Source organism: Hamadaea sp. NPDC050747 (assembly GCF_040654195.1).
Classification (GTDB): Bacteria; Actinomycetota; Actinomycetes; order Mycobacteriales; family Micromonosporaceae; genus Hamadaea.
This window is the reverse complement of sequence record NZ_JBFAHM010000003.1, coordinates 57,672-114,361: the sequence shown is the minus strand read 5'-3', so window position 1 is coordinate 114,361 and position 56,690 is coordinate 57,672. Positions and strand designations below refer to the sequence as shown.

Sequence of the window (56,690 nt, the reverse complement as noted above, 5' to 3'; positions counted from 1 at the left end):
CGATCTTGAGATGTACGCGGGCGACCCGATCGACCTGGCGCGCGTCCTCGGCCAGCTCGGCCAGCTGACCCAGGCTGGACACGCTCAGATCGACATCGGCGAGTACGCCCTCCCGCAGCGGCGTCCCCGGCGGCAGCAGCCAGGCCAGGATCGGCGCGGTCACCCCTTCCGCCCGGAGTTCGAGCGCCTCCGGCAGACTGCGTACGCCGAGCCAGGTGGCCCCGCCGGCGAGGGCGGCCCGCGCGCTGCGCACCGCGCCGTGGCCGTAACCGTCGGCCTTCACCACCGCCATCACCTCGGCCGACGTCTTCGCCTTGAGCAGCTCGACGTTGGCCCGCACGGCCGCGAGATCGACGACCGCTTCCGCCTGCCACATAGTCCTACCCTACCGGCTGGTACGCCTCGTCGGCTCGGGGAGATCAACGCCCGGGACGCATCGGTCGCAGGGACGCTGGTCGCGCTGGATCAGGGTTCCCGGCCATATCTTGGGGCAAGATTCGGCCGCGAACCCTGATCCAGCGCGAAGACGGCGCGGGGCGCAGGGCGAAGAGGCGGTCAGCGGGGAACGACCGTACGTAAGGCGAGTGCGACATCCGCGCTGGTGACCGACCCGGTCTCGGCGGCGGCCCGCCCGGCGAGCCCGTGCAGGTACGCGGCCGCGACGGCAGCGCGTACGGGGGTCAGACCGCTAGCGAGCAGTGCTCCGAGCAGGCCGCCGAGCACGTCGCCCGAGCCCGCCGTCGCCAGGGCCGGGGAGCCGGTCGGGTTGACCCAGGCTTCGCCGTCGGGACAGGCGATGATCGTCCGGTCGCCTTTGAGCAGCACGACCGACCGCGTCCAGGCGGCGAGGGTGAGCGCCGCGCCGACCCGGTCCTCCCCCGGCGCGCTCCCGGCGAGCCGCTTGAACTCCCCGTCGTGCGGGGTGAGCACGGTCGGCGCGGACCGGGCGCGCAGTTCGTTCGCGTGGGTGCCGTCGACCAGCATCGTGATCGCGTCGGCGTCGAGAACCGCCGGAACCGGTGCCGCGAGCACCGCTCGCAGTTCTTCGCGGGCGCGCTGGTCGGTGGACAGTCCGCTGCCGCAGACCCAGGCCTGTACGCGTCCCGCGTCGGCGACGCGAGGGGCCACGACCACCGACGGGTGCAGGGTCGCCACGATCGAGTGGGCGGAGCCGGCGTACCGGACCATGCCGATCGGTCCGGCGAGGGCGCCGGCGGTGGACAGCAGCGCCGCTCCCGGAAAGCTCGCCGATCCGGTGGCGAGGCCGACGACCCCGCGGCTGTACTTGTCCGACTCCGCTCCGGCGTGCGGCCACCACTCCTCGATGTCCGCCTGCTCGGCGAGGCGTACGGCGGGCGCGGCGGTCATGGTCAGCCCGATGTCGACCAGCTCCACCTGCCCGGCGAGCGGGGCGGCCGGTCCGACGACGAGCGCGGGCTTGAGGACGCCGAAGGTGACGGTCACGTCCGCGCGGACGGCCGGACCGGGCAGGTCCCCGGTGTCGACCGCGACGCCAGACGGCACGTCGACCGCGATGACCGGCGCGTCGAGGCCGGCCAGCCGGGTCGCCGCGTCGAGCGCCGCTCCGCGCAGCGCGCCGCTGGCGCCGATGCCCAGCATGCCGTCGACGACGAGGTCCACGTCGGACGGCCACTCCGTGACGACCCGCCCGCCCCTCGCAAGGAACGTCTCCAGGCCGCCTACGTGCGCCCGGCGCGCGTCGGTCAGCCAGGCCGAGACCGCTGCGCCCTGACCGGCGAGCGTCGCGCCCGCGTACAGGGCGTCGCCGCCGTTGTCGCCGGTGCCGACCAGGAGCAGGACGCGCGAACCGTAGACCCGGCCCTGCGCGCGCAACGTGATGGCGCACCGCCGGGCGAGTCCCGCGGCGGCCCGCGCCATGAGCGTGCCCGGAGGCAGCGTCGCCATCAGGGTCTTCTCGGCCGCCCGCACATCGGCCGCCCGCCACGCCGCTCTCATGCCTCGCCTCCAAGCCCTTGTTCCGGTCGAGTCCGGTCCTCGCGGGACTCACCCTCGCATCGAGCCGGACCGATCGGTGCGTCCCGTTCGGCGATGACCACCGCCGACGCGATGCCGCCGTCGTGCGACAGCGACAGGTGCCACCGTTGGATGCCCAGGTCCGCTGCGGCCCGCGCGACCGTGCCCGCGATCACCAGCCACGGACGACCGGCCTCGTCCACGGACACTTCACAGTCGTGCCAGTGCAGTCCCTGCGGCGCGCCGAGGGCCTTGGCGACCGCCTCCTTCGCCGCGAACCGGGCGGCGAGCGACTCCGCCGAGCGCTCGTGGCCCGACCGGGTCGTGCGCTCGGCCTCGGTGAACACCCGCTCGGCGAGGTGCGGGGTGCGCTCCAGCGCGGCCCGGAAGCGCTCGACGAGCACCACGTCGTTGCCGACCGACACGATCACAGGGCACACCCTACCGGCCGCACAAGCCCTGTGGACGACCGCTTCGGCCGGACGCGAGCCGTTGTCCACAGGCGCTTGAGCGGACTCGCGGCACCGGACAGCATCGGCGGCAGTTAACTCACCGGAGGTGCCCATGGAGTTCGAAGTCCACATCGGCCGGCTCGGGCGGTGGTCCGACCGGCTCGACGACACCGGTTCCGCGTTGACCCAGGCGCATCTGGTCGCGGCGCCCGCCGGGTGGGCGGCCACCGCCGCGCTGTCCGCCTGGGAGGACACGCTCGTCGGGCTGCTGCGCGCGGTCGGCGAACGGACCGTCCACACCGGCGAGTCGGTACGGGCCTGCGCGGCCGGCTATCGCGCCGCGGACCACTCATGATCATCGGGTACGCACACCTCTGCGCGGCCGACGTCGAGGCGTGGCAAGCCGGGGCGACCACCTGGCGGCGGCTGGCGGAGCAGGTCGAGGACCGGGTCGCGGAGTTCGACGCGACCGCGGCGGGGCTGCGGCTGGACTGGCGGGGCACCGCCGCCGACGCGGCTTCGGTCGCGATCGCCGATCTCCGGGAGCTGACCGCCGCCTGCCGGGGGCCGATCGAGCAGACCGGGCGGCTGCTCGCCGAGCACACCGACCGGGTGGCGGCCGCCCGGCGGGCCCTGCTGGCAGCGCGTACGCCGGCGGAAGCAGCGCTCGCAGTGCACGCGGCCCGGCAGTCGGACGAGCGTACGGCGGTCGCGTTGGCGGAGCTGACGGCGTCGATGAGCGCGCCGTGCCCGCCCGCCGCCGGGCCGGTGGCCGTCCGTGAATGGTGGCGCGGACTCAGCAAGACCCAGCGGGAGGTGCTCCTCCTGCAGTCGCCCGAGCGGATCGGCGGGTTGGACGGCGTACCGGTGGCCGACCGGGACCGGGCCAATCGGGAGGTCCTTCGCCGGGAACGCGATCGGTTGAGCGCCCTGTTCGAGAGCCTGGCCGACGACCGGCACGCCGCCCGGGAACGCGACCGGGTGGAGCGGGCGCTCGCCGGGCTCGCCACGCTCGCCGACCGGCTCGCCCGCCCCGGGGCGTACCTGCTGGGGTTGGACACGGCCGGCGACGGTCGCGCGATCGTGGCGCTCGGCGACCCCGACCACTCGGACAACGTGCTCACCTACGTGCCCGGCATGGGCGTACGCCTCGACGGCCACCTCGGCACGTCGCTGGACCGGACGGCCGCGATGGCAGAGGCCGCGGCGGCGGCCGATCCCGCGAAGTCGACGTCGGCCGTCCTCTGGCTGGGCTACGACGCTCCGGACAACCTGCTGGAGGGCGCTTCCTCCGGAGCCGCACACGACGCCCGGACGGCTCTGCACGACTTCCAGGAGGGGCTGGCCGCGACACACGTGGGCGACCTCGGCGAGCAGAGCGTCGTCGGCCACTCCTACGGCGCGCTGGTCGTCGGCGAGACGGTACGCGATCTCGGTCTGCGCGCCGACGACCTCGTGTTCCTCGGGGCGCCCGGAGTCGGCGTGGAGCACGCGGCCGACCTCCATGTGGACCCGGCGACCGTCTGGGCGGCCAGCGCGAACAACGACATCGTCGGGCTCGCCGCGCCGTCGCTCCGGCAACTCTGGCTGGAGCAGCTCTGGCCGCGCTACATGGGTGATCCCATGCCGGATCTGTGGCACGGGCACAATCCGGCCGACGACGGGTTCGGCGGCCACGTCTTCGAGGCGGCCGACAACGCCAATCCGATCTCGGCGCACCTGGCGTACTGGGATCGCGGCAATCCGGCGCTGACCAACGTCGGCCGGATCGCCGCGGGGCAGGAGTCCGGGGTCAGCTCACCACCGGCCCCGGAGTCCTGACCGGACTACTCGACCGTGACCGACTTCGCCAGGTTCCGCGGCTGGTCGACGTCGTGGCCCCGGGCGGTCGCGATCTCGCAGGCGAGGACCTGCAACGGCACCGTCGTCACGAACGGCGCGAGCAGCGTCGGCGTACGCGGGACGCGGATCACGTGATCGGCGTAGGGCAGGACGGCGTCGTCGCCCTCCTCGGCGATCACGATGGTCCGCGCACCCCGCGCCCGCACCTCCTGGATGTTGGAGACGATCTTGTCGTGGAGGACGCCCCGCCCGGCCGGGCTCGGCACCACGCAGACGACGGGAGTGCCCTCGTCGATCAACGCGATCGGGCCGTGCTTGAGCTCGCCGGCGGCGAACCCCTCGGCGTGCATGTAGGCCAGCTCCTTGAGCTTCAGCGCGCCCTCCAACGCCACCGGGTAGCCGACGTGGCGGCCGATGAACAGGACGGTGTTACGCGTACTGAGATCGCGGGCCAGCGTCCGCATCCCGTCGAGGTCGGCCAGGACGGTCGCGATCGCGTCCGGCATCGCCCGCAGCTGCTCGACGACCGAGCCGACCTCGTCGGCGTACTTGATCCCGCGTACCTGGGCGAGGTGGAGGCCGACCAGATAACAGGCGGCGAGCTGGGTGAGGAACGCCTTCGTGGAGGCGACCGCGATCTCCGGCCCGCCGTGCGTGTAGAGGACGGCGTCGGACTCGCGCGGGATCGTCGAGCCGTTGGTGTTGCAGATCGCCAGGACGCGCGCCTTCTGCTCCTTGGCGTGGCGCAAGGCCATCAGCGTGTCCATCGTCTCGCCGGACTGCGAGATGGCGATGACCAGCGTCGACCGGTCGAGCACCGGGTCGCGGTAGCGGAACTCGCTGGCCAGCTCGACCTCGCACGGGATGCGGGTCCAGTGCTCGATCGCGTACTTGGCGACCAGCCCGGCGTGGTACGCCGTCCCACAGGCGACCACGAAGATCTTGTCCACGTCACGAAGGTCCTGGTCGCTGAGGCGTACCTCGTCGAGCATGATGCTGCCCGACTCGCTGAGCCGGCCGAGCAGGGTGTCGGCGACCGCCTGCGGCTGCTCGAGGATCTCCTTCTGCATGAACCAGTCGTGGCCGCCCTTCTCCGCCGCCCGCGCGTCCCAGTCCACGTGGTACGGACGAGCCTCGGCCGGCTTGCCCTCGAAGTCGGTGACCTCGACGCCCTCGGTCGTGATCAGGACGACCTGGTCCTGCCCGAGTTCCAGCGCCTCCCGGGTATGCGCGATGAACGCGCTCACGTCGGAGGCGAGGAAGTTCTCGCCCTGGCCGACGCCGACCACCAGCGGCGAGTTACGCCGGGCGCCGACGACCGCGTCGGGCGCCTCCCGGTCGACGGCCAGCAGGGTGAAAGCGCCCTCCAGCCGGCGGCAGACCCGCCGCATCGCCTCGGCGAGCCCGGCCGCGCCCTTCTCCGGCACGGCGGCGAGTTCGAAGGCGAGCAGGTGCGCCACGCATTCGGTGTCGGTCTCGGACCGGAACTCGATCCCCTGCGCCTCCAGCTCGGCTCGCAGCAGGGCGAAGTTCTCGATGATGCCGTTGTGGATGACCGCGACCCGGCCGTCGGCCGACAGGTGCGGGTGGGCGTTGCGGTCGGTCGGGCCGCCGTGGGTCGCCCAGCGGGTGTGACCGATGCCGACCGTCCCGGCGGCGATCCGGGCGTCCTCGGCCTCGGCGAGCGCTCGGTCCAGATTGGCCAACTTCCCGGCCCGCTTCGCGACCGCGATCTCGGCCTCACTCAGGACGGCCACCCCGGCCGAGTCGTAGCCGCGGTACTCCAGCCGCCGCAGTCCGTCCAGGACGATCTCCAGGGCCGGGCGGGTGCCGGCGTACCCCACGATTCCACACATGCCTCGCAGCGTAGCCGAGTTTCGCTCAAAGTCCATGCTCGATCGAGATACTTTTGCGCACGCCATCTGCGCAGATTCCGACCACTGCGGGGAAACGAAAGGGCCGGATCAGGGTTCCGGGTCGAATCTTGCTCCAAGATTCGACCGAGAACCCTGATCCGGCCCTAAACGACAAAGCGGGGTCAGGCGGCGGAGCGTACCGCCGACGCGATCTCCTCCGCGGTCTCCGAGGCCAGTTCCGGCGTCGGTGCTTCCACCATGACGCGTACCAGTGGCTCGGTGCCGGACGGACGGAGCAGCACGCGCCCGGTGGCCCCGAGCCGCGCGGCGACCGCGTCCACGGCCGCGACCACCGTCGGGTGGGTGACCACGGACCGGTCGGCCTTCACGTTGATCAGGCGCTGCGGCAGCTTGGTGACGACCGCGGCGAGTTCGGCGAGGCTCTGGCCGGTCTGCGCCATGCGGCTCATCAGCATCAGGCCGGTGAGCAGGCCGTCGCCGGTGGTGGCGTGGCTGGGCAGCACGATGTGGCCGCTCTGCTCACCGCCGAGCGAGTAGCCGTGCTCGCGCAGTTCGGCGAGCAGGTACCGGTCGCCGACCCTGGTCTCGACCAGGCTGATGCCGGCGTCCCGCATGGCGATCTTGAGGCCGAGGTTGCTCATCACGGTGACGACCAGGGTGTCGTCCGCGAGCGCGCCGGACTCCTTCAGGGCCAGCGCCAGAATCGCCATGATCTCGTCGCCGTCGACGACCTCGCCGGTCGCGGTGACGGCGAGGCAGCGGTCGGCGTCCCCGTCGTGGGCCAGCCCGAGGTCGGCCCCGTGCGCCACAACGGCTTCCCGCAACGCGTCGAGATGGGTGGCGCCGCACTCCTCGTTGATGTTGACCCCGTCGGGCTCGGCGAACATCGAGATGACGGTCGCCCCGGCCTCCCGGTACGCCGCCGGAGCGACGTCGCTGGCCGCGCCGTTGGCGCAGTCGACCACCACGGTCAGCCCGTCGAGCTGGTGCGGTACGGCGGAGCGCAGGTGCTTGAGGTAGTGCTCAGCCCCGTCCAGCAGGTCGTGGACCCGGCCGACGGCCGCCCCGGTCGGACGCTGCCAAGCCTCGCCGATCCGGGCCTCGATGGCGTCCTCGATCTCGTCCGAGAGCTTGTGACCGCCCGCTGCGAAGAGCTTGATCCCGTTGTCGGGCATCGGGTTGTGACTCGCCGAGACCATCACGCCGAAGTCGGCCCGCACCTCGCTCGTCAGGTACGCCACCGCCGGCGTCGGCAGCACACCCGCTCGGACGACGGTGGCCCCGGCGCTGGCCAGCCCGGCGACGACCGCGGCCTCCAGCATCTCGCCGCTCGCGCGGGGGTCCCGTCCGACGACCACCACCGGCTGGTGGCTCCGGTCGGCCTCAGCCAGGGTGTGGGCGGCGGCCACGGCGATCGACATCGCCAGTTCGGGGGTGAGGTCGCCGTTGGCCAGGCCACGGACGCCGTCCGTGCCGAAGAGCCGACCCATGTGTCCTCCTCGCAGATCCTCAGGCAGACGAAAATGGCCGGGGGGCTAGGTGCCCCCCGGCCATTCTCAACAAGCTGGCGATAAAGCCGGCATCAACGCTTCGAGTACTGAGGCGCCTTGCGGGCCTTCTTGAGACCGTACTTCTTGCTCTCCTTGACGCGGGCGTCGCGGGTCAGGAAGCCGGCCTTCTTCAGCGCCGGGCGGTCCTCGAGGTCCAGCTCGCACAGGGCGCGAGCGATGGCCAGACGCAGCGCGCCGGCCTGACCGGTGATGCCGCCACCACGGAGGTTGGCGAAGATGTCGAAGGCCTCGGCCTTCTCGGCGATGACGAGCGGCTCGCGCACGGTCTGCTGCGAAACCTTGCTCGGGAAGTAGTTCTCCAGCTCACGCCCGTTGCACGTGATCTTGCCGGAGCCCGGCACGATCCGTACGCGAACGATGGCCTCCTTGCGGCGGCCGACGGTCTGCACGGGGCGGTCCCCACGGGGGGCCTTCACGGCGACCGGGGCGACGGCGTCCACAGCCGTGGCGACCGCGGCCGGGGTCGGCACAGAAGTCTCGGTCATGGTGATTCCTTCGCCCGCGCTCACTGCGCGATCTGCTTGATCTCGAAAGGCTGCGGCTGCTGCGCGGCGTGGGGGTGCTCGGGGCCCGCGTAGACCTTGAGCTTGCCCAGCAGCTGGCGGCCCAGCTTGTTGTGCGGGAGCATGCCCTTGACGGCCAGCTCGATCGCCTTCTCCGGCCGCTTGGTGAGCAGCTCGTCGTAGCCGACCTGCTTCAGACCGCCCGGGTAGCCCGAGTGGCTGTAGGCGACCTTCGTCGCGCGCTTGTTGCCCGTCAGCGCGACCTTGCCCGCGTTCACGATGATCACGAAGTCACCGGTGTCCACGTGCGGCGCGAAAGTGGGCTTGTGCTTGCCGCGCAGGAGCGTGGCGGCGTGGGTGGCGAGCCGGCCCAGCACGACGTCAGAAGCGTCGATCACGTGCCACTGACGCTCGATCTCACCCGGCTTCGGGCTGTACGTACGCACAGGTTTACCTTGTCTGGTCGTCGGACATGTCTTTTGCGATGCTCTTGCGATGTCGCGCCGAAAGGCTCTCGCGGCACGCAAACGACAAGCCTACCTGACGGTCAGCACCGTGAATCTGTCGGGTTGGCTCAGCACGCAACAGCGCACAACGATACCTGCTGGCTCACGGCGGGGTCAAAATGGCCGCCGCCGTATGTCTCGTCTCACAGGCTACCCGGCGCCGTGGTGCGCCTGGTTTCACACCCCGGGTACGCGGAGCGCACAACACGGCAATCACACGTTCGTAACTTCGCTGACCATGACCGCGACTGTCACCACACCGGCACCGGCTGCATCGCAGCAGCGGGTGATCTCGCACTGGGACCCCGAGGACACCGCCTTCTGGGAGTCCACCGGCCGCCGGGTCGCCCGGCGAAACCTGATCTTCTCGATCTTCGCCGAGCATCTGGGCTTCTCGGTCTGGACGCTCTGGAGCGTCGTGGTGGTGGCGCTGCCACCCGCGCTGTTCGCGTACTCGGTGAACCAGAAGTTCTGGCTCGTCGCCCTGCCGAACCTCATCGGGTCGCTCATGCGCATCCCGTACACCTTCGCGGTGACGCGGTTCGGTGGGCGTACCTGGACGATGATCAGCGCACTGCTGCTGCTGATCCCGGTCTCGGGGATGATCTACGCGGTCACCGCGCGGCCGGCGTACTGGGTGGTGCTGACCCTGGCCGCGACGGCCGGGCTCGGCGGCGGCAACTTCGCCTCGTCGATGACCAACATCTCCTTCTTCTTCCCCGAGCGGAAGAAGGGCACCGCGCTCGGGCTGAACGCCGCGGGCGGCAACCTGGGCATCAGCGTGATGCAGCTGGTCGTGCCGATCGCGTTGTCCTTCGGACTGGTCTACGGCGGTGTCATGTGGCTGCCGCTGATCCTGGCCGCCGGGATCTTCGCGTACGCCTTCATGAACAATCTCGCGGTGGCGAAGTCGCCGCTGCGGGCGCAGTTCGCCACGGTCAAACGGGCGCACACCTGGATCATGTCGTTCCTCTACATCGGCACCTTCGGCTCGTTCCTGGGCTACTCGGCTGCGTTCCCACTGGTCCTGAAGCTCCAGTTCCCGAACGCCCCGGTGGCGCACCTGGGGGCGGCGACGATCACCCTGGCCTTCGCCGGTCCGCTGGTGGGCTCGATCGCCCGGCCGTTCGGCGGCTGGCTCTCGGACAAGGTCGGCGGGGCGCGGGTCACCGCCACCTGCTTCGTCCTCATGGGGCTCGGCTCGTACGGCGTGGTGACCGCGGCCGGGTCGAAGAACCTGGCGCTCTTCCTGGCCTCGTTCGGCGTGCTGTTCACCGCGGCCGGGGCGGGCAACGGCTCGACCTACCGGATGATCCCGGCGATCTTCGCGGCGAAGTCCCCGGACGCGTCGACGGCCAAGCGGGAGTCGGCGGCCACGCTGGGCATCGCCGGCGCGGTCGGCGCCTTCGGCGGTTTCTACCTGCCCCGGGCGATCAGCGACTCGATCGCCACGAGCGGCGGAATCGGCACGGCCTTCACCTGGTTCACCGTCTTGTACGCCGTCTGCCTCGCCGTCACCTGGTGGTGCTACCTGCGCCGGCGGGTGCTGGTCTCGGTCGCGCCCAGCCTGGCCCACGCCTCCGTCTAACCCGCCCCCCGCTAGCTCCGTTGATCATGGAGTTGACTGCAGTCTCGACGGCGTGTCGTGACCGGAAACTCCATGATCAACGGACAATTTGAGTGACGTGCTCAACTAGTTCTTGCGCATTGGTTGAAGCTTCATCTAATTTGGGTCTCGGCGATGACGCCAATCGACGTGAACATCTTTGGGAGACCCACATGAGCCTCGTTCTCGACCCGGCGGCGCAGGACCTGTTGTTCCGCGAGGCGCGTACCGCGAACGCCTTCACCGACGAGCCGGTAAGCGACGAGCAGATCCAGGCGATCTACGACCTCGTCAAGTACGCCCCGACCGCGTTGAACTCGCAGCCGCTGCGGGTCGTGCTGGTGCGTACGCCGGAGGCCCGGCAGCGCCTGGTCGGCACCCTGGCCGAGGGCAACAAGGCCAAGACCGCGGCCGCCCCGCTGACCGCCATCCTCGCCGCGGCCCACGACTTCCACGAGAAGCTCGACAAGACCTTCCCCCACGCCCCCGGCCTCAAGGACCGGTTCGCCGAGGAAGAGGCCCGCATCCAGACCGGCCGGTTCAACGGCGCGCTCCAGGTCGGTTACTTCATCCTGGGCGTACGCGCCGCCGGGCTGGCCGCCGGCCCGATGGGCGGGTTCGACGCCGACCTGCTCAACAAGGAGTTCTTCGGCGACGGCCAGGCCAGCGTCCTGGCGGTCGTCAACATCGGCAAGCCGGCCGACAACGCCTGGTTCGACCGCAACCCGCGGCTGGACTTCGACGAGGTCGTGACGACCGTCTGAACAGGTCTTCCGTACTTCCGGACCGCAGCCGGCGTCGCGCCCCGCGACGTCGGCTGTCGGCTTGACGGCAGCGTGATGCGCAACCTACTCGACAGAGACGGGAAGTGAGTACTGTGACTGGCATGTCCGCCGACATCACGACCGAGACCCGCTGGCTCACCGACGACGAGCAGCGGTCCTGGCGGGCATTCCTCGAAGGCAGCCGGCTCCTGATGCACAACCTCGAACGAGGGCACCAGAAGCACGGGCTGTCCGGCACCGACTACGAGATCCTCGTCCAGCTGTCGGAGGCCCCCGAGCGCCGGCTCCGGATGAGCCAGCTCGCCGTGCGTACGCTGCTGGAGAAGAGCCGCCTGTCGCACCAGATCACCCGGATGGAGAAGGCCGGCCTGATCGAGCGGCAGCCGTGTCCCGACGACCGCCGGGGCCAGTTCGCGGTGCTCACCGAGCACGGCTGGGCGACGATCCAGCGTGTCGCCATCGACCACGTCAACCAGGTACGCGACATCTTCGTCGACCGGATGACGCCGGAGCAGTTCGCCGTCCTGGGCGCGGCGTTCGAGCAGGTCGCCGCCGGGCTGCGCAAGCCGCGGCCGGAGGCCTGCGCCGAGGCGCTCGGCTACGAGGCGCCCGAGTCGTGCGGCGCCGGCGACGACGAATCCTGCGACGGCTAGCTAGAGGTCTTGGATGATTTTGAGCGCTCGGCCGACTCGCCGCATGGTGTCGGTGTCCGCGACCTCGACGAGGTCGGTGAACCACTTCTTCATCGGCGACGAGACGCGGTCGGGCATGATCACGAGCTCGCCCATCTGGACGGCCAGCGGCGAATCTCGCAGCTCCTCCTCGTCCACGACCTCGGCGACGACCACTATCGGCACGTCGGTCCCGTTGTAGACGTCGGAGCTGATGACCAGACCGAGTCGCTCGCGAGCGCCCTCGATCCGCCAGATCTCACCTCTACGCAGCACGCTTGCCATGCCCTCCGCCGCTTCAGTGCGGTCGACGACCGCCGCCCTGGGTCATTCCACCACGCAATGCGTCGGTGACCGTCTCATAGTCGGCCTCGTCCGCAAGCGCCTGCTTCTCCAACTTGTCCAGGCCCGCTCTCCGGAGCACGTCGGCGTGCGCGCCGAAGAGCTCGCGTAGGGCCTTCTCCTTGGCGGCCTTGTCCATCCAGGCCGACAAGGACATGCCGTCACGTTCCGCATAGCGGCGCGCGTCGGCGATCGTGTCATCCGAGAACGAGAGAGTCACCTTCGCAGTCATGCAAGTGAGGGTACCTCTGGTATGACTCATAGTCATCCCCCAATCAGAACTCCGCGCGTGAGTGAAACCGCAGCTCACGTGAGGTGTAACTGATCTCACAGACAGTCACTAACGATCACGCTAGAACGTCGTGTCAATGGACAAAACCCCCATGTGTGTCCTGCCGGTCATACCACCGGCCAACACCGTCCCCACCGAACAGATGAGCGCGACTTTGCAGGTCGGAAACATATGAGAAGCCGGGCCGAAACCGCCCGCCTGCACGCTCGTCTACATGCCAGCCGAGGTCGCCACCCACTGCCCGTATTGCGCTCTGCAATGCGGGATGACGCTGCGCATCACCAAGCCTCAGGCTGCCGACGGTCAGGAAAAGGTCGAGGTCGCTCCCCGCGATTTCCCCACCAACCGGGGCGGGCTGTGCCAGAAGGGCTGGACCGCCGCCGAGCTGCTCGACCACCCCGACCGGCTGCGTACGCCGCTGATCCACGGTGAGCCGGCGACCTGGGACGAGGCGTACGCCTTCATCACCGGCAAGATCCAGCAGATCCAGCGGGAGCACGGGCGGGACGCGGTGGCCGTCTTCGGCGGCGGCGGGCTCACCAACGAAAAGGCGTACGCGCTGGGCAAGTTCGCCCGGGTGGCGCTGCGGACGAAGAACATCGACTACAACGGGCGCTTCTGCATGTCGAGCGCGGCCGCCGCCGGGATGCGCGCGTTCGGCGTCGATCGCGGACTGCCCTTCCCGCTCGCCGACATCGGCCGGGCCAAGACGCTGCTGCTGGTCGGCGCGAACGTCGCCGAGACCATGCCCCCGTTCGCCCGCTACCTCACCGAGCAGCGCGACCTGCCGGGCGCGACGCAGATCGTGATCGACCCACGGGCCACCCCCACCGCCCGGAACGCCACCCTGCACCTTCAGCCGACGCCGGGCACCGATCTGGCGCTGGCCAACGGCCTGCTCCACATCGCGATCACCGAAGGGCTGATCGACAAGGAGTATCTGCAGGAGCGGACGACCGGCTTCGACGACATACGCAAACTGGTCGCGGAGTACTGGCCGGCGCGAGTGGAGCGGCTGACCGGCGTACCCATCGCTGATCTGGAGCGAGCCGCGCGGGCCTTGAGCGACGGCCCGGCGATCATCCTGACCGCGCGCGGCGCTGAACAGCACGCCAAGGGCGTGGACACGGTGACCGCCTTCATCAACCTGGCGCTGGCCCTGGGCCTGCCCGGCCGCCCGGGTTCCGGGTACGGCTGCCTGACCGGGCAGGGCAACGGCCAGGGTGGCCGGGAGCACGGGCAGAAGGCCGACCAGTTGCCCGGTTACCGCAAGATCGACGACCCGGCCGCCCGCGAGCACGTGGCCGCGGTGTGGGGCGTGGACCCCGCTGACCTGCCCGGACCCGGCCGGTCGGCCTACGAACTGCTCGACAGTCTCGGCGAGGACGTCCAGGCGCTGCTGGTCTTCGGCTCGAATCCCGTCGTCTCCGCTCCGAATGCTGTTCACGTAGAGAAACGTCTGCGAAACCTGGATTTGTTGGTCGTGTGCGACTTTGTCAGGAGCGAGACGGCACAGCTCGCCGACGTCGTCCTCCCCACCGCCCAGTGGGCCGAGGAGGACGGCACCATGACCAACCTCGAGGGCCGCGTGCTGCGGCGCAAGGCCCTCCGCGAACCACCGCCAGGGATAGGGACGGATCTGGCGGTGCTGGCCGAGCTGGCTGACCGGCTCGGCCCCGGGACGGACGCCGTTCGGGCAAACGGCGGCCTTCCCACGAGTGCGCGGTTCGACTCCGATCCGCGCGCGGTCTTCGAGGAGCTGCGGCGTGCCTCCGCAGGCGGGTTGGCCGACTACGCGGGCGTCACGTGGGAGCGGGTGGACGCCGAGGACGGCGTGTTCTGGCCTTGCCCGGCTGTGGACCGGGCGGGCACGCCGCGGCTCTTCGAGGAGCGGTTCGCCCACCCCGACGGGCGGGCCCGGCTGATCGCCGTCGAACACCGGCCGGCGGTCGAGGAGCCCGACGCGGACTATCCCCTCTACCTGACCACCGGGCGGTTGCTGGCCCAGTACCAGTCCGGCGCGCAGACGCGCCGGATCGAGCCGCTCACGCGGGTCGCCGGGTCCGCGTTCGTCGAGCTGCATCCCGACCTCGCGGCCCGTCTCGACATTTCTCCAGATCAGCTGGTACGCGTGACGAGCCGCCGCGGCGAGATGACCGCCCCCGCGCGGCTGACCGAGAGCATCCGTCCGGACACGGTCTTCGCCCCTTTCCACTTCGCCGGCCGGCAGCGCGTCAACTCGCTGACCTCCGACGCGTTGGACCCGATCTCTCGCATGCCCGAGTTCAAGGTGTGCGCCGTCAAAGTCGAGCCAGTCCCCGCTCGATCCGGCGATCGCCGGGAGGACGGCGGACCGGCTCGTTCCTCAGAGTCAGCAGGGCCCGCATGACCGCACTTCTGACGACCGCCGATGTCGCCGGTCTCCTCATGGACAGGAGAACAACGGTGGATGGAGTAGTCATCGTCGGCTATGGGATGGCGGGCGCGCGCTGCGCCGCCGACCTGGCCCGGCGCGGCGTCAAGGCGACCGTCGTGGGCGCCGAGCCGCATCGGGCGTACAACCGGATCTTGTTGTCGAACCTACTGGCCGGCAAGGTCGACGAGGCGGGCGTGGAGCTGCCCGACTCGGGCGGCTCGATCCGGACGGGGTCGCCGGTCGTCTCGATCGACCGGGACCGGCAGTCGGTGACCTGCGCCGACGGCACGATCGTGGAGTACGAGCACCTCGTCCTGGCGACCGGTGCCACTGCGTGGATTCCGCCGGTGGAGGGGCTCGACCCGGAGGCGTTGCCCGACCGGGTCGCGGTGTTCCGGACCCTGGACGACTGCCGCCGCATTCTCGACTTCAGCGCGGGCGCGCGGACCGCGATCGTGCTGGGCGGTGGCCTGCTCGGGTTGGAGGCGGCCCGCGGGCTGGCCGGACGCGGGCTGGCCGTGCAGGTCGTGCACCCCGTCGGCCACTTGATGGAACGCCAGATCGACCCGGATGCGAGCCTCATCCTGGCCGGCACGCTGGCCGAACTCGGCATCACCGTCCACACGGGAGTGTCCGGCGCCCGGCTGACGACCGGGCCGGACGCCGTCGCGCTCACCCTCTCCGACGGCCGCGAACTCACCGCCGACCTGCTCGTCCTGTCGTGCGGCGTACGCCCGGAGACGGGGCTGGCCCGCGCGGCCGGGCTCACCGTCGACCGGGGCATCGTGGTGGACGACCGGCTGCGGACCAGCGACCGGCGGATCTCCGCCATCGGCGACTGCGCGCAGCATCGCGGTCAGGTCGGCGGCCTCGTCGCCCCGGCGTGGGCGCAGGCCGAGGTGGTCGCGCGGGTGCTGAGCGGCGAGGAGCCGCTGGCGGCGTACCAGCCCGCACCGATCGTGACGCGGCTGAAGGCGAACGGCATCGACCTCGCCTCGATGGGGACGCTGGACGGCGAGCACCACGAGGATCTGCGCTTCGCCGACCCCGCCCGCGGCACGTACGCCCGCCTGCGCATCCATGAAGGCCGGGTGTCCGGCGCGGTGATGCTGGGCGACAACCCGCTCGTCGGGCAGGTCATCCAGCTCTTCGACCGGGGCGCGCCGGTCCCCAGCGACCGCCGCGCGCTCCTCCTCGGGCGCAGCCTGGGCAGCCCCGCCACTGCTCAGGTTGCGCCCACTCCGGCGCTGATGCCCGACGCCGCGACCGTCTGCCAGTGCAACACGGTCAGCAAGGGCTCCATCGTCCGCGCGTGGCGCGACGGCTGCCGCGACGTCGCGGCGATCGCCGAGCGTACGCGTGCCACCACCGGCTGCGGCACCTGCACCGATGCGGTCTGCGGCATCGCCGATTGGCTGTCTGCGCAGGAAGGTGTCAAGGCATGAGGAATCTGATCGTGGTCGGCCACGGGATGGTCGGGCAGCGTTTCGTCGAGGCCCTCTCCGCCCGGGACACCGCCGGACAGTGGCGTGTCACCGTCCTCGGTGAGGAGTCGCGGCCGGCGTACGACCGGGTGCGGTTGTCCGCCTTCTTCGACGGGGTCAGCGCTTCCGACCTGGCCCTGGGCGACCTGCCGGACGGCGTCGACCTGCGGCTGGGTGAGACGGTCGCCGGGATCGACCGTGCGCGCCGGATCGTGCGGACCGACGCCGGCGAGTACGCGTACGACAAGCTCGTCCTCGCGACCGGCAGCCGCCCGTTCGTGCCGCCGATCGCCGGAGCCGACCTGCCGGGCGTCTTCGTCTACCGCACCCTCGACGACCTCGAAGCGCTCCAGGCGTACGCCGAGGGCCGTCGGGTCGGCGCGGTGCTCGGCGGCGGTCTGCTCGGCCTGGAAGCGGCCAACGCGCTGCGCCTGCTCGGGCTGACCACCCACGTCGTGGAGTTCGCACCGCGGCTCATGCCGTTGCAGGTGGACGACGGCGGTGGCGCCGTCCTCAAGGGACACGTCGAAGGACTCGGCTTGAGCGTCCACACCGGACGCGCTTGCGCCGGCGTCCTCGGCGTCGACGAGGTGACCGGCCTGACCTTCAGCGACGGTGGCTCGGTCGACGCCGACGTCGTGGTGATCGCGGCCGGCATCCGCCCCCGGGACGAACTGGCCGAGTCCGCGGGCCTGGCGCTGGGACCGCGGGGCGGGTTCCTCGTGGACGCGGGCTGCGCGACCGAGGACCCCGACGTGTACGCCATCGGCGAATGCGCCGCCCTGAGTCTCGACGGAACCGACGGGCGCACCTACGGACTCGTCGCCCCCGGCTACGCGATGGCCGAAGTGGTGGCGGATCGGATCGTGGGCGGCGACGCCGTCATGACGACGCCGGACACCTCGACGAAGCTGAAACTGCTCGGGGTGGACGTCGCCTCGTTCGGGGCGGCGGACGGCCCGCTCGACGTCGTCTACCACGACGGCGCCAACGGGGTGTACGCCAAACTCCTGCTCTCCGACGACGCCCAGACGCTGCTCGGCGGCGTCCTCGTCGGGGACGCGTCGGCGTACCCGACGTTGCGGGCCAGCCTCGGCGGGCCGCTGCCGGGGCCGCCGATCGCGCTGCTCGCCGGAGACTCCGCCGGGGCGGCCGGAGCCGGAGCACTGCCAGGCACCGCGCAGGTCTGCTCCTGCAACGCCGTCACCAAGGACGCCATCGTCGACGCGATCCGCGACGGCGCGGCCGACGTCCCGGCGATCAAGACGTGCACCCGGGCCGGCACGACCTGCGGTTCGTGCGTACCGATGCTCAAGAGCCTGCTCAGCGAATGCGGTGTGCACCAGTCGAAGGCGCTCTGCGAGCACTTCACGCACAGCCGTCAGGAGCTGTTCGACATCGCCCGCGTCCGCGGCATCCGGACCTTCTCCGAACTGATCACCGCACACGGCCAGGGCCGGGGCTGCGACATCTGCAAACCGGTCGTCGCCTCGATCCTCGCCTCGCTGACCAACGGCTACGTGCTCGACGGCGAGCAGGCGGCGTTGCAGGACACCAACGACCACTTCCTGGCCAACATCCAGAAGGACGGCACCTACTCGGTGGTGCCCCGGATCCCCGGCGGGGAGATCACCCCGGAGAAGCTCATCGTCATCGGCGAGGTGGCCAAGGACTTCGGGCTCTACACGAAGATCACCGGCGGGCAGCGGATCGACTTGTTCGGCGCCCGGGTGGAGCAACTGCCCCAGATCTGGCAGCGGCTGGTGGACGCCGGGTTCGAGTCCGGGCACGCGTACGGCAAGGCATTGCGGACCGTGAAGTCGTGTGTCGGCAGCACGTGGTGCCGGTACGGCGTACAGGACTCGGTCGGCCTCGCGGTGGATCTGGAGCTTCGCTATCGGGGCCTGCGGGCGCCGCACAAGATCAAGTCGGCCGTCTCGGGCTGCGCCCGGGAATGCGCCGAGGCCCGGAGCAAGGACTTCGGGATCATCGCGACCGAGAACGGCTGGAACCTGTACGTCGGCGGCAACGGCGGCTTCCGGCCCCGGCACGCCGACCTGCTCGCCACCGACCTGTCCACCGAGGAACTCATCCGCACGGTCGACCGGTTCCTCATGTACTACATCCGGACCGCCGACCGCCTGCAGCGGACGGCGAGTTGGCTGGAGTCCCTGGACGGCGGCCTCGACCACCTGCGGGACGTCATCGTCCACGACACCCTGGGCCTCGGCGCGGAACTGGACGCGGCGATGGCCCAGCACGTCGGCTCGTACGCCGACGAATGGAAGGCCACTTTGGACGATCCCGAGCGGCTGGCCCGGTTCGTCTCGTTCGTCAACGCGCCGGAGACCCCCGACCCCTCGATCAGCTTCGAGACCGAGCGCGGGCAACGAGTGCCCGCCCGGCCGGTTCCTGTCACGCTCACCGGGAGGAAGTCATGACCACCGCCTTCGCCGACCTCGCCGTCTGGACGCCGATCTGCTCGATCAGCCGCCTGGAGATCGAACGCGGGGTCGCCGCGCTCGTCGAGGGCGTCCCGGTCGCGATCTTCCGGACCTTCACCGGCGACGTGTACGCCCTGGACAACGTCGACCCGTTCACCGGCGCCTCAGTGCTGTCCCGGGGCATCGTCGGCACCCGGGGAGACGTGCCGACGGTCGCGTCGCCGATGCACAAGCAGGCGTTCGATCTGCGTACGGGCGACTGCCTCGACGATCCGACCGTGCGGGTGCGCGCCTGGGCGGTCCGCGTACGCGACGGGGTGGTCGAGATCGGCGAGCCCCTCGCCCTGAGCGTGCCGGCATGACGTCCGTCGCCGCCGGTACGCAGACGGAGGGTGAGCTGGCCGGTTTCACCATCGGCGTGACGGCCGACCGGCGGCGCGACGAGTTGGCGGCGCTGCTCGAACGGCGGGGCGCCCGAGTGGTCATCGCGCCCGCGCTGCGTATCGTGCCGCTCCCCGACGACGTCGAGCTGCGCGAGGCGACCCGGCGATGCCTGGCCAGCCCACCCGACATCGTCGTGGCGAACACCGGCATCGGCATGCGCGGCTGGCTGGAGGCGGCCGAGGGCTGGGGGCTGGGCGACGCGCTGCGCCAGGTGCTGGGCAGCGCGTACTTGGTGGCCCGGGGGCCGAAGGCGCGCGGCGCGGCGCGGGCGGCCGGGCTGTTCGACCAGTGGTCGCCGGAGTCGGAGAGCTGCGACGAAGTGCTCTTCCACCTCCTGGCCCGGGGCGTGCACGGCGAGGTCATCGCCGTCCAGCTGCACGGTGACCAGCAACCCGACTTCTGCGCCGCCCTGCGCTCGGCCGGGGCGGAGGTCATCGAGGTGCCGGTCTACCGATGGGCGCCGCCGCACGACCCGGCCCCGTTGCAGCGCCTGGTCGACCTCGTGCACGGCCGGCTCATCGACGCCGTCACGTTCACCTCCGCTCCCGCCGTCCAGGCGCTGCTGGACGCGGCCGGACCGGCGCGGACCGAGTGTGTCGAGGCGTTGCGGTCGGACGTGCTGGCCGCCTGCGTCGGCACGGTGACGGCGGCTCCGCTCACCGATCTGGGCATTCCGGTCGTCACCCCGGCCCGAGCCCGGCTCGGGGCACTGGTCCGATCACTCACCGACGAGCTGCCCAAACGGGCGGTCACGCTGCACGTCGCCGGGCACGAGCTGACTCTGCGCGGCCACGCCGCCGTGGTGGACGGACAGCTCAAGCCGCTCGCCCCCGCGCCGATGGCGGTCCTGCGCGCCTTGGCGACCCGGGCCGGCCGAGTGCTCTCCCGGGCGGCTCTGCTGCCGTCGCTGCCCCGGGGCGCGGACGAACACGCCGTCGAGATGGCCGTCGCCCGGCTGCGCGCCGGGTTGGGCGGTCCGAGGTTCGTCCAGACCGTCGTCAAACGCGGCTATCGCCTGCCCGTGGACTGATTTGCTCGCCCCACTGGCGTGAACGGCCTGGTGGCTCTAACGTCTGGCGCGTGAAGACCTGGGGTCGTGCGACAGTGTCCGCGTTCGTTTTCGCGGCGCTCATGGGAGCTGGGCAGGTCGGCGTCGCCACCGTGCTGGACGTGTTGCGCCTCGACGGCACTTACGCCGACAACGACGCCTGGGCGGCCCAGGCCGTGTTCCTCGGCTGGTTCGCCGTGATCGCGGTCGTCGTGGGGACCGCCGTCGGCGCCCGCACCTACGGACTCGGCCTTCGAGTCAGCGCCGCTGTCGCCGCCGGTGTCGGGGGCGCGGCGGGCACGGCTCTCGCCCTCCTCCCGGCCCGGCACGCGCAGATCCCCAACGGCGATCCGGCGTTGCAGGCCGGGCTTGCGCTGGTCATCGGAGCGGCCGCCGGCCTCGTCTTCGCGTTCGCCATGCTCAGCGCGCGCTCGCTGGCCTGGAGCACCGCGGCGTACGCCCTGGTCACGTGGGGTCTCATCGCGGGCGGCGTGGCGAAGTCGGCCGACGAGCCGCCGCGCCTCGGCGGACTGGCCGGGCTCGGGCTGTCGCCCGCTGTCGTGGACGACGCCCAGCTGTTCGGGCTGCCCGCGATCGCTGCTCTCCTGGGCGTCGTCGTCGCGCTGACCGCCCGGCTGCGCCACCACCACCGGCTCGCCGTCGCCCTCAGCGGCGCGGCCGGCCCGGCGACCGTCGCCCTGGCGTACGCCATCGTCGGTCCGGGCTCGTCGGACTTCCAGAAACTGCCGTGGATCGCCGCGCTGGGCGCGGTCGTCACCGGCCTCGTCGCGTCGGTCATCGTGGCGCTGCCGCCCCGGCGGGAGCCCGAGGACGCAGCCGCGGACGCTGCCTCGGACGTCGGGACGCTCGCGGCGGCCGCGCTGGACGCCTCGGGCTCCGCCGACTCCGCGGACTTCACCGCCAAGAGCGACCCGCTGTCGCGCCGCGAGCGCAAGCCCTCGCCCACCGCGAAGTCCGCACCGAGCACGACGTCCGCGCCCACTCCGAAGCCGAGTGCGAAGCACACTACGAAGCCCCGCCCGACGAACGACGCCGTCGAGAACTGGGTCTCCGCACTGGGCGAGCCGCGCGAGCCGGCCCCCTCGGCGACGACGTCGGGTTCGGCCAAGGACCGCGGCGGCTACGTCCCCCGCCCCCTCGGCTGACCAAACCTTCCCGCTGGATCAGGGTTCTCGGCCGAATCTTGGGCCAAGATTCGACGCAGAACCCTGATCCAGCGCCAAACGCGGGCAGCGCGAGGCGGCGGGCGCGACCGCGAAAACGGGTGGCGGGCGGACGGTAGCGTCTCCGGCGTGACCGCACCCCTTGTGAACCGCACGAAGGCCCCTCGGCACGGCGAGGAGCGTACGCAGCTCGACGCCTGGCTCGACTTCCACCGCGACACCCTGATCATGAAATGCGCCGGCCTCACCGACGACCAGCTCCGCCGGCAGTCGGTGCCGCCCTCGACGTTGAGCCTGCTCGGCCTGGTACGCCACATGGCCGAGGTGGAACGCTGGTGGTTCCGGCGGCAGTTCGACGGGGCCGACGTCGGCGACCTGTTCTGCACCGAGGAGGACCCCGACTACGACTTCAACGGGTCGGCGTCGTCGGATCCCGCGGCCGACTTCGCGGCGTTCCGGGAGGAGGTCGAGGCGGCCCGGGTGACGGTCACCGGCCGGTCGCTCGACGAGACCTTCGTCGACGGCCGGGGCACCACCTTCGACCTGCGCTGGGTCTATCTGCACATGATCGAGGAGTACGCCCGCCACAACGGCCACGCCGACCTCCTCCGCGAATGCGTCGACGGCGAGACGGGGGCCTGACCCGGTTCTACGGGACGACGGGCAGGTAGACGCGCCCGCCGCCGGCTGCGAACTCCGCCGACTTCGCCCGCATGCCCTGTTGGGCGTACTCGCGTAGGTCGGCCTGCAGGTCGGCGCTGATCCGCATCGAGCAGAACTTCGGCCCGCACATGGAGCAGAAGTGCGCGGTCTTCGCGGCGGGCGCGGGAAGTTCCTCGTCGTGGTACGCCCGTGCGGTGTCCGGGTCGAGGGACAGCTCGAACTGGTCCTCCCACCGGAATTCGAAGCGGGCCTTGGACAGCGCGTCGTCCCGGGCCTGCGCCCCGGGGTGGCCCTTGGCGAGGTCGGCGGCGTGCGCCGCGATCTTGTACGCGATCACCCCGGCCTTGACGTCGTCCCGGTCGGGCAGCCCGAGGTGTTCCTTCGGGGTGACGTAGCAGAGCATCGCGGTGCCGTACATGGCGATCATGGCGGCGCCGATGGCGCTCGTGATGTGGTCGTATGCCGGCGCGATGTCCGTCGTGAGTGGACCGAGGGTGTAGAACGGCGCGGAGTGGCACCACTCCTGTTGCAGGTCGACGTTCTCCTTGATCTTGTGCATCGGGACGTGTCCGGGACCTTCGACCATCACCTGTACGCCGTGCGCCCAGGCGATCGTGGTCAGCTCGCCCAGGGTCTTCAGCTCCGCGAGTTGAGCAGGATCGTTCGCGTCGGCGATGCTGCCCGGCCGGAGCCCGTCGCCGAGCGAGAAGGTGATGTCGTACTCCGCGAAGATCTCGCACAGCTCGGCGAAGTGCGTGTAGAGGAAGTTCTCCTCGTGATGGGCCAGGCACCAGGCGGCCATGAGTGACCCGCCGCGGGACACGATGCCGGTCACCCGGTCGGCGGCCAACGGCACGTGCGGCAGCAGCACTCCGGCGTGCACCGTCATGTAGTCCACGCCCTGCTCGGCCTGCTCGATGACGGTCTCGCGGAAGAGTTCCCAGCTCAGCCGGGTGGGATCACCCTTGACCCGTTCCAGCGCCTGATAGATCGGGACCGTGCCGATCGGCACCGGCGACTCGCGCAGGATCGCCTCCCGCGTCTCGTGGATGCGCGGTCCGGTCGACAGGTCCATGACCGTGTCCGCGCCCCATTTCGTCGCCCAGCGCATCTTCTCGACCTCCTCGTCGAGATCGAACGTGACCGCCGAGGTGCCGATGTTGGCGTTGACCTTCACGAGGAACGCGGAGCCGATGATCATCGGCTCCAGCTCGGGGTGGTTGACGTTGGCGGGGATCACCGCCCGCCCCGCCGCCACCTCCGCCAGCACGAGCGAGACCGGCACGCCCTCGCGGATCGCGACGAACTCCATCTCCGGAGTCACGATCCCGGCTCGCGCGCAGGCCAGCTGGGTGGTCGGCTGTCCGGCCCGCCGTCGTTCCGCTATCCATCGGGTACGCACAGCGCGGCTGGGCCCCGAGGTGTCGTAGAGCTGGACGGTGGACCCGTCGGTGAGGGTCAGCCGGGTGCTGGGCACCTGCAGCGGGCCTTCATACACTTTCTCTCGCAATACTGCGAGATTTCGGGTTTCTGCGGCCACAAGCAGCCTCCATTCTTCTGTGGACGCCGACGGTGACCGCGTATGCGGTCAGCGCCGCCATTCGAAGTGATCCAGCGGCCCGGCCCCGGCGCCGAGCCGCCAGTCGACCGCGCCGGTGAGCGCACGGGCGACGTACTCCTTGGCCAGCCGGATCGCGTTGTCCACCTCGGCCCCGTGCGCCAGCAAGGCGGTGATCGCGGCGGAGAAGGTGCATCCGGTGCCGTGGTTGTTGGAGGTCGGGACCCGCCGTGCCCGCAGCGACTTCGCGCCGTGCTGCGTCCACACCACGTCGACGGACTCCTCGCCCGGCAGGTCGCCGCCGGTGATCACGATGGTGACGTCGCCGCGCCCCGACGCGAGCTGCGAGGCCGCCCCCGCCATGTCGGCCGGAGTGGTGACCTCCCAACCGACCAGGGCTGAGGCCTCCTCCCGGTTGGGCGTCACGACCGTCGCGTACGGGAGGAGCCGTTCGATCGCCGCGCGTACGCCCAGGCTCCGGCCGGTCGAGGCGCGCAGCACGGGATCGATGACGAGGTGTGGGAAGGCGCCGTTGCGAGCCCGCGCCGCCACTTCGGCCGCGGCCTGGGCCGAGGCGAGCATGCCGACCTTGGCCGCCGCCACCGGCATGTCGTCGAGCACGGCGGCGAGCTGCGTACCCACGACGGGACTCGGGATGAGGTAGAGGTCGTGCACACCGAGCGTGTTCTGCGCCGTCAACGCGGTGATGACGCTCGTCCCGTAACAACCGTGGGCGGCGAAGACCTTCAGATCGGCCTGGATTCCCGCGCCCCCGCCCGGATCGGAACCGGCGACGGTCAGCGCGACTGGTGGGGTCTGCATGCCCTTTACGGTCGCCCGAGCGGATGATCCGTTGTCGGACAAGGAGTGAGTCACCATTCGGCTATCCCGAGATTCGCCGTGGACGGACGCGCTTCCCGGCGGCGCGGGATACGCCCGGCGTGGGCGGCGAGCCGTCCGCCGAGCACGGCGTGCCGCATGGCCGCCGCCATCGCGGCCGGGTCGGCGGCGCGGGTGATCGCGCTGGCCACCAGCACGGCGTCGCATCCGAGTTCCAGGGCCAGGGCCGCATCGCTGGCGGTGCCGATTCCGGCGTCGAGAATCACCGGGACCTCGACGAACTCGCGGATCAACTCGATGTGGTACGGATTGCCGATGCCGAGCCCCGAGCCGATCGGCGAGCCGGCGGGCATGACCGCAGTCGCTCCAGCCTCGGCCAGCCGCCGGGCGAGGATCGGATCGTCCCCCGTGTACGCGAAGACGGCGAACCCCTCCGCAGCCAAGGTTCCCGTGGCGGCGAGCAGTTCGACCGCGTCCGGCAGGAGCGTGCGCTCGTCCCCGACGACTTCGAGCTTCACCCAGTTCGTGCCGAACGCCTCCCGCGCCATCCGTGCCGTACGCACCGCGTCGGCCGCGGTGTAGCAGCCGGCCGTGTTCGGCAGGATGCGCAACCCGAGCCGGTCGAGCAACGCGACCAGACCCCGGGTATGCGTACCGACGCGGCGGAGGGCGACGGTCACGATCTCGGCTCCGCTGGCCGTGATTGCCCGTTCGAGCGCGTCGAGGCTGGTCGCGCCGCCGGTGCCGAGGATGAGGCGGCTGGCGTACTCGCCGCCGTCGAGGATGAGTGGATCGACATCGGTGCCGATCTTGAGCGCAGTGTCCATGGTCAGCCTCCCTGCGCCGCGCTGAGGATCTCCACCGAGTCGCCGTCGGCGAGAAGGCAGGTGTCCCATTCACCGCGCGGCACGACCTCGCCGTTGACCGCGACGGCCACTCCCCGTCGCTCCGGCGTGACGACCGCGACCAGCTCGCCGACGCTGCCGAGCAGATCTCGTTCCGTTCCGTTGACCGTGATCACCGGGCCGCCTCCACCAAGGTCACGACGCGCTCGGCCGTCCACGGCGTCAGCGCGATCCCGTTGCGGTAGTGCCCGGCGGCGACCACCAGGCCGGGCCGCACGACGTCGACGATCGGCAGGTTGTCCGGGGTCGCCGGGCGGAAACCCACCGAGACCTCGGCGAACACCGCCTCGCGTACGCCCGGCACCAGGGCGATCGCGTCGCTCAGCAGCTCGTGCACGCCACCGGCGCTCGGCCGGGGATCGGTCTCCTCCGTCGAGGTCGCACCGACGACGATCTCGCCGTCGCTTCGGGGGACCAGATAGACGTGCCGGCCGTGGACGTATCCGCGAATCAAGTGAGTCAGCGTCGGGCCACCGCGCAGTCGCAGGGTCTCTCCGCGTACGGGGTGGATCGGCAGGCCGGTGAGGGCGGCGGTGCCGCAGCCGGCCGCCACGACCGTGACGTCGGCGTCCACCTCCGACAGGTCGGACACCTTGCCGGCCCAGGCCGCCCCGGCCGCCCGTACGGCCGACGTCAGGCGCTCAACCAGCCGGCGCGGGTCCACCTGAGCATCGATCTCCGTGTGCGCCCCTGTGCGTACCCCTGGGTGGAGAGCGGGCTCTCGCTGCCGCAGCTCGCCCGCGGACAGCGCCTCGACGGGCAGCCCGAGGCTGTCCTGATAGGAGCGATAGCGCGCGATCTCGGCCTGGTCGGCGGCGGTGACACCGACCAGCAGCGAGCCGGATCGGGCGTAGCCGACGTCGCCCAGCTCCGCCGCGAAGGCCGGCCAGGCCTGGACCGAGGCGACCAGCAGCTCGGTGAGGCGATGCTCGCCGAACGCGGCCTCGGCGACCGGGGCCAGCATGCCCGCGGCCGCGTGCCAGGCGCCCGGCGCGCCGTCACTGTGGACGGTGACCGCGTGCCCCCGTCGGGCGAGCCGCCACGCGCAGGCCAGACCGATCGGCCCGGCGCCCACCACCGCGACCCTCACCGCCCCGCCCCCTCCGGCTCGGCACCCTCCGGCTCGGCCCCCTTTGGCGCGGCCCCCTTGCGCGCGGCCCCCTTGCGCGCGGCCCCCTTTGGCGCTGGATCAGGGTTCTCGGTCGAATCTTGCGCCATGATTCGACCGTGATCCCTGATCTGGCGCGGATCTTGGGTCGCGAGCGTGGCCGATGTGACCGCCGCGAGTAGGGCGGAGGTGGCATACGCGGGGTCCGCCGCGTCTCGGACCGCGCCGATCACCGCGACCCCGTACGCGCCCGCCGCGAGCACCGACGGCACGTCGGCCAGGGTGAGCCCGCCGATCGCGATGACCGGTACGCCTTGCGCCGCCCCGACGACGGCGATCAGCCCGCCGAGCCCGATCACGTTGGCGGCGACGTCTTTCGTGAAGCTGGGATTGACCTGGCCGCAGCCGAGGTAGTCCGCGCCCTCCGCGATGACTTGACGCGCGCGCTCAGGCGTTCGCGCGCTCGCTCCGATCAGGCCGCTGCCGCCGAGCACCGTACGCGTCGCGTGCACCGGAAGGTCGTCGGCTCCGACGTGGACGGCCGCGGTCCGCAATGCGACCGCGATGTGCGGCCGGTCGTTCACGACGCAGATCGCGCCGCGCTCCGCGCACAAGGGCGCGATCCGGCTCGCGAGGTCGTAGAGGGCCCGGTCGGTGACCGAGTCCTCCACGCGGACCTGGATCAGTGGCGCGCCACCGGACAGCGCGGCTCGCGCGATGTCGACCGAGTCGGTGACGATGTGAAGACGGGGAACCCGCATCGCACTCCTCCCTGCGCCGGCATGATCCGGATCAGGTTCTACGGTCGGGGCTACTGAGCCCCCTCTCAGCCCGGTGCACCGGACTCCCGTGGGTTGTCTCGCGCAGACTAACCACGCTGCGTCGCGAAGCGCAAGACCAGCGTCACGATCGCGACGTGATACTCATCCATTCGTCTATTGGTTAACAAACCTTTCGAATATACCTTCGGCTCACTTCTTCCGACCTGCTTCCCGATCCGGAGGTGTTCGTGCGCGCTGTTCTCGCCCTCGTCCTAGCCGCTTCCCTCACCGGCGTCGCCAATCCGGCCCAAGCGTCCACAACAGACGCAGCCGTCGCCGGCTCCTACGTCAAGGTGGGCTACTTCACCCAGTGGGGCATCTACCGGCGGAACTTCACCGTCAAGAACGTCCACACCTCAGGCATGGCCGACAAGCTCACCCACATCAACTACGCCTTCGCCAACGTCGGCGCCGACGGCAAGTGCTTCGAGGCGAACGAGGCCGGCGTCGGCGACGCCTGGGCCGACTACCAGAAGCGCTTCAAGGCGTCCGAATCGGTCGACGGGGTGGGCGACGCGTACAACACACCGCTGGCCGGGAACTTCAACCAGTTGCGGAAGCTGAAGGCGCTGCACCCGGGCCTGAAGGTGCAGCTGTCCATCGGCGGCTGGTCGTGGTCGAAGTACCTCTCCGACGCCGCGCTCACCCCGGCGTCCCGGCAGGCCATGGTGGCCAGCTGCATCGACATGTTCCTGAAGGGCAACCTGCCGCTCATCGGCAGCTCCGTCCAAGGTGGACCGGGATCGGCGTACGGGGTCTTCGACGGCTTCGACGTCGACTGGGAATGGCCGGCCTCGGAGGGCAACACCGGCAACGTGATCCGGCCCGAGGACAAGGCGAACTTCGTGGCGCTGCTGGCCGAGTTCCGCGCCCAGCTCGACGCGTACGGGGCTCAGGTCGGGCGGGCCTTCTCGCTGACCGCCTTCCTCCCGGCCGACCCGGCGAAGATCGACGCCGGCATCGACCCCGCCGTCTTCGGCTACCTCGACTTCGCCACGGTGCAGGGTTACGACCTGCACGGGGCGTACGAGCCGATCTCGAACCACCAGGGCCAGCTCTACTCCCCCGCCGCCGACCCGGCGCCGCAGCGGTTCTCCGCCGACCAGGCGCTCCAGCACTACCGGGCGCAGGGGGCGCCGGCCGCCAAGCTCGTCCTCGGGATCCCCTACTACGGCCGCGGCTGGGCCGGGGTGTCCAGCACCAACAACGGTCTCTACCAGACCTCGACCGGGCCGGCCCGGGGCACCTACGAGGACGGCATCGACGACTACAAGAAGATCATCGCCAAGAGCGGCCCCACCTTCTACGACCCGGTCGCCGGGGCGGTGTGGAAGCTCAGCGGCACCAGCTTCTGGTCCTACGACGACGCTCGGTCGATCGCCCAGAAGACGGCGTACGTGAAGGCGAACGGGCTCGGCGGGACGATGGTCTGGTCGCTCGACGGCGACACCGCGACCGGTGACCTGACCACCGCCATCCACACCGGCCTCGCCTGACCCGCGTGATCATTGCGCCAGCCATGCTGTTTCAGCCGACAAAATGTCCGTTGTTACAGCATTGCTGGCGCAATGATCACCCCTAGCGGACGTCCCAGACGGGGCCGGACGTCTCGACCACCTCGTTGTCGCCCTGGAAGACGACGAAGCGGTCGAAGGACTTGGCGAACCACCGGTCGTGCGTCACGGCGATCACCGTCCCCTCGAACTTCGCCAAGCCCTCCTGCAACGCCTCCGCGCTGGCGAGGTCGAGGTTGTCGGTCGGCTCGTCGAGCAGCAGCAGCGTCGCCCCCGACAGCTCCAGCAGGAGCACCAGGAACCGGGCCTGCTGCCCGCCGGACAGCGTGTCGAACTTCTGGTCGCCCTGCTTGGCCAGCTCGTACCGGTCCAGGGCGCGCATGGCCGTGTGCCGGTCCATGCCCTGGCGATGATCGTCGCCCCGCCACAAGATCTCCACGAGGGTACGCCCGAACAACTCCGGCCGATCGTGTGTCTGTGAGAAGTGCCCCGGGAGGACACGCGCGCCGAGCCGGGCGACTCCGCCGTGCGCGACCGGGGCGTGCGTACCGCCGTCGACACTGCTGGTGACGCCTTCGGTCCCGCCCCGGGCCAGCAGCCGCAGGAAGTGGGACTTGCCGGTGCCGTTCGCGCCGAGCACGGCGAGCCGGTCGCCGTACCAGAGTTCGAGGTCGAACGGGAAGGTCAGGTTCTCCAGCTCCAGCTGCTCGCAGATGACCGCACGCTTGCCGGTGCGGCCCCCGGAGAGCCGCATCTTGATCTCCTGGTCCTTCGGCGGCAGCGGCGGGGCGCCGGCCTCCTCGAACTTGCGCAACCGGGTCAGCGCCGACTGATAGCGGGAGGCCATGTCCGAGTTGTACGCCGCCTTCTGCTTGTACATCAGCATCAGCTGGCGGAGCTTCTCGTGCTCCTCGTCCCAGCGACGGCGGTCCTCCTCCATCTTCTCGTGGCGGGCGTACCGGGCGTCGTGCCAGCTCGCGAAGCCACCGGGATGCACCCAGGCGGAGTTGCCCTCCACGGCGACGACCCGGTCGGCGGTCTGGTTCAGCAGCTCCCGGTCGTGCGAGACGTAGAGCACGGACTTGTCCGACTCCCGCAGCCGCCGCTCCAGCCAGCGCTTGGCCGGCACATCGAGGAAGTTGTCCGGCTCGTCGAGCAGCAGAACCTCCTCCGGACCCCGGAGGAGCAGCTCGAGGGCGAAGCGTTTCTGCTGGCCGCCGCTGAGCGTACGCACCGGGCGGTCCCGGGTGCGGTCCCACGGCAGATCCAGCACGAGGGTGCTGACCGTGTCGCTGAGCACCTCGAACTCGTATCCGCCGGACTCGCCCCAGGCGGTCAGCGCCTCGGCGTACCGGAGTTGGGCCTGCTCGGCGGACTTGCTGAACCGGCCACGCGCCTCGGTCGCCGCCAGCTCCCGTTCCGCCTTCACGAGGCGGTCGCCCGCCTGGCGTACCAGGGGCGGGGCCAGTGACAACGCCAACTCGGCCAGGATGGTGTCCTCGCCGAGCGCGCCACCGGCCGCCCGGCCGTGGCCGAGCATGCCGATGAACTGCCGCATGATGCCCAGCCCGCCGAACCGGCTGATCACGCCGGTCTTCACCGGCAGGTCACCGGCGACCATCCGCAGCAGCGTCGTCTTGCCCGCACCGTTCGGCCCCACCAGGGCCACCTTGGCGCCCTCGCCGACTCGGAACGAGACGTCGGAGAAGAGCACCCGGCCGTCCGGCAGGGTGTGTGCGACGCCGGCCACATCCACGTATCCCACGGCGGGCAATCTTGCCTGATCAGGGCCTTCACTCGCACGTGCATTTCCTCATGGGCGGAGCGCGGGGATCTTGTGCGTAACGCGCCGGGAGTCCGATTAGGCTGTTGTCGTGGCCACGACGACCAGGGTTTACGTCGCGCGGCTCGCCGGCCTCGCCGTTTTCGATCCCAACGGCGACCAGGTGGGTCGGGTACGCGACGCGGTGGCCCGGGTCACCTCGCAGCCGCCCCGGGTCGTCGGCATCGTCGCCGAGATGCCCATGCGGCGGCGCATCTTCCTGCCCATCGGGCGGGTGACCTCGATCGACAACGAGAGCGTCATGCTCAACACCGGCACGCTCAACCTCCGTCGCTTCGAGAAGCGGCCGGGCGAGATGCTGGTCCTCGAAGAGCTGCTGGATCGGCGGGTCACCATCGTGGACCGCGACAAGCCGGCGACCGTCGTGGACGTCGCGATGGAGCCCGACCGGAACGGCGAGTGGAAGCTGAGCCGGCTCGCCGTACGCGAGGTGACCGGGCGGCTCACCCGTCGTGGCCAGGTGCATCAGGTCGAGTGGGACGAGGTGCAGGGCCTGCTGACCCCGGTGGCCGAGCAGGGCACGGAGTCGCTGCTGGCGGTGCTCGAGAAGATGCGCCCGGCCGACCTGGCGCACGCCCTCCAGGAAATGCCTGATCCGCGGCGTAACGAGGTCGCCAAGGCGCTGGACGACGAGCGCCTCGCCGACGTCATCGCCGAGCTGCCCGAACAGGACCAGGTCGAGATCATCGCGCTCCTCGACCGGGAACGCGCCGCCGACGTCCTGGAGGAGATGGACCCGGACGACGCCGCCGACCTGCTGGCCGAACTGCCCCAGGTGGAGCAGCAGGTGCTGCTGGATCTGATGGAGCCGGACGAGTCGGCGTCAGTGCGCGCCCTCATGATCTACGCCGAGGGCACCGCCGGTTCGGTGATGACCTCCGAGCCGGTGGTCCTGACCCCGGACGCCACCGTGGCGGAGGCCCTGGCCCGCGTACGCGAGCCGCAGGTCTCCCCGGCCGTCGCCGCCCAGGTCTTCGTGGCCCGCGCGCCGATGGCCACGCCGACCGGGCGTTATCTGGGAATGGTGCACTTCCAGCGGCTGCTGCGGGAACCACCGGCGGCCATGCTGGGCGGCATCGTCGACAACGACATCGACCCGCTGGAGCCGGAGACGACCCTCGCCGACATCACCCGGCGCATGGCGACGTACAACCTGGTCGCGATGCCCGTCGTGGACGCCGGTGACCGGCTGGTCGGCGCGGTGACCGTCGACGACCTGCTCGACCACCTGCTCCCCGAGGATTGGCGGGAGCGTCATGGCTGAGCGACGGCGGCTGGACCAGCCGCGCGAACCCGGCCGGGTTCACATGCCGCGTTTCGACCCAGAGGCCTTCGGGCGCTGGTCGGAGGCGATCGCCCGGTTCATGGGGACGGCGCAGTTCCTGGTCTGGATGACCCTGGTGATCGCGCTGTGGATCGGGTGGAACACGCTCGCTCCGGCGAACCTGCGGTTCGACCCCTACACGTTCACCTTCCTGACGCTGATCCTGTCCCTCCAGGCCTCGTACGCCGCCCCCCTGATCCTGCTCGCGCAGAACCGGCAGGCCGACCGCGACCGGGTGTCGCTGGAGCAGGACCGGCAACGGGCGGCGGCGCAGAAGGCCGACACCGAGTACCTGGCCCGGGAGATCGCGGCGCTGCGGATCGCGCTCGGCGAGGTGGCGACCCGGGACTTCCTCCGGTCGGAGCTGTCGAGGCTGGCCGAGGAGCTGGACGAGGCGGCGCATCGCCGGACGCAGCTGGAGCGCAAGCACCATCAGAAGGAGCTGCGGGCGTCGACTCGCCGCGACGGCTTCGACGACGAGTGGGACACCGACCGGTCGTAGCCGACACCGGTCCTGAGCAGGAAAAAGCCGCGCGCCGCAAGGGGCATGACGCGCGGCCGAAGTGCTGCCTCACATCGATGGTCGCACGTGGAGACCGGGTCCGTCCAGACCGTCAGTCATCCTCTTCCGGGTCGAGGTTGGTGACCTCGCCGCCGACGAAGGGGATCATCGAGAGCTCGTCTCCGACGGGTGACACGTAGGCCGGCAGCTCGGCGGAGCCGAGTTCGGCCACGTAACGCCAGTATTCGCCGACCGCCTCCGCCGGGGAGTCGGCCTCGATCGGCAACGCCACGTTCACCAGCCAGGACTTCTTGCTCACGCCCCACTATAGGCAGGCGGCCGCTTCTCGACGAAGGCGAAGGTTCCCTCGCGATGATCACCGGTGGCCCCGCATTCCGCCTGGGCCTCCGCCTCCACCGCGAGGGCCTGGGCCAGCGATCCGGCCGCGCCCTCGACCAGTTCCCGCTTGATCGCGGCGTACGCCCGAGTCGGCCCCTCGGCCAGCCGGGCGGCCAATTCCTGCGCCGCCGGGAGCACGGCCTCGTCGTCGTCGGCCAGTCGTGTCAGCAACCCGAGTTCGAGGGCGACCCCGGCGCGTACCGGCTCGGCGAGCATCAGCAGCTCGACGGCCTTCGCATGGCCCACCAGGCGCGGCAGGATCCAGGACGCCCCGGTGTCCCCGGCCAGGCCGACCTTGGCGAAGGCCATCAAGAAGCTGGTCGACGGGCCGCCGATCCGGAAGTCCGAGAGCAGCGCCAGCGAGGCGCCCGCGCCGGCGGCCGCACCGCGTACGGCGGCGATCACGGGCACCGGCAGGGTGGCGAGCGTGAGCGCGATCGGGTTGTAGTGCTCGGTGACCGTCCGCAGCGGAGTGTCGTCGCCGCTGTTCAAGAAGCCCACGTGCTCGCGGAGATCCTGGCCGACGCAGAACGCCCGGTTCCCCGAGCCGGTCAGCACGACCGCGCGAACCGACGGGTCTACGGCGAGCGAGCCCAGGGTGTCCCGCAGCGCCTCCTTCAACGGCACGTCCAGCGCGTTCATCGCGTCCGGGCGGTTCATCGTCAGCGTCACGACGCCGGCGGCGCGGTCGACGAGCAGCGGATCCATCAGGCTCTCCCATCACTGAGGCACGAAGTCACGAAGCGGTCGGCCGCCGGGCGCAGCCGGGCCGCGTGGCGGTCGAAGAAGGCGGCCGCCGCCGTCCCCGCCCAGCCGTCGGGCAACAAAGCCAGCGGCAGCTGCGGATCGGAGAAGAGGAAACCACGCCAGGCGTGCACCAGCTGGAACCGGGCGGCGTACGCCTGCTCGTCGGGCGTCCGGGCGCTGACGGCGGTGACGACCGGACGCAGGTCGTCGACGAATTTGTCGTACTCGGCCGCGATCTCGGCGAGGTCCCAGGCGCGCCGCACGAGGGCCATCGCGCCGGGCACCCCGCCGGAATGACTCGCCGAGAACCGCTCATACGCCACCTCGGCGTCCTGCAGCATCGGGTCGATCTCGGGCGAGGGGCGGGCGGCCACCCAGGCCCCGTCGCCGAGGCGGGCGTACCCGAGGAAGGACAACGCGGACAGCAGGCGTTCCCGCGGCCGCCGATCCGCGGGGAGTGTGACCGTGATGAGGTCGAACCGGCCGTCCCAGCCGGCGCGGCTGGTCCGGTAGATACGCGCGGCCGCCGCGTCGAGGCGGCGCTCGGCCCGCGCGGTCAGCTGATAGCCGGGACCGGCGGGGGTGCGTGTCGCGGCGAGCCAGCCTTGGCGCACCATACGAGAGACCGCGGTACGCACCGCGGGCGCGGCGATGCCGACCGGAGCCAGCAACCGGACGAGGGCGGCGACCGGTGCGCGACCACCCCGGGATCGGAGGTGGTCGCCGTAGAGATCGAAGAGCGCCGACCGGGCCTGCATAGCCGCAAATTGTTACACTTTGTGGCCCTTTTGGCTAGCAATTGTCACATCGATGGCGGCCCGGTTTGGGCTTCGTGGCAGCCATCAGGGAAAATCATTGGTCGGGACCACGCACCGGTCCACCCATCCGGTGCGTTCCTGGACTGCTGACGTGCGGCGGGGCGACCCGCTGCCCCTGGTGGGAAGTCTGAGGGGAGACAGAGATGGCGGCGATGAAGCCGCGGACGGGCGACGGTCCGCTGGAGGTCACCAAAGAGGGCCGGGGCATCGTCATGCGGGTGCCGCTGGAGGGCGGCGGACGCCTGGTGGTCGAAATGACCCCGGACGAGGCCACTCGCCTCGGCGAGGCCCTGAAGGAGGCCGTGGGCTGAGGCGCTGCCTTCCCGGCGCGCCTCGGGGCTTGGCCCACCGGCGGATCGACTCGACAAATGAACACAGAACGCGCTGCTGCGACGGTTGGCCGACCGATGCGGCAGCGCGTTCGCGTTCTCGACTAGGGTGGGCTTCATGCTCGACTTCCGGCTCGCCGCGACGCCCGCCCCCGAAGCGACGGTCGTCGCTCTCCCCGTTCCGGCGGCCGATCCGCGCTGGGACATTCCGGAGGCCGAAGCGTTCCTGACCCAGGCCGAGCACACCGGCGAGGCGGGGCGGGGCGAAAAGCTCGTTCGTCCGTTGTCGACACCGTCGACCGTTTTCTTCGCGGGCGTCGGGACGGGCGACGAGGCGGGCTGGCGAGCGGCCGGAGCCGAGATCGTACGGTCGGCGGCCAAAGCGACCTCCATCACAGTGGACCTCGGTTCCGCGGCCGATCAACCCGCCGCGACCAGGGCTTTCGTCGAGGGTGCCGGGCTGGCCGCGTACCACGCCAATCCGGCCAAGCGGCCTCCGCTGGCCGAGGTGACCCTGCTCGTCAACGACCCGGCCGCCGTGGCCGAGGCGCTGCGGCAGGGCCGGTCCGTCGTGGAGCGCACGTCGTTCGCCCGGACGCTCACCAACACGCCGTCGTCGACGAAGGACCCCGCCTGGTTCGTGGAGCAGGTCAGCGCGGCCGCCACCCAGGCCGGCGTGGCCGTCGAGGTCTGGGACGTCGACCGGCTGCGCGACGAGGGCTTCAACGGCATCGTCGCGGTCGGCTGCGGGTCCACGCGCGGTCCGCGCATGCTCCAGCTCGACTACGCGCCGGCCGGCGCGACGCGCCACGTCGTCCTCGTGGGCAAGGGCATCACCTTCGACACCGGCGGCATCGACATCAAACCGGCCGAGGCCATGCTGCTCATGCGCAAGGACATGGGCGGGGCGGCCGCCGTCGCCGGCGCGGTGCTCGCGGCAGCCGACCTCCAGCTGCCGATACGCGTGACGGCGCTGACGCCGTTGGCGGAGAACATGGTCTCCGGCTCCGCCTGGCGGCCCGGCGACGTGATCGAGCACTACGGCGGGCTGACCACCGAGGTGCGCAGCACCGACGCCGAGGGGCGCATCGTCCTCGCCGACGCCATGGCATACGCCGTCGAGCAGTACTCCCCGGACTACCTCATCGACCTGGCCACGCTGACCGGCGCCAACCGGGTCGCCCTCGGCCGCCGGATCGGCGCTCTCATGGCCGACGACGACGACCTGGCCGACGCGCTGCTCGCCGCGGCCGGGCGCGCGGGAGAAGGACTGTGGCGGCTGCCGCTGCACCGCGACTACGTCTCGATGGTGACCAGCGAGATCGCCGACCTCTACAACCACACCGACGGCGGGGCCGGGACCATCACGGCCGGGCTCTTCCTGCGGGAGTTCGCCGGGAAGCAGCGCGACCGCTGGGCACACATCGACATGTCCTCGCCGTCGTGGGCCGACGAGCCGGAGAAGGAGCTCGCCAAGGGCGCCACCGGCTGGGGCGTACGCACCCTGGTCCGGTTCTTCGAGGATGTCTCCGCGCGATCATGAACTCACGGTCGTGATCGACCGGCGTGTCGTGTCCCCTGTGCCCTGATCGATTCCCGGAGCAGGTGATCGATTAGCGGCGTACGGCGGCGAGCAGGCCGTCCGGAGTCGGCAGCAACGCGGGCAACCAGGTGTCGGAGCGATCCCGGATCGCCTCGGCCAGGTCGAACCCGCACCCGACGACCGCCACGACGCCACCCGGACGCAGCAGCCGGGCGGCCCCGATCACCCCGGCGTCGTGCTCGGCGGGATCGCCGTCGATGACCATGAGGTCGTATCCGCCGTCGGTCAACCGGGGCAGGACGTCCAGCGCCCGCCCGGCGATGACGCGGCTCCGCGAGGAGGCGTACCCGGCTTCGAGGAAGACCCGCCGGGCGAAGCGCTGATGCTCGGCGTCGGTGTCGATTGTGGTCAGTACGCCGTCCGGCCGCATGCCGCGCAACAGCCACAGTCCACTCACACCGGTGCCGGTGCCGATCTCAATGACCGCCCGCGCGTTGACCATCGCAGCGAACAGCCGCAGCGCGGCCCCGGTGGAGGCGGCGATGGGAGCCAGACCCAGCTCGTGGGCGAGCGTCCGGGCGGTCTGCAGGACGACGTCCTCGGCGAGGTAGCCGTCTATGCCGCGCCCGCCCGCCGTCGACGGCCCGAGCTGCCTCGTCATCACGTCCTCCCCATTTCCCCTGTGGATAGTAGTGGGAGATCGTCGATCAGGCCCCTCGAGGCAAGCCGGGGAGGCTCTCGGCCGAGCCGCCAGTCAGTGATCCGGACAACCCTGGATCTCGCGAAAAATCATCATGAACCACCCATCCATGACATTCTGAGACTCGTGACCGACGGCTGGAACTGGCGCCAGCCCGACGATGACGACGCCGCCGAGCGCGCCGCTGCCAGCGGTGACCCGGAGTCGCCGACCGAGGGCCGCACCGACGACGGAATGTGGGCGGACCAGGCATGGTCCGACCCCCAGACAAGCGCGACGTGGACCGCACCCCCAGTACGCCCGGCCGAACCGGCCGCCGGCCACTGGTGGAGCGATGCGCGCTCGGATCCCTGGCGAGACCCGTCCGCACCGGTGAGCCTCACCGTTCCCGGGCACACCGACGCACCCGCCACCGACCGAGTCTCCGACGGCGGTTGGTTCACTCGGCGTACCGCCATGGTGGCGGCCTTGGTGATCGCGGCCGCGCTGGTGGCCGGAGTGATGGGCGGAGCGCTCGGCGTGGGTTTCGTGACCGCGGCCCGGCGGCCGACCGCGGCCCTGAGCAGCTCGAACCGGCCGATCGCGGCGTTGGCCCAGCGCCCGCCGCAGTCGTTCGCGGCCATCGCGGCCCGGGTGCTCCCGAGCGTCGTCACCGTACGCGCCCAGATCCCCGGCGGAACCGCGCTGGGCTCAGGGTTCGCCGTGGGTGACGGGACCTACATCATCACCAATGATCACGTCGTCTCCGGCGGATCGAGCCTGTCCGTGGTGCTGAACGACGGCAGCTCGACCGCGGCCCGGCTGCTCGGCTCGGACCCCGAGTCGGACGTGGCCGTCCTCCGCGTACCCAAGAGCAACCTGCAGCCGCTCGAACTCGGCGACTCGACGACCGTGCAGGTCGGCGACCCGGTGCTGGCGGTCGGCTCGCCGCTGGCCCTGCCCGGCACGGTCACCTCCGGCATCGTCAGCGCCGTCGACCGGCTGCTCGCGGCCGGCGATCCGACACTGACGCGCTACTACGCCGCCATACAGACCGACGCCGCCATCAACCACGGCAACTCCGGCGGACCACTGCTCGACGGAGCGGGCGAGGTCGTCGGCATCAACTCCGTGATCAAGTCGATGGCCACCGACGACGACTCGGCCGGCAACATCGGCCTGGCCTTCGCCATCCCGATCAACCAGGCCAAACGCATCGCGGAGGAGATCATCGCCCACGGCCGCGCCCGGCGTACCGTCATCGGGGCCAGGCTGGACGACGCCTTCCGGGGCGTACGCGTGGCGCAGGTCGACCCGGCCGGACCGGCCGCCGACGCGGGCATGAAGGACGGGGACGTGATCATCTCCCTGGACGGGCACGCCGTGAGCGAACCGGTGGAATTGATCGCACTCGTCCGCAAATATCCGCCCGGATCCGCGGTGACCGTACGCTACCAGCGCGGTTCCGACCGGAAAGATGTGACGGTGACGCTGGCCGCCGACGCGAAGTAGGCTCGCCGATAGCGCTTCGGGGTGACTACCCTAGGGCGCGGTGCCCCCCGGCCGTGGCGGGCACGTGCGGCCGCGAGAGAGGCGACGAGGGTGTTCGAGAACCTGGATGCGTGGGAGGTCCTGGTCATCCTCCTGCTCGCGTTGATCGTCTTCGGCGAGAAGCTGCCCAACGTCATCTCCGACGGCGTACGCATGCTGCGGAACCTGCGGAACATGGCCCGCAACGCGACCGGCGACCTCAGCAAGGAACTCGGCACCGACATCAGCCTCGAGGACCTGAACCCGAAGACCTTCCTCCGCAAGCACATCCTCAGCGAGGAAGAGGAGGCCAACCTGCGCAAGCCGCTGGAAGGCCTGCTCAACGACGTGAAGCGGGACGTCCAGGGCATCGGGGACGAGCTGAAGTCCACGGCGTCGAACCTCGACCACCGGACGCCGATCCAGTCGGCCGACTCCGCCGGCTCGGGCTCCACCGGAACCGGCTCAGGCCCCACCGATGGCGGCGGTTCCGCCCCGAACCGCTTCGCCGACGCCACCTGACTTTCCCTACCGGGCTTTCCGCGCGATCATGAACCTATGGCCGTGATCGATCGGTGTGTCGTGTCCGCCAGACCCTGATCGACCCCGCAACTCCCTGATCAACGCCCACTTCATGAGCAACGAAAACGAGCCCCGGCGTTGACCGGGGCTCGTTTGGCGTATGCGTCGGGTCAGCGGCGCGCCGGGCTCAGGCCGAGCGGCTTGCCGAGGAGCGACTCTTTGCGTACGGAGAGGCGGTCGGCCACGCTCTGCAGCGCGGCTGCGGCCGGAGCATCCGGCGCGGCCAACACGACGGGATTGCCTTCGTCGCCGCCCTCCCGCACGCGGGTGTCGAGGGGAATCTGGCCCAGCAGCGGCACCGGCGCCCCGATCAGCTGCGTCAGCGAGTCGGCCACGGTCTGACCGCCGCCCGCTCCGAACAGCTCCATCCGTTCGCCGGTCGGCAGCTCCAGGTATGACATGTTCTCGACCACGCCGACCAAGCGCTGATGGGTCTGGAGCGCGATCGCGCCCGCCCGCTCCGCGACCTCGGCCGCGGCCTGCTGCGGCGTCGTGACGACGAGGATCTCGGCGTTCGGCAGCAGCTGGGCCAGGGAGATCGCCACGTCACCGGTGCCCGGCGGCAGGTCGAGCAGCAGAATGTCCAGGTCGCCCCAGTAGACGTCGGCCAGGAACTGCTGCAGCGCCCGGTGCAGCATCGGCCCGCGCCAGACGACGGCGGCATTGCCGGAGGTGAACATGCCGATCGAGATGACCTTCACCCCGTGCGCCTGCGGCGGCATGATCATGTCCTCGACCTGCGTCGGGCTACCATCGGCCCCCAGCATGCGCGGAACGGAGTGGCCGTAGATGTCGGCGTCGATCACACCGACGCTCAGTCCCTTGGCGGCCAACGCGGCGGCCAGGTTCACGGTCACGCTGGACTTGCCGACGCCACCCTTGCCGGAGGCGACCGCGTACACGCGGGTGCGGGAACCAGGCTGCGCGAACGGAATCACCGGCTCAGCCGCACCCGGCCCGCGAAGCGACTTCTGCAGGTTCTGCCGCTGCTCGGTGCTCATCACCCCGAAGGCGATCTCCACCGCATCGACACCGGGCACCGCCGTCACCGCCGCGGTGATGTCCTCGCGCAGCTTGTCACGCAGCGGACACCCAGCCACGGTCAGGAGGATGCCGATCGACGCGGTCGTGCCGTCGACGGCGACGGACTCCACCATGCCCAGATCGGTGATCGGGCGGCGGATCTCGGGGTCGTTGACGGTGGCCAGAGCGGCAGTGATCGCATCGGCGAGCGTCGTGGCAGGCGCGGACATGCGTCCCATGCTACGTCCGGCGAACCGGTGTACCGAGGGTGCCGCCACGCGGTGTGACAGATCACCCGGGCTATCGCGACGAGGTCCTGCGGATCTCGGCTCGGCGAGTCCGAGGTCAGGGAAGGGAGCCGGCTTCGACGAGGCGGGCGAACTTGCGTAGCGCACGTTTGAAGCCGACCTTCGAGCCGGGCCAGAGCAACGGCCACACGGCTTTGCCGACCACGCCGCCGGGGAGCTGGAACCATTCGTGCCAGACGACTTGCGTACGGTCGCCGGCCATCGGGGTGCATCGCAGCACGCCCGGTCCCCGCAGGATCTTGCCGCAGTGGACGACCCGCAGCTCGTAGGGCGCGTCGACCTTCTCCACGCGCATCTCGTCCTTGATCACCGCCGGTCCGGCTTGCGTGATCGCCTCGATCAGGCTGCCTTCGCCGCCGTCGCCTTCGACGACGCGGACGGTCGTGAACGGGATCCAGTCGCCTTGGCGTTCCCAGGCGAGGAACGCGGCGAAGACGCGTTCGGCCGGGGCGTCGACGATGACCGTCGCGGTGACTTCGCCGGTGCCCGGTTCGGCAGGCGTCGGCGGTTGAGCCTCCGAGGTCACCCTCGGGTCACCACCCGGTCGCCGTCGTCGGCGTCGGAGTCGGCCGGCTTGTCGTCGGTCTTCTCCGCGACCGGCCCGTCGGTCGGATGATCGGTCTCGTCTTCCTTCGCCTCGTCCGAGGCGGTAGCCGAAGCCTCGGCCGATTCCGGCGTCGACGCCTCGGCCTTCTCCTCGGCCGCCGGCCACGGTGCGAACGGACCGTCCGGCACCTCGTCGAAGTCGATCTCGGGCTGCGTCTGCTTGGCCTCCTCGGCCGGCTCGGGCTTGTCGGCGGGCTCGTCGATGGCCGGGCCGCTCTCGGTCACGGTGCCGTCGATCAGCGCGGGCGGCGTCTCGGGCTCCGGCTCGCTCGACGCGGCCAGGCGCGCCGCCTGCAGGGCGTCGGCGTCTTCGACCCGGCCGTCGCGCAGCGCCTCGACCTCCGCCGCCAGGACGTTGATCAGTTCGTCCTTATAACCGATGTCGTACGCCACGCGCTTGAGCGCCCGGTCGACCTGATCCATCCGGTATCCGCGGAGGCCGACATCGAATGTCACCTTCGCGACATCCTGCTCGACGAGCGGGCGGCTGCCGGGCAGCGGACGCCCACGGCCGTCCGGCTCCACTCCGGCCATTCCGGGGTCACCCCCGCTGACCAGCACCATCACGCCGAAGACGACGGCACCGACGGTGAGTGCGACGACGAGCAGAAGCAGGACTTGAGCCATGCCTGCGATCGTGGCACGAACCCGGGTCAGAAAGCGACCCTGCCACCCGAATTCTCAGGTGTCACTCCCACACCAGAACACGCTTGCGCCACGCGTACAACAGACCGAGTGCGAGGACCGCGACGAAGATGGCCATCTCGATCACGGTCGTGAGTCCCTGCCGCAGGTAGACCACGGCCCAGGGGAACAGGAAGACGGCCTCGACCGCGAAAAGCAGATAGAGGTACGCGTAGAGGTAGTAGCGAATGTGCACCTGCGCCCAGCCGCCGCCGACCGGGTCGAGTCCGCATTCGTACGTGTCGAACTTTCCGGCACCGTTCGCCGGATTCGCCGGGCGCAGCAGCCGGTTCGCCCCGAAAGCAATCACGAAGAAGACCACCGCCACCGCGACCAGCAGTCCCAGGGTCGCGTACGAGCCGAGGTAGCCATCCACGTGCGCAGCATAACGCCCTTGCCCACAGGGTGGGCCTGGCGCACCGGCCGATGAAGTGTCAGCGTGGTAAGCGACGTACGCTTTCCCGGTAGTACAGGACGACCCGTCCGTCAGGAGGACGCAGGTGGCCAAGGAGACGCAGCAGCTCGATCGCGTCGTGATCCGGTTCGCCGGTGACTCGGGCGACGGCATGCAGTTGACCGGCGACAGATTCACCTCGGAGACCGCGCAGCTCGGCAACGACATCTCGACGTTGCCCAACTTCCCCGCGGAGATCCGGGCGCCGGCCGGCACCCTGCCCGGCGTCTCCAGCTTCCAGGTGCACTTCGCCGACTTCGACATCCTCACTCCGGGTGACGCGCCGAACGTGCTGGTCGCGATGAACCCGGCGGCGTTGAAGGCCAACCTGGCCGACCTGCCGCGCGGCGCGACGATCATCGTCAACACCGACGAGTTCACCAAGCGCAACCTGCAGAAGGTCGGCTACGCGGCGTCGCCGTTGGAGGACGGGTCGCTGTCGTCGTATCACGTACACCCGGTCGCGCTGACCAGCATGACGGTCGGCGCCCTCGCGGAGCACCCGATCAGCAAGAAGGACGCCGAGCGGGCCAAGAACATGTTCGCCCTCGGCATGCTGAGCTGGCTCTACTCCCGGCCGCACGAGTCCACCCTGCAGTTCCTGCGCAAGAAGTTCGCCGCCCGGCCGGAGCTGGTCAACGCGAACATCGCCGCCTTCGAGGCGGGCTGGTCGTTCGGCGAGACCACCGAGGCGTTCGCGGTCCGCTACGAGGTCAAGCCCGCGAAGATGCACGCCGGGCGTTACCGGAACATCACCGGCAACACCGCACTGGCCCTGGGCATCGTGGCCGCCGGCGTACGCGCGAAACTGCCGATCGTGCTGGGGGCGTACCCGATCACGCCGGCCTCGGACATCCTGCATGAGCTGAGCAAGCACAAGAAGTTCGGCGTGACCACGGTGCAGGCCGAGGACGAGATCGCGGCGGCCGGCATCGCCCTCGGCGCGTCCTACGGCGGTGCGCTGGGCGTCACCACGACGAGTGGTCCTGGTGTCGCGCTCAAGAGCGAGACGATCTCGCTGGGCCTCATGCTGGAGCTGCCGCTGGTGGTCGTCGACGTGCAGCGGGCCGGGCCGTCCACCGGCATGCCGACCAAGACCGAGCAGGCCGACCTGAACATGGCGCTCTACGGGCGGCACGGCGAAGCGCCGGTGGCCGTGATCGCGCCGCGCTCCCCCGCCGACTGCTTCGACGCGGCGATGGAGGCGTGCCGGATCGCGCTCACCTACCGGACGCCGGTGCTGCTGCTGTCCGACGGCTACATCGCCAACGGTTCCGAGCCGTGGCTGCTGCCGGAGGTCGCGAGCCTGCCCGACCTGCGGGTGGAGTTCGCCACGGAGCCGAACGGCGAGGACGGCAAATTCCTGCCTTATCTGCGCGACCCGCAGACGCTGGCCCGCCCGTGGGCCGTCCCCGGTACGCCGGGACTGGAGCACCGCATCGGCGGCCTCGAGAAGCGCGACATCACCGGGGACATCTCCTACGACCCGGAGAACCACGACTTCATGGTGCGTACGCGAGCCGCCCGGATCGAGGCGATCGAGGTGCCGGACCTGACCGTGGAGGACCCCTCCGGTCAGGCGAAGGTGCTCGTGCTCGGCTGGGGTTCGACTTTCGGGCCGATCGGCGCGGCCTGCCGGGACCTGCGTCAACGGGGGCTGGCCGTCGCCCAGGCACATCTGCGGCACCTCAACCCGATGCCGGCCAACCTCGGCGAGGTGCTCAAGGCGTACGACCGGGTCGTGATCCCCGAGATGAACCTGGGTCAGCTGGCGCAGGTGATCCGCGGTCGCCATCTGGTCGACGTGGTCGCGTACAACCAGGTCCGCGGGCTGCCGTTCACGTCCGCCGAGCTGGCCTCGATGCTGGAGGAGGTCGTCAAGAATGTCTAGCGTCCCGGTGCAGTTGACCGCCAAGGACTTCAAGTCCGACCAGGAGGTGCGCTGGTGCCCGGGCTGCGGTGACTACGCCATCCTCGCGGCGATGCAGGGCTTCCTGCCGGAGCTGGGCATCCCGCGTGAGCGGACCGTCTTCGTCTCCGGCATCGGCTGCTCCTCGCGGTTCCCGTACTACCTGAACACCTACGGCATGCACTCGATCCACGGGCGCGCCCCGGCGATCGCGACCGGCCTGTCGGTGTCGCGCCCGGACCTCAGCGTCTGGGTCGTGACCGGCGACGGCGACGCGCTCTCGATCGGCGGCAACCACCTGATCCACGCGCTGCGCCGCAACGTGAACCTGAAGATCCTGCTGTTCAACAACCGGATCTACGGCCTGACGAAGGGGCAGTACTCGCCCACCTCCGAGGTCGGCAAGATCACCAAGTCGACGCCGTTCGGTTCGGCCGACGCGCCGTTCAACCCGATCTCGCTGGCGCTCGGCGCGGAGGCGACCTTCGTCGCGCGGACCATCGACTCCGATCGCAAGCACCTCCAGTCGGTGCTGCGGGCGGCGGCCGAGCACGACGGTTCCGCGTTCGTCGAGATCTACCAGAACTGCAACATCTTCAACGACGGCGCGTTCGACGTGCTCAAGTCGCCGGAGACGCGCGACGACTTCGTGATGCCGCTGGAGCACGGTCAGCCCATCACGTTCGGCAAGGATCGCGAGTGGTGCGTTGTGCATCCGCCCGGCGGCTTCGGCCTCGAAGTCCGACGCACGTCCGACGTCGATCCCACGGAAATCGTCGTCCACGATGCCACGGTGGCCGAGCCGGCGTACGCCTTCGCGCTGTCCCGCCTGCCGGGGCTGGACCTGCGGCACACCCCGATCGGCGTCTTCCGGTCGGTCAGCCGCCCGACCTACGACGAGGTCGTCGTCGGACAGGTCGCGACCGCGCAGGCGAAGGCCGAGGGTACGCCCGAGGACCAGCTCTCCGCGCTGCTCAACGCCGGGGACACCTGGACCATCTAGCCCTGAAAACGCGTCAGGACAGGACGAGGCGTACGGCGAACTGCCCATAACCGAGACGCCGGAAGGTGTTCGCCATCGGCACGTTGCCGAGGTCGGTGTCGGCCGCGATCCGCTCGGCCCCGAGGTCGGCCAGGTCGGCCGTGATCTCGGCGAGCAGGTCCGCGGCGTATCCGTGGCCGCGGTGCTCTGGGACGACGCCGAGGAAGCCGACGACCGGTCCGCCGTTGTTGCGCGACGGGATGGCGAAGCCGACCAGGTCACCGGTGCTGTCGTAGGCGAGCTTCCACCACGACCGCTCACCCGGCATCTGCTGGTACGTGTCCAGGGTCTCTCGGGCGTACCCGGCGAGTCCGGCGCGGGCGATCGAGTCATGGGTCTCGGCGTCCAGGCTGCCCACCGAGACTCGCTGGAAGACGTCCAGGAATGCCTGGTCGTCCGGCTCCGCCCGGAACGTCAGCCGGGTCGAGCGATCCGGCACCGGGGTGTCGGACAGCCACTCGAACCGCAGTCGCTCAAGCTCGTTCGTCATTCCAGCAGCCTTCGCGGCGGCGAGCCGGGGTGCCAACGCGGTCTGGATCGAAGCGTCGTCGCGCCAGCCCGGGGGCAGGAAGATGTGGTACGACGGGGGCTCACCGTCGGCCGACGCGGTCGAGGTCACCTGCTGGATCAGCTGCGTCCACAGGGCGACGGAATCCGTCCGGTCCGGCAGCGCGTACAAGCCGTCGAGCGCGATCGGCCCGGGCGCGCCGGGAAAGCTCCACCAGACGGCCGCCGCGACCAGGCGGTCGCCCTCTTCCGCGACCCAGGTGCATTCGTGGCGGTATTGGCCGTTGGCGAGAAACTCGGTGAACCGCTCAGGGTGAGCCGTGTTGACGGACTTGTCGCTGAGCAGGGTGAGGAGCTGGTCGAGGTCGGCCTCGACCGAGGTACGGATGTGCAAAATTCCTCCACTGTGGGAGGCGCGCCGGAGACCGCGATCAGAGTGCGGTGCCCTTCGGGGCCCGACGCGCCAAGGTAACGGTTCGCATCGCGACCTCCTCTCTGTGCTCGACGTCGCGGCGTGAACGACCACGACGGGCTACGGCAGCAGAGATTAGATGACCTTGGTTGTCACCGTCAAGGGATCTAGACCGGACCCCGGCCCGGGCTTACATTGCTAATCACCAATGCACACCACCCACCTACACCCCCGAGGTGACGTGATGTCCCGTACCCGCCTGGCCCGCTGGGCCACTCCCCTCCTCAGTGCCCTGATCGTCCTCGGCATCGCCGCGCCCGCGGCGGCGGCCACCTTCGAGCAGAAGGTCGCCGTCGTGACCAGCTTCACCCAGGACTCGCTCTCGAGTTACAACTCCTGGTTGTCCGCGCGGAACAACCAGGGCGCCTGGGCGGACTACGACCTCGACTGGTCGACCGACCTCTGCTCCAGCTCGCCGGACAACCCGCTCGGCTTCGACTTCAAACTGTCGTGCGCACGCCACGACTTCGGCTACCGCAACAACAAGCGGCTCGGGATCTTCACCTCGACCGTGAAGGCGCGGGTGGACCTCGCCTTCTACAACGACCTCAAGCGCAAGTGCGCCACCTACAACTGGGCGGTCCGCCCGGCCTGCTACAGCCTGGCCTGGACGTACTACGAGGCCGTGAAGAACTTCGGCTCGCTCGCCGCGGTGTCGCAGGCGGACCTCGACAAGGCGGCCAAGATGAAGGCCGACGCCCTCGCGAAGACCTCGTCGCGCGCGCAGCGGTGACCCCCGCCCGCCGCGTCGATCAGGAGCTTTCCGGCTGCGACACTCCGTCGAGCAGCACCGTCAGCTCATGGTCGACGCGGCGCGGCGCCTCGATGTCGAGCGCCAGCGACGACGCGTCCTCCAAACTCATCGTGGAACCGCGCGCCCAGGCCGCGTCGAAGGCCGCGTCACCCAGGGCCTTGCGGCTGACCGCCTGCTGCGCGGTCCAGTAGGCGCCGAAGATCCCAGGTCCGCGGCACAACCGGGCCTTCGCGGCGGCGGCGGCGCCGAACAGGGTCGCGGCCATTTCATGATCACCACCGAGTACGCAGCGGGCCGCCATCGCGCTCACCGCCACACACGCCCGCGAGTGGAAGCCGTAGGACATCCGGGATCGCAGGGCGATGGACAGGTGATCGTGGGCCGCGACCAGGTCTCGGCGACCCAGCGCCGCCATGCCCAGAAGCAGGTCCACTGTGCGGCGACCGCGCTCGGCCGGGCGCAGCGCCTCGACCGGGCGGGCCGTCGCGAGCAGTTCCGCGGCCTCGGCGTACGCCCCGCGCAGCCACAGGAGTTCGGCGAGGTTGTAGATGGCGAAGAGGGCGTCGGCGGTCACCTCGCGCGGACCGGCCCAGCTCAACAGGTCCCGGCAGAGCTGCTCCGCCTCGGCCGCCTTGCCCAGCGAGACGAGCGGGCCGGGCTGACCGGCCAGCACCCGGGCCACCGTCCCGGCGTCCCCGCTACGCCGCGCGGCGACCTCGGCGCGCTGGGCGAAGCGGATCTCCTCGCTGGTCTCCCCGTCGGCACAGGCGTGCATCGAGTGGGAGTAGTACACGAGGGCCAGCTCGCGGTCGGGAACGTGTTCCCCGGTCTCTGCCAGGCGGGAGTACAGCCGGAAATGCCAGAGCCGGCCCTCGCGGGCCAGCCCTCGTTCGCGCCACCACTGGTCGAGTCCACTCGCGATCCGCAGCCCCAGCCGCGCGCTGCCACCCGTGACGCACCACCGCAGCGCGGCACGCAGCTCTCCGGCCAGCGGGTCGAGGGAGTACATCGACAGCGTCACCGGGCGGCCGTCGGCGCCCTGCTGCGCCCGTTCGAGGCGGTGCAGCGCCCAGCGGAGGTGGCGGTCGCGGACGGCCCGCTCCTCGCCTTCCGCCGTGAGGCACCGAGCCGCAAACGCCCGGATCGGGTCGAGCATCCGGTACTCCGACCGGCCGGTGTCCCGTCCGACCTGCAGCAACGACTTGTCGACCAGGGTGGCCAGCGTGTCCAGCGGATCGCCGTCCACCCACCACTCCACGGTCTGCAAGTCGACCGGGCCGGCGAAGACGGACAGCCCCCGGAGCAGCCCGGCGGCCGCCGGCGGCAGGGTGCGATAGGACCACTCCACAGTGGCCTGCAGCGTCGCATGGCGGCCGCTCGGCTCGCCCAATGCCATTGCGGTGCCGTCGATCGCGCCCAGCGGATCGGGCGCCTTGCCGTCCAGCTCGTTCTCCAGCCGGTCGGCCAGTTCGCCCGCGGACAGCACGCGCAACCGCGCCGCCGCCAGTTCGAGCGCCAGCGGCAGCCCGTCGAGGCGGGTGGCGACCCGGCCCAACGACCGAATCTCCGACTCGGCCGGGACCCGGCCACCGCGCGCCGCGGTCGTGCGCTCGATGAGCAGCGCGACGGCGTCGGCCCGTTCGGCGCCCGGCCCGGGTTCGAGGCCGAGCGGCGGGATCCGCCACACCACCTCACCCGGTACGCTCAGCGGCTCCCGGCTGGTCGCGAGGACGTGAACACCCCGCCCGGCCGTCAAGAGCTGGGCGATCACCGCGCGTACGCCGGCGAGCTGTGCCTCGCACGTGTCGAGCACCAGCAGCATGCGGCGGTTCGCGGCGTACTCGACGAGGGTGTCGAGCACCGGCTTGCCCGGTTCCGGCCGCAGCCCCAGCGTGTTCATGAGGGTGAAGCCGACCAGGCCGGGATCGCTGATGGTGGCCAGATCCAGCAGCCACACCCCATCAGGGAACTGTCCAACCAGGTCACCGGCCACCTCGACGGCGAGCCGCGTCTTGCCGGCGCCGCCCGACCCGACGACCGTCACGAGCCGTTGCCGGGCGACGAGGTCGGACAGGTCGGCCCGCTCGGTCGCCCGCCCGACGAAGGGCGTGATCGCCGACGGCAGGTTGTGCGCCGGCGCCTGCGACGTCCGCAGACGCGGGAAATGCCGGGACAGTCCGGGCGCCACCAGCTGGAACAGCCGCTCGTGACCATCGAAGCCGCGCAGTTTGTGCAGGCCCAGGTCCAGCAGCCAGGTCTCGTCCGGCAGTTGACGCGTACGCGTGGCGGTCGCCTCGGACAACAGGATCTGCCCACCGTGTGCGGCGTTCGCGACGCGGGCCGCCCGATGCACTTCGGCACTCGCGTACTCGCCGGCGTGGGGCTGGGCGAAGCCGGTGTGCAGCCCCATCCGTACCCGGGGCATGGCCTGCTCACTCGGCCACGCGTACGCCGCGAGCGCCCGCTGCCCCTCGGCACAGGCCAGCACAGCGGCCGCGGGGTCGGTGAACACGAAGAAATAGGAGTCGCCCTCGGTGAACAGCTCGACGCCGTCGGCCCGCCGGAGCGCGGACCGCAGCAATCGCCGGTGCTCGGCGAGCACCGGACGATAGCCGTTCCCAAGCATCTGGGCCAGTCGGGTGGAGCCTTCGATGTCTGTGAACAGGAAGGTCACCAAACCGCTGGGCAGATGCCGATCTGCCGACACGAAAACCTCCGCCCCCCTGGAAGTCGGTTCATGCTGTCCGACGCCGAGGTCGTCGCGCCATCGCCGGAACGGACGGCAACTGATCCATCCAAGGTCCTACCCGGTTCGAGTTCCCAGTGCGCCAACACGACGCGGCGGCGAGACGGCGTCGGCGTGCACCTCACAAAACGAGGACCAGGGCGGCCAGATGTGGGCCGAACGGCCAGATCTGGCCGCATAGGCCATACTCGACGGCGTGACCACCCCTGAACCCGCCCGCGAACCCGAGACCCCTCCGGCCGCGCCCTCGTCTGGGGACCATTCCGGGGACACGCCCTCGTCTGGGGTCCACTCCGGGGAACAGTCCGAGCCGCAGTCCGTCCCGAAGCTCCGGCCCGCCGTCGCGGCCGCCGGGCGCAAGGTCGCCGCCGGTGGGCGTACGGCGATGGGGGCGGCACGCCGGCCGCAAGGCCGGTTGGTCACGGGCGGCCTGTTCATCACCGCCATCGTCACCGGCGCAGTGCTCATCGCGGTCTGGCTCGCCCCCTCGGGCGGGGTGCCCGCAGCGCAGGAGAGCTCGGCGTCGGCCGGAGCGACCTCGGCCGCGCCCAGCGGCACGGACCAGGCCAGCTTCAGCCCGTTCCCGACCGTCACCACATCACCCGCGCCGCCGAACTCCGGCCTCACCGAGTGGGCGGACAAGCTGGCCGTCAAGGTGGAGATCCCCCCGGTGGCACTGCGTGCCTACGCGTACGCCGAATACGTGCTGACGAGCCGGAAGCCGGGCTGCAACGTCCGGTGGTCGACGATCGCCGCGATCGGCAAGCTGGAGACCAACCACGGCCGGGTGGGCGCGTCCACGTTGGGTCCGGACGGACGCGTGCTGCCGCCGATCGTCGGCCCGGCCCTGGACGGGAAGGCGGGCCGGAGCAAGGTCGCCGACACCGACGCGGGCGCGCTGGACAACGACCGCGCGTGGGACCACGCCGTAGGACCCCTGCAATTCCTGCCGGCCACGTGGCGCACGTACGCCGTCGATGCGGACGGTGACGGTCTCGTCGATCCGAACGACATCGACGATGCGGCACTGGCCGCCGCCACGAAACTTTGCGAGGCGAACAAGGACCTCTCGCAAGCAGCGAACTGGACCGCCGCGATAAAGACGTTCCCCGATCTCTCGGCGAAGGTGCAGCAGGTTTTCGACGCCGCGAACGTGTACGGCCAGAAGAGCCGGGCATGACCATGAGTAGTCGAGCATGCACTGTGGAGAAAACTTAGGCCTTCCCAAGGCACCTTGCAGCGTGCAAGCTGAACAGGTGAAGGTTCGCGAGTGGGATCCCCGAGTCGCGACGGCCACCGAGATAGCCACCGTGGTAGAGACGCTCAACACTATGATGAGCGTCGACCTCCCGGATGATCCGCCGTGGCGCGATGTACTGATGCGTGAATATCTCTCGGTCACCATGCCGGGCGAGCGCAAGATCACCTGGATCGCCGAGAAAGAGGAAGGCGATCTCGCCCGCGGCGTACCGCTGCTGGGCTTCGCGAGCATCCTGCTGCTCGGCGACATCGGCGTCGTCGAGTGCATCGTGCACCCCGAAATGCGCAAGCGAGGACTCGGCCGGACACTGCTGCACGCGGTGGTCAGCCACGCCCACGCCGAAGGTTTCCAGGCGATCGGGGTCGAGGTGCCCGGCGGCACGCCCGGTGTCGAGTTCTACACCGGGCTCGGCTTCCGGAAGGCCTTCACCGAGCAGCGCAGCGTCCTCGACCTGGACACCGTCGACTGGTACGCGCTGGGCGAGCTGGCGAACGGGATCGCCACCGGCTACACCATCCGGTTCTACCCGGACTCGCCACCGGACGACCTGATCGAGGCGTACGCGTCGGCCAAGGCCGAGGTGCAGGACGTGGACCTGGGCGACCTCGACCTGCGCCCCAGCTCCTACGAGCCCGACCGGCTCCGGGCGAGCCTGTCCTGCCTCCACGCCCGAGGGCTGCGCCCGTACATCGTCGTGGCCGTGCACGAGGCCACCGGCGTGGTCGCCGGGCTGACCGAGGTTGTCGTGCCCGAGCAGCGCCCGATGCGGGCCGACCAGTACGACACCGTCGTAGTGCCGCAGCACCGGGGCTACGGCGTCGGCCGGGCGATCAAGGCCCGGATGCTGTTCGAGCTGCGCTCGGCCGTGCCGTCGCTGCGGCAGGTACAGACCTGGAACGCGGCGGTCAACGAACCGCTCCTCAAGGTCAACGCGGAGCTGGGCTTCAGCGCCGACCGCGACTGGCTCGAGTTCGAGGCCGACGTGCCGGACCTGGCCCGCGCCCTCGGCATCGCCTGACCGCTCCCCGTCCTCGCTCCGCGCCCGCTCGGGCCACCCGTGCCACATGCGGCTCGCCCCACGGGCCGCCGCTCGAGCCGCTCGCGGCTCCAAGATCGGCGGCGGATCAGGGATCCGGGTCGAATCTTGGAGCAAGATTCGACCGCGATCCCTGATCCTGCGCTGATCTTGCGCGGGCGCGCAGCGAGCGCAGCGAGCGCAGCGTAAGCGCCCAGCGAGAGCGCGCGGTGGGCGCAGCGCGGGCGGCGGGTCAGAGCCGGTGCAGGCGCCGGGCGGCGTCCACCGCCCAGTAGGTCAGGATCATGGAGGCGCCCGCGCGCTTGATCGAGTGCAGCGTCTCCAGCATGACCCGGTCCCGGTCCAGCCAGCCGTTCGCCGCGGCCGCCTCGACCATGGCGTACTCGCCGCTGACCTGGTAGGCCGCCACCGGGACGTCGACGTGCTGCCGAACGGCCGACACGACGTCGAGGTAGGGCAGCGCCGGCTTCACCATCACGATGTCGGCGCCCTCGGCGACGTCCAGCGCCACCTCACGCAGCGACTCCCGGAGGTTCGCCGGGTCCTGCTGGTAGGTACGCCGATCGCCGTCCAGCGACGACTCCACGGCGTCCCGGAACGGGCCGAAGAAGGACGACGCGTACTTCACGGCGTACGCGAGGATCGTGACGTCGCGGTATCCGGCTTCGTCCAGCGCGCGGCGGACCACGCCGACCTGGCCGTCCATCATCCCGGACGGCCCCACCATGTGGACTCCGGCCGCCGCCTGCGCGACCGCCATCTTCGCGTACGCGTCGAGGGTCGCGTCGTTGTCGACCGAGCCGTCCGTGGCCAGGACGCCGCAGTGCCCGTGCGAGGTGAACTCGTCCAGGCACAGGTCGCTCATGACCACGGTCGAGTCGCCGACCTCGGAGATCACGTCCCGGATGGCGACGTTGAGGATGCCGCCCGGGTCGATTCCGCCGGAGCCGGCGGCGTCCTTGGTCTCGGGGATGCCGAACAGCATGATCCCGCCGATGCCCGCCTCGACCGCCTCGGCGGCCGCCTTCCGGAGCGACTCCCGCGAGTGCTGCAGGACCCCGGGCATCGAGGCGATCGGCCGGGGCTCGGTCAAGCCTTCCTTGACGAACATCGGCAGGATCAGCTCGGCCGGGTGCAGCCGCGTCTCACTGACCAGCCGCCGCAGCGCGGGGGTGGTCCGCAGTCGGCGTGGCCGGATCTCCGGAAATCCCATGATCGCCTCCTAGGAGAGTCAGCGGAATCGCAGCGCCGTCGGTCCCTGCACCTTGGAACCGCGACGGCTCTTGGGCGGCATGGTCGCGAGCTTCTCGCGCAGTTCGACGGCGTACGAGGCCAGGGCCTCGACGAGGTCCGGCACCGAGGCGTGCTCGGGCTGGACGTCGACCCGGAGACCGAACTCGATCGCCGTGTCGTGCGTCTTCGGCCCGATCACCGCGACGACGGTCCGCTGGTGGGGCTTGCCCGCGATGCCGACCAGGTTCCGGACGGTGGAGGACGAGGTGAACAGCACCGCGTCGAACCCGCCCTGCTTGATCGCGTTGCGGATCTCCTCCGGCGGCGGCGCGGCCCGGACGGTCCGGTACGCCGTGACGTCGTCGACCTCCCAGCCCATCTCGGTCAGTCCGGCGACCAGGGTCTCCGTCGCGATGTCGGCCCGCGGCAGCAGGATGCGCCCGACCGGGTCGAGCATCTCGTCGTGCGGGGCGAACTCGGCGAGCAGGCCCTCGGAGGTCTGCTCGGTGCCGGGGATCAGCTCCGGCTGGATGCCGAAGGACCGGACCGCCTCGGCGGTGGCCTCGCCGATGCAGGCGATCTTCACCCCGCCGAAGTGGCGCGCGTCCAGCCCGTGCTCGGCGAACTTCTCCCAGACCGCCTTGACGGCGTTCACGCTGGTGAAGATCGTCCAGGCGTACCGGCCGTCGACCAGGCCCTTGATGGCGCGTTCCATCTGCGCCGGCGTCCGCGGCGGCTCCACCGCGATGGTCGGCACCTCGCACGGGATCGCCCCGTACGCCCGCAGCCGCTCGCTCATCGCGCCGGCCTGCTCCTTGGTTCGCGGCACGAGGACACGCCAGCCGTAGAGCGGGCGGTTCTCCCACCAGCCGAGCTTGTCTCGCAGCTGGACGCCGGTGCCGACGGAGAGCACCGCCCGGCCGCTGAAGCCGAGCGCGGCGGCGACGAAGCTGTCCACGGTCGACACGGTCGTGTACTGCGTCTCGCCGGTTCCGTCTCCGGTGATCGCGACCGGCGTCGACCCCTCGACGCCACTCGCCAGCAGCCCGTCGCGTACCGCCGCCAGATCGCCGGCGTCGACGCTGAGCGCGATCGAGCCGCGGCGCAGGCCCGCCGCGAGCGCCGGGAAGTCGACCTCGGCGATGTCTTCGATGTCCGCGACCGTGCGCACCCCGGCGAGCGGGACCCCGGCGTAGGTCGCGACACCCGCGGACTGGCTCACGCCCGGGACCACGGCGAAGCGGACAGCGGTCCGCGCCACGGCCTGAACCTCGCGGACCACGGAGTCGTGGCCGAACGGGTCGCCGGTGACGAGGTGGACCGCGTTACGGCCGGACTTGGCCTCGTTGAGGAGCACCTTCGCGACGTCCCCGGGCGCGCCCTCGGCCGGAGACCATTCGGCCTCGGGCGGCACTACCTCCCGCAGCGCGGTGAGGAGCGTGTCGGGTACGCCCCGGTCGTAGACGACGTGGTCGGCGTCGGCCAAGGCGTCGTAGGCCCGGCGGGTGACCAGGCCGGGATCGCCCGGCCCGGCTCCGACGAACGCGATGTGGCCGGCCGGCTTACGGGTGCGGGTCATTGTGCACTCCCAGGTACAGCATCATTCTCATCCGTCTCCCCACCGTTGAAGGCGAAAAGACGATCTGCGCCCGCCGCGAGCAGGTCCGCGGCGAGAAGCCGGCCGATCTGGTCGGCGTCGGCGAAGGTGCCCGTGCGCGACAGCCGGATGGCGTGACGGCCGTCTTCGCTGAAGACCGCGCCGCGCAGGTAGATCTCGTCTTCACTAGCGGCACCGGCCGCTCGATCCGGTGCCCGCAGGGAACCGGGAGGACGGCCGGGGCCAGCCCCAGCTTCACTGATCTCGGCCAGGCCCGCGATCGGCGCGGAGCACCCGGCCTCGAGCTGGGCGAGCAGACCACGCTCGGCGGCGACCGCCGCCCGCGTGGCCGAGTGGTCGAGCGCGCTCAGCGCCGCCACCAGGTCGTTGTCGTCGGCCCGGCACTCCACCGCCAGGGCGCCCTGGGCGGGCGCGGGCAGCATCAGCATCGGGTCGAGCGCCTCGGTCGCCTCGGCGGACCGGCCGAGCCGGTCGAGACCAGCCTTGGCCAGCACGATCGCGTCCAGTTCGCCGGACGCGACACGGCGCAGCCGGGAGTCCACGTTGCCCCGGATCGGCGTCGTCCGCAACCCCAGGCCGAGCGCCTGGAGCTGGGCGATCCGCCGCAACGCCCCGGTGCCGACCAGGGAACTCGGCGGCAGTTCGGCCAGGGTCAGGCCGTCCCGGGCGACGAGCACGTCACGTGGGTCCGCCCGCTCCGGCACGGCCGCGATGATCAGGTCGTCCGTCGACGCCGTCGGCAGGTCCTTGTACGAGTGGACGGCGAAGTCGATCTCCTTGGCCAGCAGCGCGTCCCGCAGGGCGGAGACGAACACGCCCACCCCGAGGCGCTGCACCGGCGCCGCCGAGCGGTCGCCCGGCGTGACGATTTCGACGAGTTCCACGGCCTGACCGGTCGCGGCGGTCACCGCGTCGGCGACCATCTGCGACTGGGCCAGCGCCAGGGCCGAACCCCTCGTCCCCAGACGAAGCTTCACTTCGCACCATCCTCTTGCCGGCTCGCAAGCCCATCCGGGCTCACGGCCGTTATCGGGCTCGCGGCCTCTTCCGGGCTCACGGCCGCTATCGGGCTCGCGGCCTCTTCCGGGCCCGCGGGCGGCACGGCCTCGAAGATCACCGCGACGTTCTCGCCCTTGGGCATGGCGGCACCGCTCGGCGCCACCTCCGCGGGCACCGACAGGCCGAACAGGTCCCGCAACAGCTTCGGGTACGCCTCTCCGCCCGGACCGGCCGCGAGCTGCCGGACGCGTACGGTCGGCTCGTGCAGCAGCCGCTGAACGATGCGGTGCATCGCGTGGGCGACCTCGGCGCGCTGATCGGCGGTCAGGTCGGAGCGCCGCGCCAGGCGGCCCATCTCGGCCTCGACGAGTTCGTCGGCGCGCGCCCGGAGGGCGGCCACCGTCGGGGCCACCTGCGAACCGCGCAGCCAGGTGAGGAACGCCTCGACCTCGGCGGCGACGATCGCCTCGGCTTCGTCGACGATGTGCGCCGCGTGCCCATGCGCCCCACCGGCCTCGGCGAGATGCTCGACGTCGATCACGGTGACGCCCGGCAGCTGCTTCACGGCCGGCTCGACATCACGCGGGACGGCGAGGTCGACGATGACCGGACGGCCGCCCGACTCGGCGACCATGGACGCGGTCAGCACGTGCCCGATCGAGGCGGTCGCGGTCACCACGACGTCGGCCTCGGCCAGCAGCCTCGGCAGCTGATCGAACGGGGCCGCGTGGACGGCGTACAGCTCTGCCAGGCGCTCGGCGCGCTCGTGGCCCCGGTTGACCACGGTGATCTGCTCCACCGCTGCCCGGCTGAGCGCCGAGACGGCGAGCGAGCCCATCGCGCCCGCGCCGATGACCAGCGCCCGGCGCCC

50 protein-coding genes, 4 pseudogenes and 1 riboswitch (2 of these 55 cut by a window edge) are annotated in these 56,690 nt (G+C 70.8%); of the genes and pseudogenes, 24 read left to right on the top strand and 30 right to left on the bottom strand.

Annotated elements, in window-relative coordinates; genetic code table 11:
- The 3 genes and pseudogenes from alr to AB0H43_RS06915 form a co-directional block, all read right to left on the bottom strand.
- A protein-coding gene (gene alr, locus AB0H43_RS06925) for an alanine racemase (protein ID WP_359997708.1) crosses the window boundary here: on the bottom strand, positions 1–376 show its start. 734 nt of this gene lie to the left of the window's left edge; 376 of the gene's 1,110 nt are visible here — the first part of the coding sequence; the start codon lies at positions 374–376; its stop codon lies off the left edge, out of view.
- 179 nt (positions 377–555) lie between these two features.
- Positions 556–1,977, bottom strand: coding sequence for an NAD(P)H-hydrate dehydratase (locus AB0H43_RS06920; RefSeq protein ID WP_359997705.1), 1,422 nt, complete (start codon positions 1,975–1,977; stop codon positions 556–558).
- Positions 1,978–2,060: 83 nt separating this feature from the next.
- A pseudogene (locus AB0H43_RS06915) lies at positions 2,061–2,426 on the bottom strand (holo-ACP synthase); the annotation flags it as partial.
- Between the two features lie 133 nt (positions 2,427–2,559).
- On the opposite strand from AB0H43_RS06915, the gene AB0H43_RS06910 reads away from it, so the two are divergent.
- Positions 2,560–2,802 carry a hypothetical protein gene (locus AB0H43_RS06910; protein ID WP_359997702.1) on the top strand — a complete coding sequence of 81 codons (243 nt, stop codon included), beginning with the start codon at positions 2,560–2,562 and terminating at the stop codon, positions 2,800–2,802.
- Complete coding sequence (locus tag AB0H43_RS06905; RefSeq protein ID WP_359997699.1) at positions 2,799–4,268, top strand: alpha/beta hydrolase; 1,470 nt, start codon at positions 2,799–2,801, stop codon at positions 4,266–4,268. Before AB0H43_RS06910 ends, AB0H43_RS06905 begins: the two co-directional genes overlap by 4 nt.
- 5 nt (positions 4,269–4,273) lie before the next feature.
- Here AB0H43_RS06905 and glmS read toward each other — a convergent pair whose 3' ends face one another.
- The 4 genes from glmS to rplM form a co-directional block, all read right to left on the bottom strand.
- Entirely contained in the window at positions 4,274–6,145 is a 1,872-nt protein-coding gene (gene glmS, locus AB0H43_RS06900; RefSeq protein ID WP_359997697.1) for a glutamine--fructose-6-phosphate transaminase (isomerizing), read from the bottom strand.
- A 182-nt stretch (positions 6,146–6,327) separates the two neighbouring features.
- Positions 6,328–7,656 carry a phosphoglucosamine mutase gene (gene glmM, locus AB0H43_RS06895; RefSeq protein WP_359997694.1) on the bottom strand — a complete coding sequence of 443 codons (1,329 nt, stop codon included), beginning with the start codon at positions 7,654–7,656 and terminating at the stop codon, positions 6,328–6,330.
- Positions 7,657–7,748: 92 nt separating this feature from the next.
- Positions 7,749–8,222 carry a 30S ribosomal protein S9 gene (gene rpsI, locus AB0H43_RS06890; protein WP_359997691.1) on the bottom strand — a complete coding sequence of 158 codons (474 nt, stop codon included), beginning with the start codon at positions 8,220–8,222 and terminating at the stop codon, positions 7,749–7,751.
- 20 nt (positions 8,223–8,242) lie between these two features.
- Positions 8,243–8,686, bottom strand: a complete 444-nt coding sequence (gene rplM, locus AB0H43_RS06885) for a 50S ribosomal protein L13 (protein ID WP_359997688.1) — start codon at positions 8,684–8,686, stop codon at positions 8,243–8,245.
- A 298-nt stretch (positions 8,687–8,984) separates the two neighbouring features.
- On the opposite strand from rplM, the gene AB0H43_RS06880 reads away from it, so the two are divergent.
- The 3 genes from AB0H43_RS06880 (at position 8,985) to AB0H43_RS06870 (ending at position 11,790) form a co-directional block, all read left to right on the top strand.
- Positions 8,985–10,334 carry a nitrate/nitrite transporter gene (locus AB0H43_RS06880; protein WP_359997685.1) on the top strand — a complete coding sequence of 450 codons (1,350 nt, stop codon included), beginning with the start codon at positions 8,985–8,987 and terminating at the stop codon, positions 10,332–10,334.
- Between the two features lie 191 nt (positions 10,335–10,525).
- Complete coding sequence (locus tag AB0H43_RS06875) at positions 10,526–11,116, top strand: malonic semialdehyde reductase (RefSeq protein WP_359997683.1); 591 nt, start codon at positions 10,526–10,528, stop codon at positions 11,114–11,116.
- Positions 11,117–11,238: 122 nt separating this feature from the next.
- Entirely contained in the window at positions 11,239–11,790 is a 552-nt protein-coding gene (locus AB0H43_RS06870; RefSeq protein WP_359997680.1) for a MarR family transcriptional regulator, read from the top strand.
- Here the strand turns inward: AB0H43_RS06870 and AB0H43_RS06865 are convergent, their stop codons facing one another.
- Positions 11,791–12,093, bottom strand: coding sequence for a hypothetical protein (locus AB0H43_RS06865; RefSeq protein ID WP_359997677.1), 303 nt, complete (start codon positions 12,091–12,093; stop codon positions 11,791–11,793).
- Positions 12,094–12,106: 13 nt separating this feature from the next.
- On the bottom strand, positions 12,107–12,382 hold the full coding sequence (locus tag AB0H43_RS06860) for a DUF6364 family protein (RefSeq protein WP_359997674.1): 276 nt from the start codon (positions 12,380–12,382) through the stop codon (positions 12,107–12,109).
- Positions 12,383–12,656: 274 nt separating this feature from the next.
- Here AB0H43_RS06860 and AB0H43_RS06855 point away from each other — a divergent pair, with 274 nt between their 5' ends.
- The 7 genes from AB0H43_RS06855 (at position 12,657) to AB0H43_RS06825 (ending at position 22,104) form a co-directional block, all read left to right on the top strand.
- A complete protein-coding gene (locus AB0H43_RS06855; RefSeq protein ID WP_359997671.1) occupies positions 12,657–14,831 on the top strand; it encodes a molybdopterin oxidoreductase family protein in 2,175 nt (724 codons plus the stop codon).
- Between the two features lie 38 nt (positions 14,832–14,869).
- Positions 14,870–16,303: an FAD-dependent oxidoreductase gene (locus AB0H43_RS06850; RefSeq protein WP_359998588.1), complete on the top strand. Its 1,434-nt coding sequence runs from the start codon at positions 14,870–14,872 to the stop codon at positions 16,301–16,303.
- Complete coding sequence (nirB, locus tag AB0H43_RS06845; protein ID WP_359997668.1) at positions 16,300–18,783, top strand: nitrite reductase large subunit NirB; 2,484 nt, start codon at positions 16,300–16,302, stop codon at positions 18,781–18,783. Before AB0H43_RS06850 ends, nirB begins: the two co-directional genes overlap by 4 nt.
- Positions 18,780–19,148, top strand: a complete 369-nt coding sequence (gene nirD, locus AB0H43_RS06840) for a nitrite reductase small subunit NirD (protein ID WP_359997666.1) — start codon at positions 18,780–18,782, stop codon at positions 19,146–19,148. The genes nirB and nirD overlap by 4 nt, the downstream gene beginning before the upstream one ends.
- Positions 19,145–20,260, top strand: a complete 1,116-nt coding sequence (locus AB0H43_RS06835) for a uroporphyrinogen-III synthase (protein WP_359997663.1) — start codon at positions 19,145–19,147, stop codon at positions 20,258–20,260. Before nirD ends, AB0H43_RS06835 begins: the two co-directional genes overlap by 4 nt.
- Positions 20,261–20,334: 74 nt before the next feature.
- Positions 20,335–21,444, top strand: coding sequence for a hypothetical protein (locus tag AB0H43_RS06830; protein WP_359997660.1), 1,110 nt, complete (start codon positions 20,335–20,337; stop codon positions 21,442–21,444).
- 162 nt (positions 21,445–21,606) lie between these two features.
- Positions 21,607–22,104 carry a DinB family protein gene (locus AB0H43_RS06825; RefSeq protein ID WP_359998586.1) on the top strand — a complete coding sequence of 166 codons (498 nt, stop codon included), beginning with the start codon at positions 21,607–21,609 and terminating at the stop codon, positions 22,102–22,104.
- Between the two features lie 7 nt (positions 22,105–22,111).
- Here AB0H43_RS06825 and thiC read toward each other — a convergent pair whose 3' ends face one another.
- From thiC to thiE, 6 genes and pseudogenes are all read right to left on the bottom strand, one after another.
- Positions 22,112–23,635 carry a phosphomethylpyrimidine synthase ThiC gene (gene thiC, locus AB0H43_RS06820; protein WP_359997657.1) on the bottom strand — a complete coding sequence of 508 codons (1,524 nt, stop codon included), beginning with the start codon at positions 23,633–23,635 and terminating at the stop codon, positions 22,112–22,114.
- Positions 23,636–23,713: 78 nt separating this feature from the next.
- On the bottom strand, positions 23,714–24,505 hold the full coding sequence (gene thiD / locus AB0H43_RS06815; RefSeq protein ID WP_359997654.1) for a bifunctional hydroxymethylpyrimidine kinase/phosphomethylpyrimidine kinase: 792 nt from the start codon (positions 24,503–24,505) through the stop codon (positions 23,714–23,716).
- Positions 24,506–24,555: 50 nt separating this feature from the next.
- The gene (locus tag AB0H43_RS06810) at positions 24,556–25,350 is read right to left on the bottom strand and encodes a thiazole synthase (protein ID WP_359997651.1); all 795 of its coding nucleotides are present in this window, start codon (positions 25,348–25,350) and stop codon (positions 24,556–24,558) included.
- Between the two features lie 2 nt (positions 25,351–25,352).
- Complete coding sequence (gene thiS / locus AB0H43_RS06805) at positions 25,353–25,544, bottom strand: sulfur carrier protein ThiS (protein ID WP_359997648.1); 192 nt, start codon at positions 25,542–25,544, stop codon at positions 25,353–25,355.
- On the bottom strand, positions 25,541–26,518 hold the full coding sequence (gene thiO, locus AB0H43_RS06800) for a glycine oxidase ThiO (RefSeq protein WP_359997645.1): 978 nt from the start codon (positions 26,516–26,518) through the stop codon (positions 25,541–25,543). Before thiO ends, thiS begins: the two co-directional genes overlap by 4 nt.
- A gap of 182 nt (positions 26,519–26,700) precedes the next feature.
- Positions 26,701–27,297 (bottom strand): annotated as a pseudogene (gene thiE / locus AB0H43_RS06795) (thiamine phosphate synthase); the annotation flags it as partial.
- Positions 27,289–27,397: riboswitch (TPP riboswitch) on the bottom strand. It overlaps the preceding pseudogene by 9 nt.
- Before the next feature lie 148 nt (positions 27,398–27,545).
- Here thiE and AB0H43_RS06790 point away from each other — a divergent pair.
- On the top strand, positions 27,546–28,853 hold the full coding sequence (locus tag AB0H43_RS06790; RefSeq protein WP_359997642.1) for a glycoside hydrolase family 18 protein: 1,308 nt from the start codon (positions 27,546–27,548) through the stop codon (positions 28,851–28,853).
- Between the two features lie 82 nt (positions 28,854–28,935).
- Here AB0H43_RS06790 and AB0H43_RS06785 read toward each other — a convergent pair whose 3' ends face one another.
- Complete coding sequence (locus AB0H43_RS06785; RefSeq protein WP_359997639.1) at positions 28,936–30,636, bottom strand: ATP-binding cassette domain-containing protein; 1,701 nt, start codon at positions 30,634–30,636, stop codon at positions 28,936–28,938.
- Positions 30,637–30,745: 109 nt separating this feature from the next.
- On the opposite strand from AB0H43_RS06785, the gene AB0H43_RS06780 reads away from it, so the two are divergent.
- Positions 30,746–31,978 carry a CBS domain-containing protein gene (locus AB0H43_RS06780; protein WP_359997637.1) on the top strand — a complete coding sequence of 411 codons (1,233 nt, stop codon included), beginning with the start codon at positions 30,746–30,748 and terminating at the stop codon, positions 31,976–31,978.
- The gene (locus AB0H43_RS06775) at positions 31,971–32,540 is read left to right on the top strand and encodes a DUF1003 domain-containing protein (protein WP_359997634.1); all 570 of its coding nucleotides are present in this window, start codon (positions 31,971–31,973) and stop codon (positions 32,538–32,540) included. Before AB0H43_RS06780 ends, AB0H43_RS06775 begins: the two co-directional genes overlap by 8 nt.
- Positions 32,541–32,652: 112 nt before the next feature.
- Here AB0H43_RS06775 and AB0H43_RS06770 read toward each other — a convergent pair.
- The 3 genes and pseudogenes from AB0H43_RS06770 to AB0H43_RS06760 all read right to left on the bottom strand — a co-directional run.
- Positions 32,653–32,853: pseudogene (locus tag AB0H43_RS06770) on the bottom strand (hypothetical protein); the annotation flags it as partial.
- Between the two features lie 2 nt (positions 32,854–32,855).
- Entirely contained in the window at positions 32,856–33,650 is a 795-nt protein-coding gene (locus tag AB0H43_RS06765; RefSeq protein WP_359998584.1) for an enoyl-CoA hydratase-related protein, read from the bottom strand.
- Complete coding sequence (locus tag AB0H43_RS06760; RefSeq protein WP_359997632.1) at positions 33,647–34,444, bottom strand: PaaX family transcriptional regulator C-terminal domain-containing protein; 798 nt, start codon at positions 34,442–34,444, stop codon at positions 33,647–33,649. Before AB0H43_RS06760 ends, AB0H43_RS06765 begins: the two co-directional genes overlap by 4 nt.
- 203 nt (positions 34,445–34,647) lie before the next feature.
- On the opposite strand from AB0H43_RS06760, the gene AB0H43_RS06755 reads away from it, so the two are divergent.
- The gene (locus AB0H43_RS06755) at positions 34,648–34,815 is read left to right on the top strand and encodes a DUF3117 domain-containing protein (protein ID WP_084556858.1); all 168 of its coding nucleotides are present in this window, start codon (positions 34,648–34,650) and stop codon (positions 34,813–34,815) included.
- Positions 34,816–34,951: 136 nt separating this feature from the next.
- Complete coding sequence (locus tag AB0H43_RS06750) at positions 34,952–36,376, top strand: leucyl aminopeptidase family protein (protein ID WP_359997629.1); 1,425 nt, start codon at positions 34,952–34,954, stop codon at positions 36,374–36,376.
- 70 nt (positions 36,377–36,446) lie between these two features.
- Here AB0H43_RS06750 and AB0H43_RS06745 read toward each other — a convergent pair whose 3' ends face one another.
- Complete coding sequence (locus AB0H43_RS06745; RefSeq protein WP_359997626.1) at positions 36,447–37,037, bottom strand: class I SAM-dependent methyltransferase; 591 nt, start codon at positions 37,035–37,037, stop codon at positions 36,447–36,449.
- Between the two features lie 165 nt (positions 37,038–37,202).
- Here AB0H43_RS06745 and AB0H43_RS06740 point away from each other — a divergent pair, with 165 nt between their 5' ends.
- Together AB0H43_RS06740 and AB0H43_RS06735 are read left to right on the top strand one after the other, a co-directional pair.
- Positions 37,203–38,567, top strand: a complete 1,365-nt coding sequence (locus AB0H43_RS06740) for a trypsin-like peptidase domain-containing protein (protein WP_359997624.1) — start codon at positions 37,203–37,205, stop codon at positions 38,565–38,567.
- Positions 38,568–38,657: 90 nt separating this feature from the next.
- Positions 38,658–39,107 (top strand): preprotein translocase subunit TatB, encoded by a 450-nt coding sequence (locus AB0H43_RS06735; protein WP_359997621.1) that lies wholly within the window; start codon positions 38,658–38,660, stop codon positions 39,105–39,107.
- Between the two features lie 170 nt (positions 39,108–39,277).
- Here the strand turns inward: AB0H43_RS06735 and AB0H43_RS06730 are convergent, their stop codons facing one another.
- From AB0H43_RS06730 to AB0H43_RS06715, 4 genes are all read right to left on the bottom strand, one after another.
- A complete protein-coding gene (locus AB0H43_RS06730) occupies positions 39,278–40,420 on the bottom strand; it encodes an Mrp/NBP35 family ATP-binding protein (protein WP_359997618.1) in 1,143 nt (380 codons plus the stop codon).
- A gap of 115 nt (positions 40,421–40,535) precedes the next feature.
- Complete coding sequence (locus AB0H43_RS06725) at positions 40,536–41,024, bottom strand: SRPBCC family protein (protein ID WP_359997615.1); 489 nt, start codon at positions 41,022–41,024, stop codon at positions 40,536–40,538.
- Positions 41,021–41,731 carry a DivIVA domain-containing protein gene (locus AB0H43_RS06720; RefSeq protein ID WP_359997612.1) on the bottom strand — a complete coding sequence of 237 codons (711 nt, stop codon included), beginning with the start codon at positions 41,729–41,731 and terminating at the stop codon, positions 41,021–41,023. Before AB0H43_RS06720 ends, AB0H43_RS06725 begins: the two co-directional genes overlap by 4 nt.
- Before the next feature lie 61 nt (positions 41,732–41,792).
- Entirely contained in the window at positions 41,793–42,164 is a 372-nt protein-coding gene (locus AB0H43_RS06715) for an NADH-quinone oxidoreductase subunit A (protein WP_290860028.1), read from the bottom strand.
- Between the two features lie 124 nt (positions 42,165–42,288).
- Between AB0H43_RS06715 and AB0H43_RS06710 the strand changes: the two genes are divergently transcribed.
- Both AB0H43_RS06710 and AB0H43_RS06705 read left to right on the top strand, forming a co-directional pair.
- A complete protein-coding gene (locus tag AB0H43_RS06710) occupies positions 42,289–44,133 on the top strand; it encodes a 2-oxoacid:acceptor oxidoreductase subunit alpha (RefSeq protein ID WP_359997609.1) in 1,845 nt (614 codons plus the stop codon).
- Positions 44,126–45,154: a 2-oxoacid:ferredoxin oxidoreductase subunit beta gene (locus tag AB0H43_RS06705; RefSeq protein ID WP_359997606.1), complete on the top strand. Its 1,029-nt coding sequence runs from the start codon at positions 44,126–44,128 to the stop codon at positions 45,152–45,154. The genes AB0H43_RS06710 and AB0H43_RS06705 overlap by 8 nt, the downstream gene beginning before the upstream one ends.
- 13 nt (positions 45,155–45,167) lie before the next feature.
- Here the strand turns inward: AB0H43_RS06705 and AB0H43_RS06700 are convergent, their stop codons facing one another.
- The gene (locus AB0H43_RS06700; RefSeq protein ID WP_359997603.1) at positions 45,168–46,094 is read right to left on the bottom strand and encodes a GNAT family N-acetyltransferase; all 927 of its coding nucleotides are present in this window, start codon (positions 46,092–46,094) and stop codon (positions 45,168–45,170) included.
- A gap of 262 nt (positions 46,095–46,356) precedes the next feature.
- Here AB0H43_RS06700 and AB0H43_RS06695 point away from each other — a divergent pair, with 262 nt between their 5' ends.
- Positions 46,357–46,905 carry a phospholipase gene (locus tag AB0H43_RS06695; protein WP_359997601.1) on the top strand — a complete coding sequence of 183 codons (549 nt, stop codon included), beginning with the start codon at positions 46,357–46,359 and terminating at the stop codon, positions 46,903–46,905.
- 19 nt (positions 46,906–46,924) lie between these two features.
- Here AB0H43_RS06695 and AB0H43_RS06690 read toward each other — a convergent pair whose 3' ends face one another.
- A complete protein-coding gene (locus tag AB0H43_RS06690) occupies positions 46,925–49,633 on the bottom strand; it encodes an adenylate/guanylate cyclase domain-containing protein (RefSeq protein ID WP_359997598.1) in 2,709 nt (902 codons plus the stop codon).
- A gap of 235 nt (positions 49,634–49,868) precedes the next feature.
- On the opposite strand from AB0H43_RS06690, the gene AB0H43_RS06685 reads away from it, so the two are divergent.
- Positions 49,869–50,852: a lytic murein transglycosylase gene (locus tag AB0H43_RS06685; protein ID WP_359997595.1), complete on the top strand. Its 984-nt coding sequence runs from the start codon at positions 49,869–49,871 to the stop codon at positions 50,850–50,852.
- A gap of 76 nt (positions 50,853–50,928) precedes the next feature.
- A complete protein-coding gene (locus tag AB0H43_RS06680; RefSeq protein ID WP_359997593.1) occupies positions 50,929–51,951 on the top strand; it encodes a GNAT family N-acetyltransferase in 1,023 nt (340 codons plus the stop codon).
- 250 nt (positions 51,952–52,201) lie between these two features.
- Here AB0H43_RS06680 and hemB read toward each other — a convergent pair whose 3' ends face one another.
- From hemB to AB0H43_RS06660, 4 genes and pseudogenes are all read right to left on the bottom strand, one after another.
- Entirely contained in the window at positions 52,202–53,182 is a 981-nt protein-coding gene (gene hemB, locus AB0H43_RS06675; RefSeq protein WP_359997590.1) for a porphobilinogen synthase, read from the bottom strand.
- Between the two features lie 18 nt (positions 53,183–53,200).
- Positions 53,201–54,781 carry a uroporphyrinogen-III synthase gene (locus AB0H43_RS06670; protein WP_359997588.1) on the bottom strand — a complete coding sequence of 527 codons (1,581 nt, stop codon included), beginning with the start codon at positions 54,779–54,781 and terminating at the stop codon, positions 53,201–53,203.
- On the bottom strand, positions 54,778–55,797 hold the full coding sequence (gene hemC, locus AB0H43_RS06665; RefSeq protein WP_359997585.1) for a hydroxymethylbilane synthase: 1,020 nt from the start codon (positions 55,795–55,797) through the stop codon (positions 54,778–54,780). The genes AB0H43_RS06670 and hemC overlap by 4 nt, the downstream gene beginning before the upstream one ends.
- A 191-nt stretch (positions 55,798–55,988) precedes the next feature.
- A pseudogene (locus AB0H43_RS06660) lies at positions 55,989–56,690 on the bottom strand (glutamyl-tRNA reductase) (its annotated part continues 531 nt past the right edge of the window); the annotation flags it as partial.

Excerpts from the sequence above, each read along its gene's own strand:
- AB0H43_RS06920 (WP_359997705.1), bottom strand. The coding sequence starts at position 1,977 with ATGAGAGCGGCGTGGCGGGCGGCCGATGTGCGGGCGGCCGAGAAGACC.
- AB0H43_RS06910 (WP_359997702.1), top strand. The coding sequence starts at position 2,560 with ATGGAGTTCGAAGTCCACATCGGCCGGCTCGGGCGGTGGTCCGACCGG.
- AB0H43_RS06905 (WP_359997699.1), top strand. The coding sequence starts at position 2,799 with ATGATCATCGGGTACGCACACCTCTGCGCGGCCGACGTCGAGGCGTGG.
- glmS (WP_359997697.1), bottom strand. The coding sequence starts at position 6,145 with ATGTGTGGAATCGTGGGGTACGCCGGCACCCGCCCGGCCCTGGAGATC.
- glmM (WP_359997694.1), bottom strand. The coding sequence starts at position 7,656 with ATGGGTCGGCTCTTCGGCACGGACGGCGTCCGTGGCCTGGCCAACGGC.
- rpsI (WP_359997691.1), bottom strand. The coding sequence starts at position 8,222 with ATGACCGAGACTTCTGTGCCGACCCCGGCCGCGGTCGCCACGGCTGTG.
- AB0H43_RS06880 (WP_359997685.1), top strand. The coding sequence starts at position 8,985 with ATGACCGCGACTGTCACCACACCGGCACCGGCTGCATCGCAGCAGCGG.
- AB0H43_RS06875 (WP_359997683.1), top strand. The coding sequence starts at position 10,526 with ATGAGCCTCGTTCTCGACCCGGCGGCGCAGGACCTGTTGTTCCGCGAG.
- AB0H43_RS06870 (WP_359997680.1), top strand. The coding sequence starts at position 11,239 with ATGTCCGCCGACATCACGACCGAGACCCGCTGGCTCACCGACGACGAG.
- AB0H43_RS06865 (WP_359997677.1), bottom strand. The coding sequence starts at position 12,093 with ATGGCAAGCGTGCTGCGTAGAGGTGAGATCTGGCGGATCGAGGGCGCT.
- AB0H43_RS06860 (WP_359997674.1), bottom strand. The coding sequence starts at position 12,382 with ATGACTGCGAAGGTGACTCTCTCGTTCTCGGATGACACGATCGCCGAC.
- AB0H43_RS06855 (WP_359997671.1), top strand. The coding sequence starts at position 12,657 with ATGCCAGCCGAGGTCGCCACCCACTGCCCGTATTGCGCTCTGCAATGC.
- AB0H43_RS06850 (WP_359998588.1), top strand. The coding sequence starts at position 14,870 with ATGGACAGGAGAACAACGGTGGATGGAGTAGTCATCGTCGGCTATGGG.
- nirB (WP_359997668.1), top strand. The coding sequence starts at position 16,300 with ATGAGGAATCTGATCGTGGTCGGCCACGGGATGGTCGGGCAGCGTTTC.
- nirD (WP_359997666.1), top strand. The coding sequence starts at position 18,780 with ATGACCACCGCCTTCGCCGACCTCGCCGTCTGGACGCCGATCTGCTCG.
- AB0H43_RS06835 (WP_359997663.1), top strand. The coding sequence starts at position 19,145 with ATGACGTCCGTCGCCGCCGGTACGCAGACGGAGGGTGAGCTGGCCGGT.
- thiD (WP_359997654.1), bottom strand. The coding sequence starts at position 24,505 with ATGCAGACCCCACCAGTCGCGCTGACCGTCGCCGGTTCCGATCCGGGC.
- AB0H43_RS06810 (WP_359997651.1), bottom strand. The coding sequence starts at position 25,350 with ATGGACACTGCGCTCAAGATCGGCACCGATGTCGATCCACTCATCCTC.
- AB0H43_RS06775 (WP_359997634.1), top strand. The coding sequence starts at position 31,971 with ATGGCTGAGCGACGGCGGCTGGACCAGCCGCGCGAACCCGGCCGGGTT.
- AB0H43_RS06760 (WP_359997632.1), bottom strand. The coding sequence starts at position 34,444 with ATGCAGGCCCGGTCGGCGCTCTTCGATCTCTACGGCGACCACCTCCGA.
- AB0H43_RS06755 (WP_084556858.1), top strand. The coding sequence starts at position 34,648 with ATGGCGGCGATGAAGCCGCGGACGGGCGACGGTCCGCTGGAGGTCACC.
- AB0H43_RS06750 (WP_359997629.1), top strand. The coding sequence starts at position 34,952 with ATGCTCGACTTCCGGCTCGCCGCGACGCCCGCCCCCGAAGCGACGGTC.
- AB0H43_RS06745 (WP_359997626.1), bottom strand. The coding sequence starts at position 37,037 with ATGACGAGGCAGCTCGGGCCGTCGACGGCGGGCGGGCGCGGCATAGAC.
- AB0H43_RS06730 (WP_359997618.1), bottom strand. The coding sequence starts at position 40,420 with ATGTCCGCGCCTGCCACGACGCTCGCCGATGCGATCACTGCCGCTCTG.
- AB0H43_RS06720 (WP_359997612.1), bottom strand. The coding sequence starts at position 41,731 with ATGGCTCAAGTCCTGCTTCTGCTCGTCGTCGCACTCACCGTCGGTGCC.
- AB0H43_RS06705 (WP_359997606.1), top strand. The coding sequence starts at position 44,126 with ATGTCTAGCGTCCCGGTGCAGTTGACCGCCAAGGACTTCAAGTCCGAC.
- AB0H43_RS06695 (WP_359997601.1), top strand. The coding sequence starts at position 46,357 with ATGTCCCGTACCCGCCTGGCCCGCTGGGCCACTCCCCTCCTCAGTGCC.
- hemB (WP_359997590.1), bottom strand. The coding sequence starts at position 53,182 with ATGGGATTTCCGGAGATCCGGCCACGCCGACTGCGGACCACCCCCGCG.
- AB0H43_RS06670 (WP_359997588.1), bottom strand. The coding sequence starts at position 54,781 with ATGACCCGCACCCGTAAGCCGGCCGGCCACATCGCGTTCGTCGGAGCC.